Origin of the sequence: Martelella radicis (assembly GCF_014196625.1) — a bacterium.
In the GTDB taxonomy this organism is placed as follows: Bacteria; Pseudomonadota; Alphaproteobacteria; order Rhizobiales; family Rhizobiaceae; genus Martelella; species Martelella radicis.
The window spans coordinates 113,392-169,880 of sequence record NZ_JACIDZ010000003.1 but is presented as its reverse complement, the minus strand read 5'-3'; the positions used below and the strand labels follow the sequence as shown (position 1 = coordinate 169,880).

Below are 56,489 nucleotides of genomic sequence, written 5' to 3'. Positions count from 1 at the left end.
CATGTAGAAGGCTGCTTCCGGCAGGTGGTCGTATTCGCCCTCGACCAGGCCCTTGAACGAACGGATCGTGTCTTCCAGCGAAACCAGAATGCCCGGCGAACCGGTGAAGACTTCGGCAACGTGGAAGGGCTGCGACAGGAAGCGCTCGATCTTGCGGGCGCGGGCAACCGTGAGCTTGTCTTCTTCGGAAAGCTCGTCCATGCCGAGGATGGCGATGATGTCCTGAAGCGACTTGTAGCGCTGCAGCGTCGACTGAACCGCACGGGCAACCGCATAGTGTTCTTCGCCGACGATCATCGGGTCAAGCATGCGCGAAGTGGAATCGAGCGGGTCAACGGCCGGATAAATACCCTTTTCAGCGATCGAGCGCGACAGCGTGGTCGTTGCGTCCAGATGGGCGAACGAGGTTGCCGGCGCCGGGTCGGTAAGGTCATCGGCCGGAACGTAAATGGCCTGAACCGAGGTAATCGAGCCCTTGGTCGTCGTGGTAATGCGCTCCTGCAGGGCGCCCATGTCGGTCGCCAGCGTCGGCTGATAGCCCACAGCGGACGGGATACGGCCAAGCAGAGCCGAAATTTCCGAACCGGCCTGGGTAAAGCGGAAGATGTTGTCCACGAAGAACAGAACGTCCTGGCCTTCGTCGCGGAAGGATTCCGCAATCGTCAGGCCGGAAAGGGCAACACGGGCACGGGCGCCGGGCGGCTCGTTCATCTGGCCGTAGACCAGTGCGCACTTAGACCCTTCGGCAGAACCGTTGTTCTCCGACGGATCGACGTTCACGTTGGATTCGATCATTTCATGGTAGAGGTCGTTACCTTCACGCGTACGCTCGCCAACACCAGCGAACACGGAATAGCCACCGTGCGCCTTGGCGATGTTGTTGATCAGTTCCTGGATGAGAACGGTCTTGCCAACACCGGCGCCGCCGAACAGACCGATCTTGCCGCCCTTTGCGTAGGGTGCCAGGAGGTCAACGACCTTGATGCCTGTGACGAGGATTTCCGCTTCGGTCGACTGGTCGACATAGGGCGGCGCTTCCTGGTGGATGGCGCGCTTTTCCTTTGTCTTGATCGGCCCGACTTCGTCAACCGGCTCGCCGATGACGTTCATGATGCGGCCAAGCGTCTCGATACCGACCGGCACCTCGATCGGCGAACCGGTGTTCTTGACCTCCTGACCACGGACAAGACCTTCGGTCGCGTCCATGGCAATGGTGCGGACTTCGTTTTCGCCGAGGTGCTGAGCGACCTCGAGAACGAGCCGGTTGCCGTGGTTGTCGGTCTCAAGCGCGTTCATGATGGGGGGCAGTTCGCCGTCAAAGGCGACGTCCACAACGGCGCCAATAATCTGCGTCACTTTACCGATAGAGGCCTCAGCCATGATAAAACCCTCTTTTCAAGCTCTTACAGCGCTTCCGCGCCGGAAATAATTTCAATCAGTTCCGTGGTGATCTTTTCCTGACGCTGACGGTTGTAGGACAGCGTCAGCTTGTCGATCATCTCACCGGCGTTGCGCGTCGCATTGTCCATCGCGGTCATCTTCGCGCCCATCTCACCGGCGGCATTTTCGAGCAGTGCCCGGAAAACCTGAACGCGGATGTTGAGCGGAACGATCTCCGACAGAATGGTTTCCGCATTCGGCTCGTAATCGTAAAGCGCCGACTCGGACCGTTCCTCCGCACCTTCCGGCGCCTTTGCCGGAATAAGCTGAAGACCTGTCGGAACCTGCGAGATCACCGATTTGAATTCGGAATAGAACAGGGTGCAGACGTCAAATGCGCCTTCCTCGAACATCTCCATCACGCGATTGGCGATCTCTTCGGCATTGTCGAAGCCGATCTTGCGAACGTCGCGCAGTTCGGTGCGCTCGACGATCAGATCGGCGAATTCACGACGCAGCGCGTCATAGCCCTTGCGGCCAACGCAGAAGATCTTGACGGTCTTGCCCTGAGAAATCAGCTCGCGTGCCGCAAGGCGCGCGTGGCGCGCGATCTGGGCGTTGAAGCCGCCGCAAAGGCCGCGTTCGGCAGTGCAGACCACCAGCAGGTGGACGTCGTCCTTGCCCGTGCCGCTCATCAGCTTCGGCACTTCCTCGCCCTCACCGACAGCCGCCGTCAGGTCAGCCATGACGGTGGCCATGCGTTCGGAGTAAGGCCGCGCGTTTTCGGCGGCCTCCTGCGCGCGACGCAGCTTCGCCGCGGCGACCATTTGCATCGCCTTGGTGATCTTCTGCGTCGCCTTCACCGAGGCAATGCGAAGCTTCAGATCCTTCAATGAAGCCATGGGTTATAAATCCCCGCTAAGATTACCTGGTTACTTGGAGAAGTTCTTCGCAAAGGCGTCGATCGCTGCCTTCAGCTTGCCCTTCAGATCGTCACTCAGCGCCTTTTCGGTACGGATACCGTCGAGAACGTCGCTTGCTTCGCCGCGCATATAGGAGAGAAGCCCCTGTTCGAACTTGCTCACATCGCCAACCGGCAGCTTGTCGAGATAGCCGTTCACGCCGGCAAAGATAACGACGACCTGCTCTTCGGTCTTCAGCGGCGAGAATTGCGGCTGCTTCAGAAGCTCGGTCAGGCGCGCGCCGCGGTTCAGCAGGCGCTGGGTTGCGGCGTCAAGGTCGGAGCCGAACTGGGCGAAGGCGGCCATTTCACGATACTGGGCAAGCTCGCCCTTGATCGAACCGGCAACCTGCTTCATCGCCTTGATCTGCGCCGACGAACCAACGCGCGACACCGACAGACCGACGTTAACGGCCGGGCGGACGCCCTGGTAGAAGAGGTCGGTTTCAAGGAAGATCTGGCCATCGGTGATCGAAATCACGTTGGTCGGAATGAACGCCGAAACGTCGTTACCCTGGGTCTCGATGACCGGCAGAGCGGTCAGCGAACCGGAACCGCGATCCTCGGAAAGCTTGGCGGCGCGCTCGAGAAGGCGCGAATGCAGGTAGAAAACGTCGCCCGGATATGCTTCGCGGCCCGGCGGGCGGCGCAGCAGCAGCGACATCTGGCGATAGGCGACGGCCTGCTTGGAAAGGTCATCATAAGCGATGAGCGCGTGCATGCCGTTGTCGCGGAAATATTCGCCGATGGCGCAGCCGGCGAACGGCGCGATGTACTGCATCGGAGCCGGGTCGGAGGCGGTGGCGGCGATGACGACGGAATATTCAAGCGCGCCGCGCTCTTCCAGCGTCTTCACGAACTGGGCAACGGTCGAACGCTTCTGGCCGACGGCAACGTAGACGCAGTAGAGCTTGTCGTTGTCCGGACCGTTGTCGTGGATCGGCTTCTGGTTCAGGAAGGTGTCCAGAATGATCGCGGTCTTGCCGGTCTGGCGGTCGCCGATGACGAGCTCGCGCTGGCCACGGCCGATCGGGATCAAGGCGTCGATGGCCTTCAGGCCGGTCGACATCGGCTCGTGAACCGACTTGCGCGGGATGATGCCGGGCGCCTTGACGTCGACAACGGCGCGGTGATCCGAAGCAATCGGGCCCTTGCCGTCGATCGGATTGCCGAGCGCGTCGACAACGCGGCCGAGAAGGCCGGGACCGACCGGCACGTCAACGATGGCGCCGGTGCGCTTGACGACGTCGCCTTCCTTGATCTCGCGGTCGGAGCCGAAGATAACGACGCCGACATTGTCGCTTTCCAGGTTGAGCGCCATGCCGCGCACGCCGCCGTTGAATTCGACCATTTCGCCGGCCTGGACATTGTCGAGACCATAGACGCGGGCGATGCCGTCGCCGACCGAAAGCACCTGACCGACTTCAGAGACTTCAGCCTCGTCGCCGAAATTTTTGATCTGTTCTTTCAGAATTGCGGAAATTTCCGCGGCCCGGATATCCATCAGCCAACCTCTTTCAGTGAAAGCTTAAGTTTGGAGAGTTTCGTGCGCAGCGACGTATCGATCTGACGCGAACCGACCTTGACGATCATTCCGCCGAGAAGCGACGCGTCTTCGGTGATCTGAAGGGTCACATCCTTGCCCGTCACATCCTTCAGCGCAGTCTTCAATTCCTGTTGTTGTTCATCAGACAGGGCATGGGCCACTGTCACTTCAGCCGTCGCCTGACCGCGATAGGCCGCAACCTCGCCACGATAGGCGGAGATCATGCCGGGCAGGACAAACAGACGGCGGTTTTTCGCAACCAGCTTGACGAAATTGGCGACATAGCCGCCGATTTCCGCCTTGGCGAGAATGGCGGTCACCGCCTTCAGCTGCTCGTCGGAGCTGAAGACCGGGCTCATCACCAGACGCCGGAAATCGTCGCTTTCATTCAACAGCGTCTCGACACGGTCGATATCGGCGCCCACGGCGTCGATGCTGTCGTCTTCCTTGGCAAGTTCGAACAGAGAAACAGCATAGCGCTGCGCCACGTTCGACACAGATTGGGATAGGTCTGCCACAGGCACAAATTCCCCTTAAAAATCGGCGCGGGCCGTGTCGAAACCGGCACTGCCCGAAGCCCTTAAAACCTCACAATATCCCCGGGAAACAGCAGGAAAAACATGCTGGCCCTCCCAATAGTCGGGGTTCGTCTAGCACAGGTAAAAGCGACTCGCAACACGCTCAAAGCCCGTTTGGAGCATTGGCATGCGTTTCTCGTCACAAAGTCGTAAAACCCTGAAACGCGGCGCTTTTGACTGCTTGCGCCTCACGCCCACCCAAGGCCGTAAAGCAGCATGAACACGCCTGCCACTGCCTGGCAGACAAGAAAGATGCCTCCCTTGATCGATCGGCTTCCGGTCGTGCCCATCCACAACAGCCTGGTCAGGAAGCCGAAGATCAGCGCCAGGCCGAACGTGCGATAGATCATCGGCTGGTCAAACAGCAGCGCCATCAGCGACATCGCGGCATAGGTCCCGCCGATCATCGAACGGATATGGATGCTCGCGCCGCTCTCCTCCTTCAGCCCCGAAAACCCGGCAAGCCCCATCAGCTTCAGCGGAGCCAGCGCCACGACGAGCCCCCAGATCAGAATGACGATGGCCATGAACAGGGCTATCTGCCCGACAAAACTCTCCGGCCAGTAAAAACTCATCTGAACGCTCCCTTGCCATTTTCGGCGCGAGTTCCCCGCGCTTATTGAAAATCAATCTATCTAGAGAAAGCTCTGCGGGTCAATGTCAAGCTGCACACGGACGCTGCCACGTTGTCGCGGACCGTTTTCGAGCATTTCCCTCAAAAAGGTCTGGAGATCATCCGCACGACTGCCGTGGACCAGCAGGCGGAAGCGGTAGCGCCCGCGCACCAGCGCCAGCGGCGCCTCGGCCGGGCCAAGCACCGAGATCGAGCGCCCGGCGGGGGAAGCCGCCCGCAAGCCGCGCGCATGCGCCTCGGCATCAGAACGATTGTCGGCAGAGATGATGACCGCGGCGAGCCGGCCGAACGGCGGGAGCCCGCTCTTTTCCCGCTCCGTGATCTCCCGATCGTAAAACGCCTCGGCATCGCCGGAGACGATAGCCTGCATCACCGGATGCGCCGGCTGGTAGGTCTGGATCAGCCCCTTGCTCGCAAGCCCCGTACGACCTGCCCGCCCCGTCACCTGGGCGAGAAGCTGAAAGGTGCGCTCGGCCGCGCGCGGATCGCCATTGGCAAGGCCGATATCGGCATCAACGACGCCGACAAGCGTCATCAGCGGAAAATTGTGGCCCTTCGCCACAAGCTGCGTGCCTATGATGATGTCGGCCTCGCCATTGGCAACGGCTTCGAGTTCCAGCCGCAGACGCTTGACGCCACCGGCCATGTCGGAAGAGAGAATGATCGTGCGCTTTTCCGGAAAATGCTGCTCGACTTCCTCGGCAATGCGCTCCACCCCCGGCCCGCAAGCGACCAGATGATCGAGCGTGCCGCATTCCGGGCAGGCTTCGGGCACCGGCTCGCCATGACCGCAGTGATGGCACATCAGCCGGCCGCGAAACCGGTGCTCGACCAGCCAGCTCGAGCAGTTGGGGCATTGGAACCGATGGCCGCAGACCCGGCAGAGCGTGAGCGGCGCATAGCCGCGGCGATTGAGAAACAGCAACGCCTGCTCGCCGCGCCCGACCGTCCTGTCGATCTCCGACAGCAGCGTGGGCGACAGGAAGCCGCCCCGCTTCGGCGGATCGCGCCGGAGGTCGACGGTCTTCAGGCTCGGCAACGCCGCCTCGGCGAAACGGCCCGGCAGATGGATGCGCCGGTAACGCCCGGCAAGCGCATTGACCTGGCTTTCGACGGAGGGCGTGGCCGAGGCCAGCACCGCCGGAAAACCGCCGATGCGCGCCCGCACCACCGCCATGTCGCGGGCGTTGTAGAAGACGCGGTCTTCCTGCTTGTAGGCTGTATCATGCTCCTCGTCGACGACAATCAGGCCGAGTTCCTCGAACGGCAGGAACAGCGCCGAGCGCGCGCCGGCGACGACGCGGATCGACCCTTCCGCCGTCTGCCGCCAGACCTTTTCGCGCATGCGCGGCGCGAGATCCGAATGCCATTCGCCGGGCCGCGTACCGAAGCGGCTTTCGAACCGATCGAGGAAGCTCGCCGTCAAGGCGATTTCCGGCAGCAGGATCAGCACCTGTTTGCCTCGGGCCAGCGTCTCGGCCACGGCCTCGAAATAGACCTCCGTCTTGCCGGAACCGGTGACGCCGTCGATCAGCGTCACGTTGAAACTGTCCGCCGCGACGGCGACGCGCAAATCTTCGGCGGCCGCGTCCTGGTCGGGCGAAAGCGCGGGCCGCGCATAATCGGGATCAGGCGTGCCGAAAGCGGGCGGCGGCGGTAAAAAAACCGTGTCGAACACCCCCTGCTTCATCATCGTCTCAACGACGCTGGCGCTCACACCCGCCGCGCGCGCAAGCCCGAGCCGCGTCCAGCCGGCGCCGTCTTGCGCCAGTTCCAGAACGCGTTTGCGCGCCGGCGTCATCCGCTCGGGAACGGTGCCCGTCAGAGTCAGCCCCTCGATCATCGGTTCCGGCTCAAGAGCCGCAGGCGCGCGAACGGCCATGCGCGCCACAAGCCCCGGCGGGGTCAGCGTATAGGCGGATACCCAGGCGATGAAACGACGCATCTCTTCCGCCACGGGCGGGCAATCGAACACATGCTCGATCGGCCTCAGCTTCTTCGGGTCCACCGCATCGCCCGCCTCGTCCCAGACGATGCCGATCACCTTGCGCGGGCCGACCGGAACCTGCACGACGGAACCGGGCATCACCGCCATGCCTTCCGGCACGGCATAGGAATATGGCCCGGCGACGGGCAGCGGCACCATCACGGGCACGCTGCGCACGACGGCGGGGTCGATGCGTTTTCCAAAGAGGTCGAGCGAATCTGAGGTCATGGCTGGCAAGCTTGCCCGCCGCACCCTTCAAAGTGAAGCGGAGAATTCAAGAGGCGTCCGAGACGACCGGAGCGGGCTTGGATTTTTCCAGGACGAAGGTCGCATCCGGGTCGGCGGCCAGCGCATGCACGGTGTGATGCTCCAGGGCCGCCGTCACATCGGCGGGCTCGCCCTGCAGCTCATGCGGCATGATCATGTTGCCGACGGTGAAGTCGAACCGGTCGCCCTTCTTGTTCAGAAGCTCGTGGAAAACCGTCATGTCGCGCAGTTCCGTCGACCATTTGGCGAACCAATAGAACAGGCCGGAATTGCGCGCCTTCAGATGCACGGGCAGGATCGGCAGGTCGTATTTGCGGGCAAAGCCGATCGCCGAGGTCTTCCACGGGCGTTCGTTGAGCTTGCCATCGGCCCAGTAGGCAATGCGGCCGGAGGGAAACAGCACCATCGCCTTTTCCTGCTTGATGGCGTTGTTGGTGACCTGCAGCGTCTCGCGCGCCTTCAGCTTGCTCTTGAACTCCTCGCGCCATTCGACCGGGATGATCATCTCGACCAGACGCGGATTGACGCGCACGGCGTCCCGGTTGGCGAAGAACGTCATGTCCGGGCGGCGCTCTTTCAGGAGATCGAAAACGGCCACCCCATCGGCGATGCCGGTCGGATGGTTGGAAACCATCACGAAACCGCCCTTTTCCGGGATGCGCTCTCTGCCGACGCAATTGATGTCGAGGGTCAGCCGATTGGAGATGTAGTCGAAGACCTGATATCCGTCCATGGACTCGATATCATTGGCGAAATCGATCGCCTTGCCGTAGCCCAGCAGCAGGTGGAGGAACGGCCGCATGACAGGCCAGAACGGATTGTGGACGATCTTCTGTCCGCGTTCGGCGATCAGCGTGTCGACGATATGTCCCGGTTGCCCCTGGGAGACAAGCGCCACAGCCTCAGCGAACTGCGCCAGGGCGGATGATGAATCACGACGCGCCATAAAACTTCCTGCTTTTGCTGAGGAGCCTATATCGCAATTCCGTGTGAAAAGACAATGACACCTCCCGGAACCCTTAGCGTTTTTGTAACCCAATTTACTGTAAAATCGCGCCGCGGCAAGAAGTTCCTGAGACGGTGACCCATGGGCGAAATACTGGTGCCTGCTGATGATGCATTGCTTGGCTTGCGTCAAGAGTGGCTGCAAACGCTTGCCGGCGAGCGACGGCTCTCGGCAAAGACGACCGAGGCGTACGAGCGCGACACGCGGCAGTTCCTTGCCTTCCTGTGCCGCCATATCGCACGCCCCGTGCGGCTTGCCGACATTGATTCGCTGAGGCCGGCGGATGTGCGCGCCTATCTCGCTTTCCGCCGTCGCGAGGGCGCCGGCGCGCGCACGCTCGGCCGCGATCTGGCGGGTATCCGTTCATTTCTGCGCTGGCTGGAAAAACGCGGCCTCGCCAATGCCGCGGGCGTGCGCGCCATGCGGTCGCCGAAACAGCCGAAATCCCTGCCCAAACCCTTGAGCGCCGAGGAAGCGCTTGCGGTTTCAACGGAGCAGGGTCAATTGGCGGAAGAGCCGTGGATTGCCGCGCGCAACGCTGCCGTCTTCTGCCTGCTTTACGGCTGCGGGCTGCGTATCTCCGAAGCGTTGGCGCTGACGCCTGATGACTTTTCCGGCAATCCGACAAGCCTCAGGATCACCGGCAAGGGCAACAAGACCCGCATCGTGCCGCTCCTGCCGGCAGCGCTCGCGGCGGTGCGGCATTATGGCGCGCTCTGCCCGCATCATCTGGCCGGGGAGAAGCCGCTTTTCCGGGGACTGCGCGGCAAGACATTGCAGCCGGCGATCATCCAGCGGGAGATGCAGGCCCTGCGCGGCGCACTTGGCCTGTCCGACAAGGCCACACCGCATGCGCTGCGGCACTCTTTCGCCACCCATCTTCTGGCCGCCGGTGGCGATCTCAGGACCATTCAGGAACTGCTCGGCCACGCCTCGCTTTCGACGACGCAGGTCTATACCGGCGTCGATACGGGGCGGCTTTTGGAAATTTACGACAAGGCGCATCCGCGCGCCTGAGACATGGAAAAGGCCCCGCAGTCAAAGCGGGGCCGCGTCGCCGTGATCAGTCATTCAGATTGCTGTAGCTGAAATCGATCAGCTTCGGCGTGCCATCAGGCTGGACCTTGTAGGTCTTGACCGCGTGCCAGTTCCCCTCGTCCGTCACCGAGGTCGAAAAGATATCGCCGGGCGCGGCGATGCGGGCGATATCCCTGTCGGCGGCGGTAACCTTCGGGCCGTAGAAGGAGGGGTTGAGCGGCTGTGCGGCAAAGGCCGCGCCTGCGCCGACGATCAGCGTTGCAAACGAAAGTGCGATGATCTTCTGCATTGGGTCTGTCCTTGGGCGTTTTCAGTGTTCTCGTAATCCGGAAAGGACCATCCTTTTCCTGCCCCACTACAGCCGAAGATTGTGTTCGCCATTGGAAGTTCTCCGCCAAAAACCCATTAAATAACTGTAAATATTATATTTTTCTGATTCTTAATGCCAAGATGAAACAGATCACCTGGTTCGAGGCGGACGCGCCGCCATGACTGCTCCAAAGCCGATCATCACGAGGCCAACGATCTCGAGCGCTGAAGGGTGGTCAGCGAATATGACGACGCTCCACAATGCGGCAAAGACGAGATAGGCGTTATCGAACAGGCCGACGACCGGCGCCGGCGCGGCGCGGTAGGCGGCAGCCACACCCGTTGTGATGGCAACAAGAAAGACGGCGAGCAGACCGATCACGGCCCAGTAGGACGCATCGAGCGGCCGCCAGGCGGCAAACACGAAACCATCGCCAGTCGGAAACAGCTGAAGGGTCGCAATGCCCGCCGCCCCCGCAGCAGCAAGCGCGACATTGAGATTGAGCGCCATGGCAAAGGGCGCTTCGTCCCGGCATTTGCTCCAGGTGATGATCGCCGCGAGCGCGTAGAAAAAGGCGGCGAGCAGCGGCAGGAGAACGAAGGGCGAAGCGGACCCGGCGGCAGGATTGACGCTGACGACAACCCCGACAAGGGCGATCACGATGGCGCACCAACGGACAAGGCCCACGGGTTCTTTGAGAATGAAACGCGCGAGCAGCGCCATCCACAAGGGCGCGGTGTAATAGCAGGCAGCCGCCAGCGAAAACGGCAGTTCCGGCAAGGATGCGTAATAGCAGAACCACATGGAAACGAGGCAGAGACTGCGAGCCGTTACCCAGCCGAGACGCTGCGGAACAAGCCGCGAGCCGCGGGCAAACAGTGTCAGCCCGAGCGCCAGGAGCAGAGCCGCGAAGAAGGAGCGCAGGAAGATCAGTTGCACAAGCGCGAAGCGAACGCCTGAAAGTTTGACCAGCGCATCGGAAAGCGACAGCAAGAAGACCGAAGCGGTGATCAGCGCGATTCCCCTTGCCGGGCCGCCAGAGAGGATAGAACCGGGTATTTTGTAAGCCATGGCCTATGCAAACAGCATAGCGCGCGCCATGAACAATGAATTCTGCTGAAGTCTCGGATCAACGACGCGAATGAAGCCGCCGGAAAATTGAAAAACGGCCCCGCTGTGCGGGACCGTCATCAGGTGTGCAATCAGGACCGTTCCGCCGGATCACATATGGATCGGCTTGAAGAAGGCGGCGAGCGCTGCTTCCTTCACCGCTTCCGACATGGTCGGATGCGCGTGGCAGGTGCGGCCGAGATCCTCGGCCGAGCCACCGAATTCCATCAAGACGGCTGCCTCGTGGATCATCTCGCCGGCGCCGAAGCCGACGATATGAACGCCGAGCACGCGATCGGTTTCCTTGTCGGCGAGCACCTTGACGAAGCCGTCGGTGGTTTCCATCGCGCGGGCGCGACCATTGGCCATGAACGGGAACTTGCCGACAGTGTAGGCGACGCCGGCCTTCTTCAGCTCTTCCTCGGTCTTGCCGACGGAGGCGACTTCCGGCTGCGTATAGACGACGCTCGGGATCACGTCATAATTCACATGACCTGCCTGACCGGCGAGGATTTCGGCAAGCGCCACGCCCTCGTCTTCCGCCTTGTGCGCCAGCATCGGACCCTTGACCACGTCGCCGAGGGCATAGATGCCGTCGACATTGGTCTTGAAATGACCGTCGATCTCGACCCGGCCGCGATCGTCGAGCTTGACGCCGGCCTCTTCCAGGCCGAGGCCCTCGGTATAGGGCTTGCGGCCCGTGGAGATCAGAACGATGTCGGCCTCGATGGTCTCGGCATCGCCGCCCTTGACCGGCTCGAAGGTGACCTTCGCGCCCTTGTCGGACTTTTCGACAGCCGTGACCTTGGCCGACAGCTTGAAATCGAGGCCCTGCTTGGCCAGCATCTTCTGGAACTGCTTGGAAACCTCGCCGTCCATGGGGCCAAGGATCTTGTCAAGGAATTCGACGACCGTGACCTTGGCGCCGAGACGCGACCAGACCGAGCCGAGCTCCAGCCCGATGACGCCGCCGCCGACAACGACCATGTGTTCGGGAACCTTCTTCAGCGCGATCGCGCCGGTGGAAGAAACAATGGTTTCCTCATCGATTTCGACATCCACGCCCGGAATGCCGGCAACGTCCGAACCGGTGGCGATCACGATGTTCTTGGCTTCGAGCTCCTCGGTGGAGCCGTCTTCCTTGGTGACCTGAACCTTGCCCGCAGAAAGGATCTTGCCGGTGCCCTGGAAGCCGTCGATCTTGTTCTTCTTGAACAGGAAGGCGACGCCTTCGACATTCGACTTCACCACGGCATCCTTGTGCCCCATCAGCTTGTCGTGATCGAGTTCGACGCCGGACAGTTTGATGCCGAGGCTCTCCATGCCATGGGCGGCATGGGCATAGTGCTCGGAGGCATGCAGCAGCGCCTTGGACGGGATGCAGCCGACATTTAGGCAGGTGCCGCCATAGGTGGCGCGTTTTTCAACCACGGCGACCTTCAAGCCGAGCTGCGAGGCCTTGACCGCACAGACATAGCCGCCGGGGCCGGAACCGATTACGATAAGATCATAGGACATCAGATTTCCTTCTCTTCTTGCGGTCATGGCCGTTTGCGAAGGATGGGCGCAAGTGACCGTGATTGTCTTGGCCCGAAGGCCGGATTTGAGTGCGCGCGCTCCCGATCAGCCTGCCTTTTCCGTCGCCAGTTTCAACCCGAAGGCAATGAAGACGGCGCCGCTGGCGCGATTGATCCACACGCTTGCCCGTTCGAAAGCGCTTCTCATGCGCGGCATGGTCAGAAACAGGGATACGCCGACGAACCAGGCGATCAGAAAGCTGGCCATCACAGAACCATAACCGAACTTGATCGCCGCAGGCGTCTCGTGGCTCACCACCGTCGAAAATACCGACAGGAAGAACAGAACCGGCTTGGGGTTCAACGCATTAGCGAGAAAGCCCAGCGAAAAAGCCTTTGCCGCGCCCTGCTCCGCGCGCGTACCGGAAACCGAGCCCGATGACAGCTCGACCTTGCCCGATCGCAGCGACTGAATGCCAAGATAGACGAGATAGGCAGCGCCAAGCCATTTGATGATGTTGAACATCATGATCGACTGGGAAATGATCAGGCCAAGACCAAGGATCGTGTAACCGACATGAAAGAGCAGCGACGTGCCGATGCCAAAACTGGTCAAAACGGCGGAGCGGCGACCATGCACCAGCGCCTGCCTTATCACCATGGCCGTGTCCGCGCCCGGCGCAATGATGACGAAGGAGAAGATCGCCATCAGGGATGCCAGTTCGACCAGATATTGATGGGTCACGATATGCTCCGCCTGTCCCAGTTCCTATTGCCTACTGAGCGCAAGTTTTACGCCAAAACCGGCAAAAGCCATCGCCACCGAGCGACGCATCCAGCGCATTGCTCTTTCACTGGAAAAGACCCTGTCGCGCATCAGCGCCGCAAACTGCCCGTAAACGATGAAGACCGCCAGGGTCATCAGCATGAACACGCCTGAAAGCATCAACATCTGCAGGACAGCATTGCCCGCGGCGGGATCAATGAACTGCGGCAGGAAAGCCAGGAAGAAAACCGAAAGCTTCGGATTGAGAATATTCAGCAGGAAGCCATCGCGTGCGATCGCGACCACGGATCGCTTCTGGCGCTCATCGGACGAAATCGACAAGGAGCCGTGCTCCCGCAGCGCCTGCCAGGCGAGATAAAGCAGATAAGCAACGCCCGCGAACTTGACCGTCTGAAACAGCAGCGCGCTGGTGTGAAACAGGGCGGCCAGCCCGAAGACCGAAGCCAGAATGGCCGGAACGATGCCGAGCGTGCAGCCGAATGCCGCCGCGACCGAGGCGCGCCGGCCTGAAGAAAGGCCGGTCGCGATTGTATAGACAACACCCGTGCCGGGAACGAGGACCACAACCAGTGCAGTTATCAAAAACGCGATGCTCATGGCCACGCCCCCTTCAACGGATAATCAGAGATCGAGAACAAGGCGCTCGGGATCTTCCAGCGTTTCCTTGACGCGGACGAGGAAGGTCACCGCTTCCTGACCGTCGACCATGCGGTGGTCGTAGGAGAGCGCCAGATACATCATCGGACGGATGACGACCTGGCCGCCGATGGCCATCGGGCGTTCCTGGATCTTGTGCATGCCGAGAATGCCCGACTGCGGCGCGTTCAGGATCGGCGAGGACATCAGCGAACCGTAGACACCGCCATTGGTGATGGTGAAGGTGCCGCCCTGCATGTCGGCCATGGAAAGCTGGCCGCTGCGCGCCGCCTTGGCAAGACGCGCGATCTCGGCCTCGATTTCGGCGATCGACATCTGGTCGGCATCGCGCACGACCGGAACCACGAGGCCCTTGTCCGTGCCGACGGCCATGCCGATGTGGCAGAAGTTCTTGTAGATGATGTCCGTGCCGTCGATCTCTGCGTTGACGGCCGGGATTTCCTTCAGAGCGTGACAGACAGCCTTGGTGAAGAAGCCCATGAAGCCGAGCTTCACGTCGTGCTTCTTCAGGAACAGGTCCTTGTACTTGGAACGCATTTCCATCACGGCCGTCATGTCCACCTCGTTATAGGTAGTCAGCATGGCTGCGGTGTTCTGCGCATCCTTCAGGCGCTTGGCGATGGTCTGGCGCAGGCGCGTCATCTTCACGCGTTCCTCGCGGTCGGCATCCTCAACCTTGGAGGGCGCGCGCTGCGGGGCCTTGGCCGGCTCTGCGGCCGGGGCGGAGGTGCCCTTGGCTGCTGCGGCGATCACATCGCCCTTCAGCACCTGGCCGCGCTTGCCCGAGCCTTCCACCTGGTCGGCGGAGATGTTCTTTTCTTCCATCATCTTGGCAGCGGACGGCGCTGCCGGCATGTCGGAACCGCCGGACTTCGGCTTGTCTTCGGCCTTGGCCTCTTCCTTCTTGGGCTCTTCCTTCGGCGCCTCGGCCTTCGGCTCTTCCTTTGCGCCGCCCGCGGCCGGCGCATCGCCCTCGGCGATCTGGCCGAGAAGGGCGTCGAGTTCGACGGTCTCGCCTTCGCCGGCAACGATCTCGGAAAGCGTGCCGGACGCGGGCGCCGGAACCTCGATGGTCACCTTGTCGGTTTCCAGTTCGACAATCGGCTCATCGGCGGCGATGGCGTCGCCGACCTTCTTGTACCAGGTGCCGACCGTTGCTTCGGTAACGGATTCACCCAAAGTGGGAACGCGGATTTCAGTGGCCATGTCAAAAGTCCCGATATTGATAAATGTGGTGTCCGGATCGCCTTGAAGCGGTCATTGCGCGCCGGGCTTTGAAGGTCCGGCACGCTGTCATTCGAGTTACTCGCCGAGCGCGTCGTCGAGGAAGGCCGCAAGCTGCGCCTGGTGGCGCGACATCAGGCCCGTTGCCGTCGAGGCGGCAGCCGCGCGTCCGGCATAGCGGACGCGGCTGTGCTTGGCGTCGATATGGGTCAAGACCCATTCCAGATAGGGCTCGATGAACGACCAGGCGCCCATGTTCTTCGGCTCTTCCTGGCACCAGACCATTTCCGCGTTCTTGAAGCGCGAAAGCATGTTGATCAGCGCCTTGGCCGGGAACGGATAAAGCTGCTCGACGCGCAGCAGGTAGACATCGTCGATACCGCGCTTCTCGCGCTCCTCGAACAGGTCGTAATAGACCTTGCCCGAGCACAGCACGACGCGACGGATCTTGGAATCCTTGACCAGCTTGATCGGCGTGTCCTGCTCGACCGCATCATCCCACAACAGACGATGGAAGGCGGTTTCGCCGGCCATTTCCGAAAGCGTCGAGGTTGCGCGCTTGTGGCGCAGCAGCGACTTCGGCGTCATCAGGATCAGAGGCTTGCGGAAATCACGCTTCAACTGGCGGCGCAAAATGTGGAAATAGTTCGCCGGCGTGGTGCAGTTGGCGACCTGCATGTTGTCTTCCGCGCACATCTGCAGCCAGCGCTCGAGGCGGGCAGACGAGTGTTCCGGCCCCTGCCCCTCATAGCCATGCGGCAGAAGGCAGACGAGACCGGACATGCGCAGCCACTTGCGTTCGCCGGACGAGATGAACTGGTCAAAGATCACCTGCGCGCCGTTGGCGAAGTCGCCGAACTGGGCTTCCCACAGCGTCAACGCATTCGGGCGCGCCAGCGAATAGCCGTATTCGAAGCCGAGCACCGCTTCTTCGGAGAGCATCGAGTTGATGACCTCGTAGCGGCCCTGGCCGGAACGGATATTCTGCAGCGGCAGGTAGCGTTCCTCGGTCTCCTGATCATAGAGAACCGAATGGCGCTGCGAGAAGGTGCCGCGCTCGACATCCTGACCGGACAGGCGGACCTTGAAGCCCTCGTAGCAGAGCGAACCGAAGGCCAGCGCCTCGGCCATGGCCCAGTCGATGCCCTCGCCGGTCTCGATCATCTTGGCGCGGTTATCGAGGAAGCGCTGAACAGTGCGGTGGACGTTGAAGCCTTCCGGCACGTCCGTCAGCTTCTTGCCGATCTCCTTCAAGGTCTTCATCGGCATCGAGGTCTTGCCGCGGCGCAGCTCGTCGGCATTGTCGGCGGCGCGAAGTCCCGACCATTCGCCGTCCAGCCAGTCGGCCTTGTTCGGCTTGTAGGAGGAGCCGGCCTCGAATTCCTGCTCGAGGAAGCTCTTCCAGTCGGCGAGCATGCCCTCGAACTCGTCCTTGGTGATCAGGCCTTCCTTGATCAGACGGTCGGCATAGAGCTTGGTGACCGTCTCGTGACCGCGGATGACCTTGTACATCTTCGGCTGGGTGAATGCGGGCTCATCGCCCTCATTATGGCCGAAGCGACGGTAGCAGAACATGTCGATGACGACGGGCTTGTGGAACTTCATCCGGAATTCGGTCGCAACCTTGGCCGCATAGACCACGGCTTCCGGATCATCGCCGTTCACGTGGAAGATCGGCGCCTCGATCATCTTCGCCACATCTGAGGGATAGGGCGACGAGCGCGAGAAGGCCGGATTGGTGGTGAAGCCGATCTGGTTGTTGACGATGAAGTGCACCGTGCCGGCAACGCGGTGGCCGCGCAGGCCGGAAAGGCCGAGAATTTCGGCAACCACGCCCTGGCCGGCAAAGGCGGCATCGCCGTGCAGCAAGAGCGGCATGACCTTGGAGCGCTCGGAAAGCGGCACGATCTCGCCCTCGCGACGCGTGGCGATGATGTCCTGCTTGGCGCGCGCCTTGCCCATGACGACAGGGTCGACGATTTCCAGATGCGACGGGTTCGCCGTCAGAGACAGGTGAACATTGTTGCCGTCGAACTCGCGGTCGGAGGACGCGCCCAGGTGATACTTCACGTCGCCCGAGCCTTCGACATCGTCAGGCTTGAACGAGCCACCCTTGAATTCGTGGAAGATGGCGCGGTGGGTCTTGGCCATCACCTGGGAAAGGACGTTGAGGCGGCCGCGGTGCGGCATACCGAGCACGATTTCCTTCAGGCCCAGCGAGCCGCCGCGCTTGATGATCTGTTCCAGCGCCGGGATCAGCGACTCCGCGCCATCCAGGCCGAAACGCTTGGTGCCTTTGTACTTGGTGTCGAGGAACTTCTCGAAGCCTTCGGCCTCGATCAGCTTCTGCAGGATCGCCTTCTTGCCGTTTTCGGTGAAGGTGATGCTCTTTTCCGGTCCCTCGATGCGCTCCTGGATCCAGGACTTTTCTTCCGGATTGGAGATGTGCATGAACTCGACGCCGAGCGTGGTGCAATAGGTGCGCGTCAGGATGTCGAGCATTTCCGGGATGGTGGCGTATTCCAGGCCCAGAACATTGTCGAGGAAGATGCGGCGGTCGTAATCGGCCTCGGTGAAGCCATAGGCCTTGGGCGACAGCTCGTTGTAATCGTCATCCGCCATGCCGGCGAGGCCGAGCGGATCGAGATGGGCATGAAGGTGGCCGCGCATGCGGAAGGCGCGGATCATCATCAGCGCGCGGACGGAATCGCGGGTGGAGCGCAGCACGTCCTCGTTGGAGACGGTGGTGCCTTCTGCCGCGGCCTTGCCGCGCAGCTTCTTCTCGACCACCTGCTCGACATCGGCCCAGTTACCGTCAAGCGCTGCCGTCAGGTCGTCATTGGGCTTGACCGGCCAGTTGTCCTTTTTCCAGGACGCGCCTTCGGCGGCCTTGCGCACGGCATCCGGGTCATCGCCGAGCGCCTTGAAGAAGTCTCGCCACTCTTCCGAAACCGAGTTCGGGTCTTCTTCATAGGCCGCGTACAGATGCTCGATATAGGTCGCGTTGGCGCCATCGAGGAACGAGGTCAGAAGAAATTGTTCGTTGGCTTCTTGCCTTGACATATGCACCGCGCGGATCGAAATCCGCCTCCCGCTTGAAACGACGAAACCGGCTCTTGGCCGGACCATCCGATGAAACACCGATTATGACGACCGTCAAATGGCCACAAAAACGGTAAAATCGTGACGGCCCATCCGAAAAAAGGCCGTCACGCATCTGTTCTTAGGTGGATCAGCCCTTCAGGACTTCAACCAGCGTCTTGCCGAGACGCGCCGGGGACGGCGACACCTTGATGCCGGCCGATTCCATCGCCTCGATCTTGTCTTCAGCGCCGCCCTTGCCGCCGGAGATCACGGCGCCGGCGTGGCCCATGGTGCGTCCGGGAGGAGCGGTACGACCGGCAATGAAGCCGACCATCGGCTTCTTGCGGCCCTTCTTGGCCTCGTCCTTCAGGAACTGAGCGGCTTCTTCCTCGGCCGAACCGCCGATTTCGCCGATCATGATGATGGATTCGGTGGCATCGTCCGCCAGGAACATTTCCAGCATGTCGATGAACTCGGTGCCCTTGACCGGGTCGCCGCCAATGCCGACAGCCGTAGTCTGGCCGAGGCCTTCATTGGTGGTCTGGAACACGGCTTCATAGGTAAGCGTGCCGGAACGCGACAGAACGCCGACGGAACCCTTCTTGAAAATCGAACCCGGCATGATGCCGATCTTGCATTCTTCCGGCGTCAGAACGCCCGGGCAGTTCGGCCCGATCAGGCGCGACTTCGACTTGTCGAGCTTTGCCTTGACCTTGACCATATCGGCCACCGGAATGCCTTCGGTGATGCAGACGATCAGCGGGATCTCGGCTTCGATCGCTTCCAGGATCGCAGCGCCCGCGCCTGCCGGCGGAACGTAGATCACGGATGCATCGGCGCCAGTCTTTTCCTTGCCTTCGGCGACCGAGGCAAAGATCGGCAGATGCGTGCCGTCAACGCCCGATGACCACTCGGAACCACCCTTCTTCGGATGAATACCGCCAACCATCCGGGTGCCGTAATAGGCAAGCGCCTGCTCGGTGTGGAAGGTGCCGGTCTTGCCGGTGAGGCCCTGAACCAGAACCTTGGTGTCTTTATTGACCAGAATTGACATGGGTACTCAGGCCTCCTTCACGGCCGAAACGATTTTCTGCGCCGCGTCATCGAGATCGTCGGCGGAGATGACGTTCAGACCGCTCTCATCGATGAACTTCTTGCCGAGTTCGACATTGGTGCCTTCGAGACGGACGACCAGCGGAACCTTGAGGCCGACTTCCTTGACAGCCGCGATCACGCCTTCGGCGATGACGTCGCAGCGCATGATGCCGCCGAAGATGTTGACGAGAATGCCTTTCACGGCCGGATCGGCGGTGATGATCTTGAAGGCCGCCGTGACCTTTTCCTTCGAAGCGCCGCCGCCGACGTCGAGGAAGTTGGCCGGTTCTGCGCCATAGAGCTTGATGATGTCCATGGTCGCCATGGCAAGGCCCGCGCCATTGACCATGCAGCCGATATTGCCGTCGAGCGCCACATAGGCGAGGTCATACTTCGAAGCCTCGATTTCCTTGGCGTCCTCTTCCGTCGTGTCGCGCAGCGCGCGAACGTCGTCGTGGCGGAACAGGGCATTGCCGTCGAAGGAGACCTTGGCGTCGAGAACGCGCAGATGGCCGTTTTCCATGACGATCAGCGGGTTGATCTCCAGCAGGCTCATGTCCTTTTCGACAAAGGCCTTGTAGAGAATCGGGAACAGACGCTCGGCGTCCTTGGCGGCCTCGCCCTCAAGCTTCAGCGCCTCGCTGAGCGTCTTGACATTGGAGGCGGTCACGCCGGTGTCGGGATCGATCGCAACGGTGACGATCTTGTCCGGGGTTTCCTCGGCCACCGTCTCGATGTCCATGCCGCCTTCGGTCGAAACGACGAAGGCCACCTGGCCGACGGTCCGGTCGACGAGCAGCGAGCAGTAGAGTTCGCGGTCGATATCGGCGCCGTCCTCGATATAGAGGCGGTTGACCTGCTTGCCGGCAGGGCCGGTCTGCTTGGTCACCAGCGTATTGCCGAGCATCTCGTTGACGAAGGTCTTGACCTCGTCAGCCGACTTGGCAAGGCGCACGCCGCCCTTGGCGTCAGCCGGCAGTTCCTTGAACTTGCCCTTGCCGCGCCCGCCGGCATGGATCTGGCTCTTGACCACGTAAAGCGGACCGGGAAGCTTGCCGACAGCGGCCTCGACCTCATCGGCGCTCAGGATCGCGACGCCATCGGCGACCGGCGCGCCATAGCCCTTCAGCAGAGCCTTGGCCTGGTATTCATGAATATTCATGCGGATATCCGTCCTTTTTGAAGAAAGCGGCTTATTTCAGAGCGGGTGCGATTTCCTTGCAGGCGTCGCAGAGACCCTTGACGGCGTCCACCGACTTGTCGAAGCCCGTCTTGTCTTCGCCCTTGAGCTCGATTTCGACGATGCGCTCGACGCCGCCTTCACCGATGACGATCGGCACGCCGACATACATGCCGTCAACGCCGTACTGGCCGGTGAGATGGGCAGCAGCGGGCATGACGCGCTTCTTGTCCTTCAGGTAGCTCTCGGCCATGGCGATGGCGGAAGCTGCAGGCGCGTAATAGGCCGAGCCGTTCTTCAAGAGCGCAACAATCTCGCCGCCGCCGCCGCGCGTGCGGGTGATGATCGCGTCCAGCTTTTCCTGGGTGGTCCAGCCCATCTTGACCAGATCGGGAAGCGGAATGCCGGCAACGGTCGAATACTGGGCGACCGGAACCATGGTGTCGCCGTGACCGCCGAGAACGAAGGCGGTGACATCTTCAACGGAGACGTTGAATTCTTCGGCGAGGAAGTAGCGGAAACGGGCCGAGTCCAGCACGCCGGCCATACCGACGACCTTTTCGGCCGGAAGACCGGAGAATTTCTGCAGCGCCCAGACCATGGCGTCCAGCGGGTTGGTGATGCAGATGACGAAGGCGTTCGGCGCATACTGCTTGATGCCCGCGCCAACGGCTTCCATCACCTTCAGATTGATGCCGAGAAGGTCGTCGCGGCTCATGCCCGGCTTGCGCGGCACGCCGGCGGTGACGATGCAGACGTCTGCGCCTTCGATGGCCGAATAGTCGGAAGCGCCGGAAAGCTTCGCGTCAAATCCATCAACCGGCGAGGATTCCGCGATATCGAGCGCCTTGCCCTGCGGCAGCCCGTCAGCGATATCGAACAGAACGACATCGCCCAGCTCCTTCAGCCCCGCCAGATGTGCGAGCGTTCCCCCGATCATGCCCGAACCGATCAATGCGATTTTATTGCGCGCCATGAATGTATCCTCTGAAAACTCATTTCTGGACGATGGTCAAAACCGTGCCCATGACGAGGTTGGGATATCGGCAAACGGGGCATTTTTCAACCGGTTTTTATGAAGCCAATATTTTCAATCGGTTATATATGTTTTAATTGACGTTTACGTCAATTAAATAGAGGGCGTCGCCCTTATTTCGCCCATTTTTCCTTGTGCGCTGCAAGATAATCCGTGCTGCGCATCTCGAAAAGGCGCGAGGCGGTGCGCTCGAATTCAAACCCTTCCCGGCCCTTGCGATCAACCAGAAGTTCTTCCGGCATGGCTTCCGCCGAGATCACCGTGCGGATCACACGGTCGTAAAGCGTATCGACAAGAATGATGAAGCGTTTGATTTCATTACGCTGATCGGCGGTGAGCTTCGGCACGTCATCGATGAAGACGGTCGAAAAACGGTCGGTGATCGCCATATAGTCCGCAGCCCCCAGCGGTTTCCTGCACAGGTCGTCAAAGGTGAAGCGGGCAAAGGTGCCGCCTGCGTTTGGCACATGCAGCACGCGCCCGCGCAACGCAATCTCGTCCGGCCCCGTGTCGGCCCCGCGCGTCGCCACATTCCAGGTTTCGTCCATCTTCCGCCGCGTCTCGTCGTCAAGCGGCGTCAGATAGACCGGCCGCCCCTCGAACTTCTCCATGCGGTAATCGGTATCCGAATCGAGTGTCGTTACCGTGACATTCTGCTTCAGGATCTTGATGAAAGGCAGGAACAGGCCGCGATTGAGACCGTCCTTGTAGAGATCATCAGGCGCGACATTGGAGGTGGCGACGAGAATGCAGCCACGCTCGAACAGGGCGGAGAAGAGCCGCGACAGGATCATCGCATCGGCAATATCGGTGACGGTGAACTCATCAAAGCAGAGAAGCCGGTTTTCGCCGATGATCTGATCGGCGACCGGACCGATCGGATCGGCCTCCTTCACCTCGCCCGCCTTCAGCTTGCGCCGGTGCGCGTTGATGCGCTCCTGCACATCGGCCATGAAGGCATGAAAATGGGCGCGCCGCTTGTCGGCAATCGGCGCGGCCTCGAAGAACATGTCCATCAGCATGGTCTTGCCCCGCCCGACGCTGCCGTAAATGTAGAGCCCCTCCACCAGCGGCCCGCCCTTCTGTCGCGAAAGGCCGAAAAGACGCGAAATCAGCCGCCCGCCCTTTTCCGCCGGTTTGACGGACGAGAGCCCTTCCAGAACACGGTCAAGCTCACCGGCGACGGCCAACTGCGCGGGATCGGCCTTGAGCTGGCCCTTTTCGGTCATTGTCTCAAGTCGTCGGGTGACGGTCGTCATTGCGGCCATGAAAAATTCCGGAACAGAGATGAACATGCCGCTGGCAGCGCGGCGAAGAAGCCTGATACGGCTCTATCTGACAAATGCCCAACAAAAAAGGGCCCGCCTTGGCGAGCCCTTGTCATATTGCCGGACCTAGCGGCTCAGGACGACCTGCTGGCCGGAGCTGCTTGTGCCTTCGATGCGATTTTCGGCTGTCTTGTAGAGCCTGGCGATCGCGTAGCCATTGGCATCATTCAGAACAAGCTGATCGCCGTTGATGCCCCAGGACTTCATCGTTGAAAGACCGCCGGTGCAGCCGCGCGTGCCGCCGCGCAAGCCCTCGCCGAGATTGGTCAGCGTCAGGAACATGTCGCACTGGACGCCGCCCTCATTGGCCTTCCAGCTACCTACAAGTCCGGCATTGGAAAGCTGCATGGCGCCTGCAGGCGCTGCGACATTGCCCATGCCGCCATTTCCTGTGGGCGCGCCGGGTGCAGCCGGGAACTGGCCTGTGTTGCCGGCGGTGGCGGTATCGACCTGGGCCTGACCGGTCTGATACGTGCCGGAATTATAGGTGCCCTGCTGCGCGCCACCCGGCGGCGGCAGATTGCTGCTCTGGACCTGGCCCGCGGGCGCAGGCGTCAAAGGCTGCGGCTGGGGCGCCACCGGCTGGGAATAATTATAGCTGGTCCGCTGACAGGCGCTCAGCGCCAGGACCGAGGCAATCGCTGTCGCGATCAGAACCTTTTGAACCATCTATTAAAAACTCCCACTCGTCCTCGGTCACTCATGATTGACAGCAATCATATCGTGCGTTTTCGCAACCCTGCAAGAGGCCAGCCCGAAAAGACCGGCCTCTCGCCGCGTTCACCACGCTCAAACCGCGCGTTCGACCAGCATCTTCTTGATGCCGGCAATGGCCTTGGCCGGGTTCAGGCCCTTCGGACAGGCCTGCGTGCAGTTCATGATGGTGTGGCAGCGATAAAGCCGGAAGGGATCTTCCAGATTGTCGAGACGTTCGCCGGTTGCCTCATCGCGGCTGTCGATCAGCCAGCGATAGGCCTGCAGCAGAACCGCCGGGCCGAGATAGCGGTCGCCGTTCCACCAGTAGGACGGGCAGGAGGTCGAGCAGCAGGCGCAGAGAATGCACTCGTAAAGCCCGTCGAGCTTCACCCGGTCTTCATGGCTCTGTTTCCATTCCTTCGCCGGCGGCGGGGAGACCGTCTGCAGCCAGGGCTCGATCGACCGATGCTGGGCGTAGAAATTGTTGAGGTCCGGCACGAGGTCCTTGACCACCGGCATATGCGGCAGCGGATAGATCTTCACCGCGCCGTTGATCTCGTCCATGCCCTTGGTGCAGGCGAGCGTGTTGGTGCCGTCGATGTTCATCGCGCAGGACCCGCAAATGCCCTCGCGACAGGAGCGGCGCAACGTCAGCGTCGGGTCGATATTGTTCTTGATGTACAAAAGCGCATCAAGAACCATCGGCCCGCAGTCGTCGAGATCGATGAAATAGGTATCGATCGACGGGTTCTCGCCGGTATCCGGGTTCCAGCGATAGATCTTGAACTCGCGAAGATTGGAGCCGCCCTCCGGCTTCGGCCAGGTCTTGCCCTTCTTGATCTTCGAGTTCTTGGGAAGCGTGAATTCAACCATCAGGCTTTGCCTTTTCCTGTTTTCTTCGCCGACGCTCTTTCGACGGCTGGCATCAGATCATTGTTTTCTTCGATACGAAGCATGCGAATGTCCCGAACCGAAGCCGCAAACCACTCAAATCCGTCCGTCAACTCTTGTATCGTCAGAACACAACTTACGGCGTCGACGGTATCATCGCCGAAATAGGTGCTTCCCTGCTGCCAGCCGAAGCCACGTTCAGCAAGAAAACTCCGTATCTCGTAATAGGCATTGTTCCACGACGCACCCGAATACACCTCCTTCAGGCTGTTGGTATCCAGGTCGAAAACGATCGCGTACATGGAACTGCCTTTCGAAGAGTGCGGCACTCGTCTGTTATGTCCGATCACGTTCATGGCAATATCCTTTCACCGCCATGATACCATATCTTCAGGCTGACACGATCAGTAGACACGTGCCTTGGGCGCGATCTTCTTGATGTCGATGCCGTCTGCGATCAGGTCCTGATGAACCGGGCGATAGTCGAGTTTCACCTCGCCGGCCTCGCTGACCCAGGATAGCGTGTGCTTGCGCCAGTTCTCGTCATCACGGCCGGCGAACGGGCCCTCGGCATAGTCCTCGCGGGCATGGGCGCCACGGCTTTCCTTGCGCGCTTCCGCGCCGTAGACCGTGGTGATGGCGCAGGCCATGAGGTTGTGGAGTTCCAGCGTTTCGACAAGGTCCGAGTTCCAGATCATCGAACGGTCGGTGACCTTGACGTCCGGCAGTTCGCCCCAGATTGCCGAAATGCGCTGGCAACCCTGTTCCAGCGTTTCCTGCGTGCGGAACACGGCGGCATCTTCCTGCATGGCGCGCTGCATCTTGTCGCGCAGCACCGCCGTCGGCTTGGAGCCGTCGGCATGGCGGATGCGGTCGAAGCGTTCCATGATCTTGTCGCAGGCAGCCGTGTTCAGCGCCGGGATCGGGCTTTCGCGGTCGATCACCTGACCGGCGCGGATCGCGGCGGCACGGCCGAAGACCACGAGGTCGATCAGCGAGTTGGAGCCGAGACGGTTGGCGCCGTGCACCGAGGCGCAGCCGGCCTCGCCGACGGCCATGAGGCCGGGCGCCACGCGTTCCGGGTTCTCGCTGTCGGCGTTCAGCACCTCGCCCCAGTAGTTGGTCGGGATGCCGCCCATGTTGTAGTGAACCGTCGGCAGAACCGGGATCGGCTCGCGGGTCACGTCGACGCCGGCAAAGATCTTGGCGCTTTCGGAAATGCCCGGCAGACGCTCCGCCAGGATGGCCGGATCAAGATGGTCAAGATGCAGGAAGATATGGTCCCTGTTCTTGCCAACGCCGCGGCCTTCGCGGATTTCCATGGTCATGCAGCGCGAGACCACGTCGCGCGAGGCGAGATCCTTGGCGGACGGCGCGTAGCGCTCCATGAAGCGCTCACCTTCCGAGTTGGTGAGATAGCCGCCCTCGCCGCGCGCGCCCTCGGTAATCAGGCAGCCTGCGCCGTAAATGCCGGTCGGGTGGAACTGCACGAACTCCATGTCCTGCAGCGGCAGGCCGGCGCGTGCGATCATGCCCGCGCCGTCACCGGTGCAGGTATGTGCCGAGGTGGCGGAGAAGTAGGTGCGGCCGTAACCGCCAGTCGCCAGCACCACCATCTTGGCGGAGAAGCGATGGATCGTGCCGTCATCAAGGTTCCAGGCAACGACGCCGGTGCAGACGCCATCATCGCTCATGATCAGGTCGAGCGCGAAGAACTCGATGAAGAATTCGGCATTGTTGCGGAGCGACTGGCCGTAAAGCGTGTGCAGGATGGCATGACCGGTCCGGTCAGCCGCCGCGCAGGTGCGCTGCACCGGCGGCCCGTCGCCGAAATTCTGCATGTGGCCGCCGAAGGGGCGCTGGTAGATCTTGCCCTCTTCGTTACGGGAAAACGGCACGCCGTAATGCTCAAGCTCATAGACGGCCTTCGGCGCTTCCATGACCATATACTGCATGGCGTCGACGTCGCCGAGCCAGTCGGAACCCTTGACCGTGTCATAGAGGTGCCATTGCCAACTATCCGGCGTCATGTTCTGCAGCGAGGCGGCAATGCCGCCCTGGGCGGCAACCGTGTGCGAGCGTGTGGGGAAGACCTTGGTGATGCAGGCGGTCTTGAAGCCCTGTTCGGCCATGCCGAGCGTGGCGCGCAGACCCGCGCCGCCGGCGCCGACGACGACCACGTCATAGGCGTGGTCGACATACTCGTAGGCCTTGCCGTTCTTTTCGGGAGAGGAAGTTGCCATCTGCTCGTTACCCCACAAATGCGATCTTCAGGAGGGCGAAGAGACAGAAGCCGCCCACCAGGACTGTGAAAAAATTGTTCGCCATCAAGGCAGAGAGCTTCATGAGCTCATTGTGAACATAGTCGTCAATGACCTCCTGCATGCCGATGCGCATGTGGATCAGCCCGGCGATCACCATCATGCCCATCAGCACGGAGATGAACGGGTTGGCGAGCGAGCCGACGACGGTCTCGTAGGACGCGCCCAGATGGGCGATGACGAACAGGATGAAGAAGATGAAGAGCGGCACGAGGGCGACAGCCGTCATGCGCTGCATCCAGAAATGTTCGGTGCCCTCCTTGGAGGAGCCGAGGCCGCGAACCTTTTTGAGCGGTGTACGCATATCCATGTGCTTATCCTCCTACCAGGCAATCAGACCGATGATCCACAGCACCACGGTGATGCCGACGGAGAAGACCGGAAGCGCGATCGCCATCTTGGTGGTGAATTCCTTGCCAAGGCCGTGACCGAAGTCCCAGACGAAATGGCGCAGGCCGCCGAGCAGGTGATGCACCAGAGACCACGTGTAGCCGAACATGACCAGAAGGCCGAACCAGGAGCCCAGGAACCAGCTCACACAGTCAAAGGCTTCCTTGCTCATGGCGGCGGAAACCAGCCATGCGGCCAGAAGCACGGTCCCGAAATACAAGGCAATGCCGGTGCCACGGTGGACAACGGACATGATCATGGTCGGAATTAACTTGTAGACTTGAAGATGCGGCGACAGGGGCCGGTTGCTGGTCGGTGTGGCCATCAAAACCTCGCGGGTGTTCAAAAGGCGCATAGCATGATGCGGGCAGCCCGCCGCCGAGGCGCCGGATTATGCCGTTGTTCCACGGTGGTTTAACCATGACAAGGGTCGGCGACAAGCCGATTTGCATCCGCCTGACCGATTTAATCGGTTTGACGAAACAGGGAATCGACAAAGTTGAGGCCCTTATCCGACCGTGTGGGCGGAAAGTCGCACGGCTTTCCGGTCAAGTCCACTTGATTCCTTGAAATTCAATGGCTTAACATGACAATAAAAGTCATGTTTTCCTTTCCGGCAACCCTATCGGAATTGCCAGACCGTCGTCCTCTTCACTCCGCCGTCTTCCAGGACCCGTGTGACCGGAACCTGATATTTTGCCAGCTTCGGCCATCGCGAGACGGGGACAACAGGCGTTACCGGATCGGGCGACGAACAAGCTAATGTGCGCCGATCCCTTCATACGATAATTCAAAATCGATCGGCCGGAAGAGATTAACACCGACAATATATCAATAAAAATAAAGGGATAATAAATATAATTTATTACATTATTTTAAATTTCAATTTTTACTTTATTTTATAATATATAATAGTTACAATTAAATATCAGAGAGTATCAGGGGGAATTCAGCCGATGCCAGAAGGCAAATCTGAGAAACCTATGTTGAGGTCAACGCGAATAGCGCGATCGGCGATCACTTCATTCTGGATTTTATTTTTGTTCGTTTCCCTGGGCTTCATTGCTGTTATTTCGATGACAGCCTTCCAACTTCAGCATCAGATTCGATCGACAACGGTAGAGAATAGAGCGCTCACCATCTGGGAAGTCTCGCGGATCTACGAGAACTGGACCGCGCTAAAGCGGACGCTCGAATCCGATCAGCAACGCCTCCAGAGCGCATTGGAGAAACAGACCATACTTCGAACTGAACTGGGAGAAGCCAGTAATAAGTTAAGTTCGTCCTCCCTGTTGTTCGACAAAAAAGCACATGACATCGTTCAAATTGCAGCTGAATTTGCCGAATTTGAGCAATCCGAAATAAACTGTGAAAAATACAGCTCCGTCACAGAAGAAAATTCGTGCCATAGAATTATCACAAAATACAGTCTAGATTCAATTCTTGGAAATTCCAGCGATAATAATTCAGTTAAAAACGTAGAGGAATACAAAGATCTTAGCGATAAAATTACTTCTTTAGAGGTAGCTTTCAATGAAAAATATAATGCCGTTGAAAGAATCAGTGATGATATCTACAACATCAACAAAAATATTTCAGAATCGTCCGATAAAATGAAATATATTTTATCTTCTGACAACAACGCGATTTCATTTACGATGGGCGATTTCCTCGATGCCAAGCGCTTTCTTCAGGGTATCGAATCCACTTGGTTCGTCCCCGATTTTTCTCTCATGCCACCGGATATGCTCACGCTGTTCCTCGTGATGGCGATGGGCGGGCTTGGCGGCGCAATCCATCTCTCGCAGCTCTACCTCAAGCAGTTGAACGACGGGCCGTCAGCGATCGAAGCCTATGGCGCCCGCTATTTCCTGCTTCGCCCCTTCCTTGGGGCGATTACAGCCATCGCTGTCTTCATCCTGACCAAGGCCGGCGTTCTGGTTATCGCGGCAGGAGACGGTCAGGGCGCAGCGGTAAGCCCCTTCTTCGTTGCATTCCTCGGCATCATTTCCGGCCTTCTGGCCGACCGCGCTCTGCTCATGATTCAAACTGCCGGTCACCGGGTGTTCTCCAATGCGGACGACCAGAAAGTGGATCGATGGGCCTACGGATTGAAGACGGCACTCGAAGCCTTGCCTGGCGAGTTCGAAAAGAACAAAGAAGCGCTGGCCCAGAGCCTGGAGGTTTCCGTCCAGAAGATTGACGACTGGCTCGCGGAGACCGAGGCTGTGCCTGAAGATACCCAGCGTGATATCTCCCTCTTTACGCATCAGTCCAAGGGTCTCCTGTTCCGCGACCTCAAGGCCTGATCCTCAGCGCCTCGGAGCGAAGGCCCAGACCGTCGTCCTCTTCACTTCGCCGTCTTCCAGAACCCGTGTGACCGGGACCTGATATTCCACCAGCTTCGTGAGACGGGGGACCGGGCAATAGGCCCGTCCGGGATCGCCCACCAGAACGGTGACGCCTGCTTTGGCAAGCGCCTCGAACCACGGGACCAGTTCCGCCGCCCAATCAGCGTCATAGAAGACATCGCCGGCCAGAAGCACATCGCAATCAAGCGCTTCGCCCATCAGGTTGTCGCCATCATAGGCAACCTCCACCCCATTCAGTGCCGCATTCAACGCGACGGCAGAGGCGGACCAGTGATCGATATCGGCCGCCAGAACAGAGGTCGCGCCGGCCTTTGCCGCAGCAATCGCAACAAGGCCGGACCCCGTGGCGAAGTCCACGACCCGTTTGCCGGCAACGCATCCGGGATGATCCAGCACATAGCGCGCAAGCCCCTGCCCGCCGGCCCAGGCGAAGGCCCAGAACGGCGGCGGCAGGCCGATTTCCTCAAGCTCCGCCTCTGTCTTCATCCAGAGGTCATGCACCTCGCTTGCCAGCCTCAGCCGGATCTCCGGCACATGCGGCGGCGTCAGGATGTCAGTGTTTTGGAAGATGAAGTTTTCGCGGTCGGTCATGGTGGGTTGCGGCTGGCATGTCACGTCGGTTGGCGAGGGTTCAGACCGCACCTGTCGGCGGGTTGCTTTTCTTCTCGCCCCCGCACCGGGTCAAGTCCGAGGATGACGCAGGTGGCGCGAGAGGGTCAACGGAGACGCCGGCGATCACCGCGGCGGCTCCTCCAGCCCGCCCATACGGCAGACTTCCAGCCATTCATCTTCCTTCACCGGCTGCACCGAAAGCCGCATCGATGTCACCAGCGCCATGTCGGCAAGCTTCGGATTGGCTTTCACATCCTTCAACGTCACCGGCTTCGGCATGTCGGCCACCGCGCGGATGTCGACGCATTCCCAGCGCGGGTCGTCGGTGGTGCTATCGTGATGGGCAAGTGCGCAGACTTCGCAGATGCCGACGACTTCCAGCCCCTCATTGGAGTGGTAGAAGAAGCCCTTGTCGCCGATTTCCATGGCCCGCATGTTGTTGCGGGCCTGGTAGTTGCGCACCCCGTCCCATTCTTCCCCGGCCTCGCCCTTCGCCTTCAGCATCTCCCAGGAAAACTTGAACGGTTCGGATTTGAAAAGCCAGTAGGCCATGAAGCTCAGACCCCCGGATTGTTGTAGAGCCACTTGTAGGGCTTGACATCGACCTTCTCGAACAGGCCGGCCTTGCCATAAGGGTCTTCGGCGGCAATCGCCTCCGCCGAGGCCTGGTCCTTCGCCTCGATCAGCAGCATCGAGCCGCAGGGCTTTTCCTGCTCGTCGAGAAACGGACCGGCGATCTTCAGCGTGCCCTGTTCATTCAGCCCGTCGAGCCATTCCAGATGGCGGGGCCGGTTTTCCATGCGGATATGGATGTGATCGGGCTTGTCCTTGCACAAAACGGCGAAAAGCATCTTCCTATCTCCTCTCGTTTCTCATTCGGTCGTGATCGGCCGGGTCATCAGTTCTTCAAGCGCCTGCGGGATGCCGAGCTTGCCGTCCAGCACGCGGGCGACCGCATTCGAGATCGGCATCTGCACGCCATAGCTGCCGGCAAGTTCGCTGGCGACAGAGGCAGAATAGACCCCTTCCACAAGCGCCGCATTGATGTTGTCGAAATTGCCCTCGGCAAGCGCCACGCCATAGCGGAAATTGCGGGACTGACGCGAAGAGCCGGTCAGCACCAGGTCGCCGAGGCCGGAAAGGCCGCGCACGGTCTCCGCCTCGCCGCCCATGGCGACGGCCAGCCGCGACATTTCGGCAAGACCGCGCGCAATCAGCGCCGCACGGGCCGATTCGCCCAATTCCGCGCCCTCGACAATGCCGCAGGCAATCGCCAGAACGTTTTTCAGCGCCCCGCCGATCTGCACGCCGACGGGATCGCCGGAGGCATAGATGCGGAAGGTCCGGCCGGAAAGGATCGTCGCCGTCTCGCGCGCAAGGGTGCGATCGCGGAAGGCCAGCGCCATGGCGATCGGCTTGCCGCCAGCCAGCTCGATGGCAAAGCCCGGACCGGACAGCGCACCGGCATGGTGATGCGGCAAGGCCTCGTTGAGGACATCCGTGATCAGCCGTCCGCTCGAGCGCTCGATGCCCTTGGCGGCGGAGACGATGACGGCATCCTTGTTCAGATAGGGCGCATAATAAAGCGCGGCAGCCCGCTGCGCCTGCGCGGGAACGGCAAGCACCACGGTATCGGCAACGCCGAGGATCGACGGGTCGATCGTGTAGTTCAGCGCCTCCGGCAGGGTAATGCCCGGCAGCACAGCCTCGTGGCGGCGGCTTTCGCGCATCGCCTCGATCAGCCCGGCATTGCGGCCGAGCAGCGTCACTTCGTCCTCGCCCTCATGGGCAAAGACGGCCGCAAGCGCCGTACCGAAGGCGCCCGAACCGATAACGACAGTCTTTTTCTTCTCACTCATGCTTTCGCACCTTTCCTTCCGCTGCCGATCAGGGCGGTGGCCTTGGCATCAAGCGGCCAGCGCGAGCGCACGGGCACTTCGAACCCATCGGCGGGAAAGCCGGCGGCTTCCCGTTCGAGCCCGGCCCAGGCGATCATCACCGCATTATCCGTGCATAGCCTGAAAGGCGGCGCCACGAAGGCGAAGCCCTGGTTCTCGCACAGGGATGTCAGCACCGCCCTTATGGCGCTGTTGGCGGCAACGCCGCCGGCGACAACCAGCGCCGGGCGATCTTCTGCCGCAAGTCCTTCCGCCCTGAAGCGGGCAAGCGACCGGCCGACGCGATCGCGCAGCGTTTCGGCAACGGCCAACTGGAAGGCCGCGCAGAGATCGGCAACATCCTGCTCGCTGAGCGGCGCAAGGTTCTGCGCCGCCTGCCGGACAGCGGTCTTCAGGCCGGAAAAGGAGAAATCGAGCCGCGCCTCGCCCTTCATCGGGCGCGGCAGGGCAATGCGTTTCGGATCCCCCGCCTTCGCCGCCGCTTCAACCTGCGGGCCGCCGGGGTAACCGAGGCCCAGAAGCTTTGCCGTCTTGTCGAAGGCCTCGCCCAGCGCATCGTCGATGGTCGTTCCCCAGCGCTCGTATTCGCCAACGCCCTTCACCAGAACGATCTGCGTGTGACCGCCGGAAACCAGCAACATCAGGAAAGGAAATTGCACGCCGTTTGTCAGCCGCGCCGTCAGCGCATGGCCTTCGAGGTGATTGACGCCGTAAAAGGGCTTGTTCGCCGCATAGGCCATCGCCTTGCCGCTCATGGCGCCGACGATAAGACCGCCGATCAGCCCCGGCCCTATGGTCGCGGCAATGCCGTCCAGTTCGGAAAGCGAGATCCCGGACTGCTCAAGAGCCTCGGCAATCAGCCGGTCCGTCGCCTCCACATGGGCGCGTGCGGCAATTTCCGGCACCACGCCGCCAAAGGCGGCATGCTCTTCCATCTGGCTCAGCACCACATCGGCGAGGATTTCCCCGCGCCCGTCCGCGTCGCGCGCGACGATGGCGGCGGCGGTTTCATCACAGCTCGATTCAATACCGAGAAAGACAGACTTCTTGTTCATGGGCTCAGACGAACATTTGCGGCGGCGCGCAATCCGGTTTACGAAACACCCGGTAACAACGGTGGACGCAGGATGCAAACGAAACCTTTGAGGATCGGCACGCGCGGCAGCCCGCTGGCGCTCGCCCAGGCCCATGAAGCGCGCGACCGGCTAATGGCCGCCCATGGCCTTTCCGAAGACATGTTCGAGATCGTGGTGCTCTCGACCAAGGGCGACCGGATCACCGACCGGCCGCTCTCGGCGATCGGCGGCAAGGGGCTTTTCACCGAAGAGCTTGAGGCTCAGCTTCTCTCGGGCGAACTCGATTTCGCCGTCCATTCATCGAAGGACATGCCCACCGCCCTGCCGGAGGGTCTCGAACTTTCCACCTTCCTGCCGCGCGCCGACCCGCGCGACGCCTTCATCGGCCGGGACGTGAAAAAACTGGCGGATTTGCCGCAGGGCGCGGTCGTTGGCTCCTCCTCGCTGCGTCGCCAGGCGCTGATTCGCCGCCTGAGGCCGGATATCGAGGTGGTGCTGTTTCGCGGCTCCGTGCAGACGCGACTGCAGAAGCTCGCCGACGGCGTGGTCGACGGCACGTTTCTGGCCAATGCCGGCCTCAAGCGCCTCGGCATGGACGATGTGGCGACCGAGGTGCTGAGCGTGCGCGACTTCCTACCCGCCCCCGCCCAGGGCGCGATCTGCATCGAACAGCGCTCGGGCGACCGACGTATCGGCGACCTGCTCGCGCCGGTCAATGACGAGGATACGGAAATCGCGGTGTCCTGCGAGCGCGCCTTTCTCGCCGCCCTCGACGGCTCCTGCCGCACGCCGATCGCGGCCTATGCCCGCTGTTTCAACGAACGCATCTCCTTTTCCGGCATGATCCTGACTCCGGACGGCGCGACAGCCCACGACATCGTCACCGACGGCATGCGCGGGGAAGCGCAGAAGATCGGACATTGGGCCGGCGAGCAGCTGAAGAGACGCGCGGGGCCGGGCTTTTTCGAAGACTGGACCTGAGCCATGCGCGTTCTGGTGACCCGACCGGTAGAGAAGGCGGAAGGCACCTGCGCACGCCTCGTCGCCATGGGGCACCAGGCTTTTTCCCTGCCGCTCTTCCGACCGGTGCATTTTGACGATGTTGTGAAAGCAGCCCTTGCGGCGAGACACTGGCGGGCGCTTGCCGTCACCAGCGCCGAGGCGCTTGAAAACGTTGAAGCGAGCCGCGATGCGCCCGGCTTCAGGGACCTGCCGGTTTTCGCCGTCGGCAGAAAAACCGCCGAAGCCGCCCGCGCCGCGGGCTTTGCCCAGGTCATCGATGGCGGCGGCGACGGGGAACGTCTGGCCGAGACCATCGCGGCCTTCCCGTCCGCAGGCGATGGCCCGCTGCTTTACCTTGCCGGAGACCCGCGCGCGCCTGTCTTCGAGGAAACGCTGCGCCGGCTCGGTCTGACTTTCGAGACCGTGACGGCCTATGCGATGCAGCCCGTCACCGACCTGCCGGTGGAAACCGTTCTGGACGAGGCAAAGCCTGAAGCGGTGCTGTTTTACTCGGCTGCGGCGGCTGCGCGGTTTTTCACGCTGGCGCCTCCGCAATTGCTGACAGACCATGGACTGACCCCACTCTTCCTTTGCCTTAGCGCCAAGGTGGCGGCGGTTGTTCCGCCCTCCCTTTCCGCTTCCGCCAGAATTGCCGCCGCGCCCGACGAGGACAACCTGCTTTCACTCCTCAATTGACGGCGTTTTGCCGCGTTCGACCTTTTGCCGGGAACAACAAACCCACAAAGACCTTTTCTAAACAGCGCGCGCCATCTAACTTAGCGGCAGGAAGCGCAAAAGAGGTACCCATGGTTTCGGACACGCCGTCACAGCCCCCGAAGAACGACAAACGCGACGAGAACGCCGTGACGCCGGCAGAGGAAGCCGGCCGCGAATCCGCAAACCCGCCGGTTGCGCCGGAAGAAAACGACGCCGCTGTGAAAACGGCGATGGCCGACGTCGCAGCCGCGATAAAGCGTCATGAAGAACACGGCGACGAGGAGCCGCCCGCCGAAACGGAACACGAGACGGACGAGACGGCAACCGGCGCAGAGAATGGCGAAATCGCTTCGGATGGCGGCAGCACCCCGCCGCCGCCGAAAAACGACGAACCGCCGGAAGACAGCCGGCGCGGCCCCGGCGCAGGGCCTCTTCTTGCCGCCGGGTTTGCCGGGGGCGTGATCGCCCTTGCCGGAGCCGCCGCGCTTTTCTATTCCGGCATTCTGGCCCAGACCGGCCCTTCGGCAAAGCTGCAGGACGAAATTGCGACGCTCAAACAGGAGGTTGCGGCGCTGAAATCCGGCGACCAGTCGGGCGCTGTCAGCACGCTCCAGTCAGACCTGTCAGCGCTGAAGAACCAGGTCGAAAGCCTTTCCGGAAGCGGCGGCGACAGCCTCTCCGCGCTGCATAGCCAGGTGGCCGAGCTGCAGAAGACGGTTCAGTCGGACGCAAGCCAACTGCAGTCGCTGGCCCAGGAAAACGACAGCCTGAAGAGCGCGATCAGTTCCGACCAGCAGGCCATGCAGCAGAAGCTTGCCGCACTCGAGCAGAAGGTGAACACGCCCGGCAAGGACCTTGCCGTCGCCCGCGCCATCGCTGCGGCCGGACTGAAATCGGCCATCGACAGGGGCGATGATTTCGCGAACGAGCTTTCGACCTATGCCGAGGTCGCGCCGCAGGGCACCGATCTGTCGGCGCTGCAATCGCTGGCGCAAGAGGGCGTACCGACGCGCGAAGCCCTGAGCGAACAGTTCTCCGCGCTCGCCAATGACATCATCGAGGCAGCCGACCAGCCGCCGCCCGACACCGGCATCTTCAACCGCCTTGTCGACAGCGCCAAGGGCCTCGTCAATGTGCGGCCCGTCGGCGATGTCGAAGGCGACAGCGTGCCGGCGATCGTCGCGCGCATCGAGAACAACCTGAAGGACGGCAAGCTCAAACAGGCCGAGAAGGAGTGGCAGTCGCTTCCCGAAGCGGCGAAGACGGTCTCGACGCAGTTCCAGAACGCGCTTTCCGCCCGCATCAAGGCCGACGAACTGGTCTCGGAAACGCTCTCCGGCGCGCTTTCCAGCACCGCCGGCGCACCGGCCACTGGCACCGCGACAGCGCCGGCCAATTAAGGGAGGAACGATATGATCAGGCTGCTTATTTTCGCGCTCGTCGTCCTCGCCTTTGCCCTCGGCTTTTCCTGGTTCGCCGATCGCCCCGGCGAACTGACACTGACCTGGCAGGGACAATTGTTCCAGACGCCGCTGACCACGGCGCTTGCGCTGCTGATCGCGCTGATCTTCGTGGTCATGGTCGTCTGGTGGCTGGTAAGCGCGCTCTGGACTTCGCCCAACAGCGTTCGCCGCTATTTCCGCGCCCGCAAGCGGGACCGCGGCTATCAGGCGATCTCCACCGGGCTGATTGCGGCCGGTTCCGGCAACCTGGTTATGGCGCGCAAGATGAGCACCCGCGCCCATGCGCTGCTCAGCGTCGATCAGGAGCCGCTCATCCATGTTCTGGATGCGCAGGTGGCGCTGATCGAGGGAAATCATGACAAGGCCCGCCGGCTGTTCGAGACCATGGCCGAGGACCCGGAAACGCAGGAACTCGGCCTGCGCGGGCTTTACCTTGAGGCCAAGCGGGTCGGCGCGGAAGAAGCCGCGCAGCAATATGCAGAGCGTGCGGCCGACAAGGCGCCCTATCTGGCCTGGGCCGCGAAGGCGACGCTCGAGGCCCGCACCCGCCAGGGCCGCTGGGATGATGCCATTCGCCTGCTTGACCAGCAGCGTTCCGCCAAGGTGACCGACAAGCAGGATTCCGCCCGCCTGAAGGCAGTGCTGCTGACGGCGCGGGCCGAAAGCAAGCTCGACACCGACGCCAAGGGCGCTGCCGCCGATGCGCTTCAGGCGCTGAAGCTGCGCGATGACTTCCACCCCGCCGCGATCATCGCCGCCAAGGCCTATCTGGCGCAGGGCAATGTGCGGAAATCGGCCGGCGTTCTGGAGATGGTGTGGAAGAAGGAACCGCATCCGCAGACCGGCGCGCTCTACGTTCGCGCGCGCGGCGGCGATACCGCCGTTGACCGGCTGAAGCGGGCTGAAAAGCTTGAGGGACTGAAGCCGAACAACCCGGTCTCGCTAATGGTGGTCGCCCGCGCCGCACTCGATGCGCGCGAGTTTGAAAAGGCCCGCACCAAGGCCGAGGCCGCCGCCCGCATGCAATCGCGCGAAAGCGCCTTCCTGTTGCTGGCCGATATCGAGGAAGCGGAAACCGGCGATCAGGGCCGCGTGCGCCACTGGATGGCGCAGGCGCTACGCGCCGAACGCGACCCGACATGGGTGGCCGACGGCCTGGTTTCGGAATACTGGCGCCCCTTCTCGCCGGCAACCGGCAAGATCGACGCGTTCGAATGGAAAGTGCCCTATGGCGCGATAGAAGGTCCTGTCGAGGAAGGCTCGGCAACCCGGCTCGATGAAGCTCTGAAGAGCCTTCCTCCCGTCGGGGGCGTTAAGGCGGAAGAAGAAAAAAACGCAGATGATGCCCCGATCTTCGATGATGCCGCCGAGGCTGAGGCCGAGGCGATGGCAAGCGACCTGCCCAAAGGCCCGACCGGCGACAAGCCGGAAGCCCCGACGGTGATCGACGCCGCGGCCGCAGCGCCCGCGGCCGTCGCCGAGGCCGCCCACATTGCCGACGCCGAAGCAAGGGACGAGAAACCCGAAGAACCCGAGAAAGAGACGTCGCAGCAAGAGCCGGACGCCCCGGAAACCGAACCCGAGACGACCGAAACGCAGGTCGATGAACCGCCGGAGAAGCCGGAGACAGAGGCCGGCGACCAGACACCGCCGGAGACGGCCGGAGAGCCGCCCCGCCCGGCCGAAGGCGGTGCGGATGAGGAAGACGACACTGACACGAAATCCGGTTACTCGCCCTTCGGAGGACGCACGCCGGATGATCCGGGCATTGACGACAGCGATGACGACGACGCACCGCCGCCGCCGAAAAAACGCAGATTTTTCTGACAGGCCTTCCTGGCAATTGTCATAACCGTAATTTGACCCAGCGGACGCAATTGGCCTATTGGCGGATGAGCGTCCCGACGCCATGTTAACATCATTCCCTCCAGCAAGGCATTCTTCCGCATGTTCGAAAAAATCAGCAGGTTTCTGCAGGACATCACCAATGACGCCGAGGACGCCAGTGCGCGGCCGAACGATGCGCGCGTCGCCGTGGTCGCGCTGTGCTACCAGGTGATGGAAGCCGATGGCGTAATCAGCGAGAGCGAGCAGAAACGCCTCAGGGAACTCATGGAAAGCCAGTACGGGCTCCATGGCGCAGGGCTTGACGACCTCATTTCGGCCGGTGAAGAAGCTGGCAGCGAGGCCGTGGATTTCTACCGCTTTACCTCCGATGTGAAGCGGCATCTTGACGAGGACCAGCGCATCCGCCTGATCGGCCTGCTCTGGGACATCGCCTATGCCGACGGCAGCCGCAGCGAAATGGAAGACAATGTGGTCTGGCGGATCGCCGAACTGATCGGCGTTTCCGGCCGTGACCGCGTGCTGGAGCGGCAGGCGGCCCTGAAGCGGGCCGAGATCGCGGACGAGAAAGACACCGAAAACGATGAGTGACAGAAAGAAACCGGTCCTGATCATCCTGCATCAGGAACGTTCGACGCCCGGCCGGGTCGGCCAGCTTCTCATGCAGAAGCACTTTCCCCTCGACATTCGCCGCCCTGCCCTGGGCGATGGACTGCCGGAAACGCTTGAAAACCATTCCGGCGCCGTCGTCTTCGGCGGCCCCATGAGCGCCAATGACAACGAGGACTATGTCCGCCGCGAGATCAACTGGCTCGACGTGCCGCTGAAGGAGAACCGGCCCTTTCTCGGCATCTGCCTCGGCGCGCAGATGCTGGCCCGTCAGCTCGGCGCGAAGGTCTACGGCAATCATGACGGCTCGGTGGAGATCGGCTGGTATCCGATCGAGGCCACGAATAATGGCCGCATGCTGATGAAGTGGCCGTCCATGGTCTACCAGTTCCACCGCGAGGGTTTCGAACTGCCGCACGGGGCCGAGCTTCTGGCGCGCGGCGACCTCTACCCCAATCAGGCCTATCGCTACGGCAAGAGGGCCTACGGCGTGCAGTTCCACGCCGAGCTGACGCGGATGATGATGCAGAGCTGGGTGGTGCGCGGCGCAAGCCGGTTCACCCTGCCGAAAGCCCAGCCGGGCAGCGCGCATCTGGAAGGCCGGATGCTGCATGACCGCGCGCTGAAAGCCTGGCTCGACAACTTCCTCGACATCGTCTTCGACGAGGCCGGCTGACCGGATCGCCTACCGCCCGACGAGGTGATCGGGCGTTTCCAGACTGTCGACATTGCGCAGCTTGGTGAATTTCGCTGCCCAGATGCCGGCGACAGCCAGCGAGCCGATACCGCCGAAGATGACGGCGGGAACGGCGCCGATCACATGGGCCATGGTGCCCGCCCGGAACTCGCCGAGTTCGTTGGAGGCGCCGACAAAGACCATGTTGACGGCGTTCACCCGGCCGCGCAATTCATCCGGCGTCCACAGCGCGATCAGGGTCTCGCGCACATAGACCGAGATCATGTCCGCCCCGCCCATCACCGCAAGCGCCGCGATCGAGATCCACGGGCTGGCGGAAAGGCCGAAGACGATCGTTGAGATGCCGAACACGGCAACGCCCGCGAACATGTAATAGCCGGCATGATGGCGGATCGGCACGCTGGCCAGAACAAGGGCCACCAGCACGCCGCCGACGCCGGGCGCCGCGCGCAGCAGGCCGAGCCCCCAGGGCCCAAGATCAAGGATATCGCGCGCAAAGACGGGCATCAGCGCCACCGCGCCTCCGAGGAGCACGACGAAAAGGTCGAGCGAGATCGCTCCAAGCACCACTTTTTCCGAGGTGATGAAGCGGAAGCCGGCAAGAATGCTTTCAAAGGAGACAGCGCTGTGCGGTCGTCTGCTGGCAGGCTTCGGCACCATCAGCATCAGCACAGTGGCCCCGGCAAAGAGTGCAAGGGCAGTGGCATAAGCAAGGACCGCGCCGCCGCCGTAGAGCAAACCGCCGGCGACAGGCCCGACAATCGAAGCGATCTGCCAGGAAGATGAATTCCAGGCGATGGCATTGGCGAGGTCCTTTTCCGGCACAAGGTTCGGCGCCAGAGACTGCAGCGCGGGTCCGGAAAAGGCCCTTTCCGTACCGAAGACGGCCAGAAGCGCAAAAACCGGCCAGGGGGAAAAGACGCCAAGGACCGTGATCATCAGCAAGATGGCGGCGCAGGCGGTGGCGACGCCGAAGCAAATGGCTGCGATCATGCGGCGGTTGTAGCGGTCGGCGACCGTGCCGGTCACCAGCGTCAGGAGCAGAGCGGGCAGAAACTGGAATAGCCCGATCAGGCCCAGATAAAAGGCATTGCCTGTCTCGTCATACATCTGCCATCCGACGGCAACGGATACGATCTGGACGGCAAAGGTGCCAAGAAAACGCGAGAAGAAATAGAGGGCGTAGCTTCGGTGTCGAAAAGCGTCGAAGCGCGCGCCGGTCTCAGAGTTTATCATCTGGATCTGGCTTTCCGGATTACGAATGACAGGAACGTATCCGGTTTTCGAACGATCCGAACCGATGAAAACCCGAGGCCCCTTGCCCGTTTAGATTTGAATGTCTAAATGTTTGCAAGGAAAAAACGGGAGTTATCAATGATCGCGCTATTCGAGACGATTTTCTACGCGCTTGAAATCTATAAGTGGGTGATCATCGCCAGCGCCATATTCTCCTGGCTCTACGCGTTCAATATCATCAACGCGCGCAGCGAATTCATCAATTCGATCGGCCGCGCGCTCTATGCGATCACCGAGCCCGTCTACCGCCCGATCCGCAATTTCCTGCCCAATCTCGGCGGCATCGATATTTCGCCGGTGATCGTACTGCTGATCGTATTCTTCCTGCAGCGTCTGATCCTGACCGGCGTGATCCCGCGGCTTTACTGACCGGACGGGATTCAGAAAAGGCCGCTCTGCTGCAAGACCGCAGCAATGGCATGACGCGCGCCTCGAAAGCTGGGGCAAGAGCGCGCAACCGAACAGTAAAAACGCCGGACCCTCGGGACCCGGCGCCTTTCATATTGGCGAAAGCCGCGATGCCGGCGTTTCAGAAGCCTCAGCCCTTGTCCTTGGCGCGCTCGATGGCCTCCACGATCAGCTTCTTGGCTTCGTTGACATCGTGCCAGCCGAAGATCTTGACCCATTTGCCGGGCTCCAGATCCTTGTAGTGCTCGAAGAAGTGCTCGACCTGCTTCAGCTGGATTTCCGGGATATCGGTGAAGTTCTGCACCTTGTCGAAGCGGGCGCTGACGTCCTGCGAAGGAACGGCTATGATCTTTTCATCCTTGCCGGAATTGTCTTCCATCATCATCACGCCGATCGGGCGGACATTGATAACGCAGCCGGGCATCAGCGGACGGAAATTGCAGATGAGCACGTCGATCGGGTCGCCGTCATCGGAAAGCGTATGGGGCACGAAGCCGTAATTGCCGGGATACATCATCGGCGTATAGAGAAAGCGGTCCACGACCAGCACGCCGGCGTCCTTGTCCATCTCGTACTTGATCGGCTGGCCGCCCATCGGCACTTCGACAATGACGTTGATGTCGTCCGGCGGGTTCTTGCCGATGGAAATCGCTTCAATACGCATAGGTGCCTCCAAACAGGGAAAATATCGCGACTTGGATAATCAAATTGGCCCGACAAAGCAATAACGCGAAATGACTTCCGTTAATTTCCCGGTCCGCGCCGGATAGCGGCGGGCGGCTGTCAGTCCCAGACGTAGGAAATTCTGCCGATCAGCCGGTCGCCATAGTGCTCCTCGGCGAAGGCGAGAGGCTTGCCGCCAAGCCCGCTGAAGAAGAAGGCGGCCTGGTCGAGCGTGTCGATCGCCCAGCAGATCGTGCCCTTGCAGCCGAGCGAATTCAGCAGCCGGCGCGCGGCCTCGAACAGTTCGCGGCCAAAACCAAGGCCCTGATATTCGGGCAAAAGGTAGATTTCGTAGATCTCGCCTTCCTGCGGCAATGTCTTTACCCGGTTGAGGCCGACGCTGGCATAGCCGACCGGCTCGCCCTCGACTTCGAGCACCAGAAGCGTTTCCTCGCTGGCGATCGCCCGACGCCACCAGGCCAGATTGCGCTCGGTGATCATCGTCTGCAGAACGACATGGGGAATGATGCCCGCATAGGTATGCTGCCAGGCGTGCCAGTGCACGTTCGCGATCTTTTCCGCATCGTCCGCTTTCGCGGGGCGCACATCGCCAGACAATATCCTCATGGCACCCTACCGATATTCTTGCTCTTTCGGCACAGGTTGAGAATACGACAATCGACCGCATTTGCCCACACCAAATCGAAAGGGAGCCGTGAAGCGACCGCGAAGGGGATGTCACGAAGGCGCGCCGGAGCGCTTCCTGAAAGCGTCGGCGGCGGCAGAAACCAGGCAATCGGCCATTGCCTCGTCCTCGAACACGGCGGTGATTTCCAGGACCGCGCTCATGGCGCGCAAGGCGGCAAGATTGCCGTCCCGCGCGCCCGAAAGCCGCGCCATGTCCTTGGCCGTGGTGACGGGAAGGAGCTCGCCGGCGGCTGCCTGCGCCATGAGGTTGCACGCCAGCGCCGGGGTAATCGGAGCATGGTCGGCAAGGCGCACCCGCTCCACGACAACGGCGCCGAGCCCCTCAAGCGTATCGAAGAACTTGTCCGGATCGCCGATCCCGGCATAGGCGAGAACCCGGCGGCCGGACAGTCTTTCGACATCCTCGTCCGCCGGTTTCTGGCTGAGCCGCTCGACGGGAACCCGTGCGTGCCGGGCAAGACTTTCGACCTCGCCCGCGCGCGCGCCTTCGCCATTGACGAGAATAACGTCCGTTTTCGGGAACTGGGCGGCAAGCGGCGCTCTCAGCGGCCCGGCGGGCAGGCAGAGGCCGTTGCCGAAACCGCGCTTGGCATCGACCACGGCTAAAGCGAAATCCGGCCTCAGCCTGCCGCTTTGCAAACCGTCATCCATGATAATGAAGTCGACGCCCTCGCTTTCCAGAAGCCGCGCCGCGTCCACCCTTGCGGGAGAGACCGCCACGGGCGCGGTGCGCGCCAGCATCAGCGCCTCGTCGCCCACGTCGGCATGGGTATGGCGCTTCGGGTCCACCAGTCGCGGGGTGGTGACTTTCGCGCCATATCCGCGCAACACAAAGCCCGGCTTTCTGCCCGCGCCGATTGCGGCGCGCGCCAGGGCTTCGGCAACCGGAGTCTTGCCGGTTCCGCCCACGGTAAAATTACCCACGCACAGAACCGGTACCTGAACGCACGCCCCGCGCGCGCGTCGCATCCGTCTTCCGGCGATGGCGCCATAGAGACGCGAAAACGGCCAGAGAACCAGACTGAGAATATGGCCCTTTTGCCACCAGAAGGCGTGGATTGAGGAAAACATGGTTTGAGCCGCCCCCGTTTCGACGACAGGACGGCAGGACCGCCCGTTCAGCGAAGAGCCTTGCGCAGGTCCTGGCTCGCGATCTTGTCCTGAATGTTGACGCTGCGTTTCTTCTCCGGAACCGGCCGCGGCCGGGCAAAGAACCGCGCTTCAAGCCGCAGCGGCGCCAAAAAGCGCTCCATGCCCTTCATCGTCTTGATCAGAGCGCCGCGCATCTCCCTGACGCCGGCATAGCCGGCCGAGATCATGTGGCCTCGCGCGTCCCGGTCACTCAGGAGAAAATCGACCGATTGCATCAGCGCCTCGGCGCCTTCGACGGTGCGCACCGCGCCGCGCTGGCGAAGTTGTCTGTAGGTGTCGCGGAAGTTGTCGACGTGGGGCCCGGTGATCACCGCCGCACCGAGCATGGCCGGTTCGAGCGGGTTCTGCCCGCCCTTGGCGATCAGCGAACGGCCGACGAAGGCGATTTCGGTCAGGCGCAGATAAAGGCCCATGTCCCCCATCGTGTCGCCGAGCAGAATATCGGTCTCCTCCACCGGGATCTCGCCGAGCGAGCGTCGGCTGACATTGAGCCCCTTTGCGGCAAACAGCCCGGCGAGCACGTCCCCGCGATCCGGATGACGCGGCACGATGATTGTCAGAAGGCCTCGATGCTTGCCACGCAGCGCCACATGGACATCGGCCGCAATCTTTTCCTCGCCGTCAAAGGTCGAAATCGCTGCCCAGACGGGTCGCTCGCCGATCTCGCCCTTCAGCGTCTCGACAAGCTGGTCGTCGGCCGGCGGCGCTTCCCGATCGACTTTCAGATTGCCTGTGACCGAGACGTGAAGCGCACCGAGATCGGAAAACCGCTCCGCGTCCAGATCGGTCTGTGCCATGACCAGTGAGAAGCGCGAGAACAGGCTGCGCGCCAGGTCACGGCGGTTCATCCAGCGTTCGAAGGAACGGTCCGAGATGCGGCCGTTGACGATGATCTGCGCGATCTTGCGCCGGGCAAGCTCGCTGATCGTGACCGGCCAAACCTCTGTTTCCACGTTCACGGCCAGATCGGGCCGCCAGTGGTCAAGAAAGCGGGACACCGCCGGCATGGCATCGATCGGCACGTATTGGTGAATCACGTCATCACCGAAGCGCTCGGCGGCAAGCCTTGCAGAGGTGACCGTTCCGCTGGTCAGAAGAATGGAGAGGCCGCAATTCTTGATGCTCTCGATCAACTGCGTGACGGCGAGCGTCTCGCCGACGCTTGCTGCATGGATCCAGACCAGCGGGCCATCCGGCCGGGCAAGTTTCGTACGACCGAAACGCTCTTTGAGACGCGCGCGCTCTTCCTTGCCGATTCTTACCCGGTAGTGAAGTATCGCCCACAATAACGGATAGCCGAGAATACCTCCGAGCCAATACCCGTTTTTGGCGAGCCAAACTGAAAAGCCGGTCTTCATACTTTCGTCCGCATCCCCGTTCAAAACCTAAGGACAGGCAGCCGCACCGCTACCAAAACGCGAATCACCTGCATATAGAAATACCATCAAGCGGGAATCCGGACCACGCCAACAATTTCAAAAAATGCGGTTTTACCGATGCATTCAACAGCAAACGCAAAGTAACGCCTGCCTGTACTCATACAGACTTCGCTTATTCGCAGAATTTTCTAGAGCATACCGTTGCGGCGAAAAAATGGAGTCACCGCCTCAAAAATCAGCTTTCGGGGTCGAGCAGGCGATGCAGATGGACGATGAAGTAGCGCATATGGGCATTGTCGACGGTCTGCTGTGCCTTGGACTTCCAGGCCGCGTGCGCGCTGGCATAATTGGGATAGATACCCACGATATCGAGCGCATCGAGATCCGTGAACTTCATGCTTTGCAGGCTTTCAAGCTCGCCGCCGAAGACGAGATGCAGAAGCTGCTTGTTTTCAACCGTATCAGCCATGATAAGCCTCACTGTTTCGTTTGCCTCAAATCCTTCGCGCAGTGTGTCGAAGGTTTGCTTGCTCTTGTCAAGATTGCCCGGGCGGGCCGAATTGCCGCAACAGCGTGCCGACCAGTCGCCGGTTGCCGGCAAAAAGCGTGCCGTGACGCACGCCGGAACGATTATAGGTAAGCGCCCTGCCCTTGTCATCGAGAAGCGCCGCGCCGGCCCGCGCGAGGATGATATCGGCAGCGGCAAGGTCCCAGTCATGGGAATTCGGCCTGACCAGCGTACCGTCGAGCCGGCCTTCGGCAACGAGCGCAAGACGATAGGCAAGCGATGGGATATAGGCGGCACGTTTCAGCCGTTTTCGAAAACGCGGGTGGAAGCGGTCGGCAAGGCTCGCCGGGAGGCAAAGCTCAAGCTGCTCATCGCCGGCCCCGACATCGCCGTCAGCCGCGTGGATCGCCACGCCGTTCAGCATGGCGGGCCCGCCTTCCATCGCGGTGTAAATATCGCCGAGGGCGGGCGCCACAAGAACGCCGGCAACAGGCCGCTTGCCGCTGACAACGGCGACGCTGACAACCCAATTGGTCTGCCCGCCGAGAAAACCGCGCGTGCCATCGATGGGATCAACGACGAAGGCCCGCTCCTTGTCCAGCCGCTTCAGGTCATCCTGACTCTCCTCCGAAAGCCAGCCATAATCCGGGCGCGCCTTCGTCAGGATCGACTCTAGACATTCATTCGCGGCATAATCCGCCGCGCTTACGGGCGACTGGCCGCCATTCTTCCACCAGACCTCCGGGTCTTGTCCGAAATGGGAAAGCGCAACAGCGCCGGCCTCGCGAGCGGCGCTTTCGATGAGCGCGAGATCGGAAGACCAGTCGTCGCCGGTGGTTTCATAGTCGGTCAATCGCATCTGCCTTTCCGGGACCGCCCCGGTCAATCGGCCCTTCAGGCCGCATTCGAACGAGATGGAGATATAGAGCGTTTCGAAAATTTTGCGAGATCACACCTAGCGACCGGCCAGCGTCAGCCCCTCGACCAAAACGCTCGGAGCCGCGATCGAATAAAGCCGGTCGATATCGTTTGCCGGCGTCATTGCCATGAACATGTCCTTGAGATTGCCCGCGATCGTGACCTGTGAGACCGGATAGGCGATCTCGCCGTTCTCGATCCAGAAACCGCTGGCTCCGCGCGAATATTCGCCGGTCACCATGTTGACGCCCTGGCCGATCAGTTCGGTCACGTAGAGACCGGTCCCGATCTCCCGCATCAGCTCCTCCGGACTTTTTTCGCCCGGCTCCAGGGAAAGATTGGTCGGAGACGCGGAAAGCGAATTGCCCGCGCGCGAGCCGCGCCCGTTTGTCTCAAAACCCAGTTCGCACCCAAGCGCGGTGGACAGGAACCACTGCTGCAGCACGCCGTCCTCGACCATTGCCAGCCTGCGGCTTTCCACGCCCTCGCCATCAAATGGCTGGGAGCCCGCGCCACGCAGGATCGACGGGTCGTCGATCACATTCACGCCGGCCTTCAAGACCTCTTTGCCGAGCCTGTCGCGCAGGAAACTGGTCTTGCGGGCAACGGCAGAGCCCGAGATCGCGCCGGCCAGATGGCCGAGAAGGCTGCGCGCCTGCTTGGCCTCGAACAACACGGCCGCGCCCTTGCGGGTCTCGAGCTGGCGCGGGGAAAGCCGCGCGACCGCGCGTTCGCCGGCTTCCAGGCCGATCTCCGCGGCTGGGCGCAGATCGCCGTCATGGGAACGCGCGTCGCTGTCATGGTCGCGCTGCATGCCTGTGCCCTCTCCCGCGACGACGGAGACCGAGGTGGATGAGTAGGATCGGCGATAGCCGCCGGAAAACCCGTCCGAGGTCACCAGCGCGAAGGCGACTTCGCCGTGCGCCGCCCCGGCGCCGGAACTCCTCGTCACGCCTTTTACCGAAAGCGCCGCTTCCTCGGCGGCGAGCGCGCGGGCGACGAGCGTCTCGGTCGAAACCTCGGTCGGATCATAAAGATCGAGATCCGGCACATCGCGCGCCAGCCGGTCGGGCTCGGCAAGGCTTGCGAAAGGATCTTCCGGCGAGACCCTCGCCATGGCCAAAGCCCTGTCCACCAGCGTTTCGACATCGTCATCCGTATTGGTCGAGACGCTGGCGACCTTCGCGCCGGAGAACACGCGCAGCGAAAAACCCCGGTTTTCGGAGGCCTGCGCGTTTTCGCGCTTTCCCTCGCGCACCGAGACGCTGTTGGACGCCCCTTCGGAGACGACCACATCGGCAGCGTCGGCGCCTTTTCGTTTCGCAACCGCGAGGATCCGCGCCGCGCTCTCGATCAGTTGACCGGAATCTTTGTGCGATAGTTTCGATGACATGGGCATTGGCCTTTCCTTGGGCTTCCATTTATTGTTCACTTTCCATCGCATCAAGTATCGTTCACTCCGGTCGTTCGATTTCTTCACATTCAGGGACCAGTAAATGGCGACGTCGCAGAGCCTCTTCACCGAAACCGTATGGATGCTGGGAGCGGCCGCGATTGCCGCGCCGATCTTCAAGCGGCTGGGGCTCGGCACGGTTCTAGGCTATCTCGCCGGCGGCGTGATCATCGGCCCCGTTCTGCAGCGCATCACGAATGGCGAAGAGGTTCTTCACGTCGCCGAGCTTGGCATCGTTTTCCTGCTGTTCATGATCGGACTCGAACTGAAACCGGCGCGGCTGTGGACCATGCGCAAGGATATTTTCGGCCTTGGCCTCGCCCAGGTCGCGGTCACCGGCGCGATCCTCGTCCCGCTTGCCTATCTCGGCGGCGTCGGCAACTGGAGCGCCGCGGTGATCGCCGGCTCCGGCCTCGCCCTGTCGTCGACGGCCTTCGCCATGCAGATCCTCGACGATAGCGGCGACGTCAACACGCGCTACGGCCAGCGGTCCTTCTCCATGCTGCTGTTTCAGGATATCGCCATCGTCCCGCTTCTGGCGCTTGTCAGCATCCTCGGCGGCGGCGTCGAGGAGGCGACGACCTCCGACATGCTGACGAGTGCCGCGCTTGCGCTTCTGGTGGTCGCGCTGATGATCGCCGCCGGCCGCTATGTGCTGACGCCGGTTTTCCAGATCATCGCCGCCACAGGCGCGCGCGAGGTGATGATCGTCGCCGCGCTCTTCCTTGTCATCGGGTCGGCCATGGCCATGCAGATGGTCGGGCTCTCGATGGCGATGGGCGCGTTCCTTGCCGGGGTCATGCTTGCCGAATCATCCTACCGCCATGAGCTCGAGGCCGATATCGAGCCCTTCAGGGGCGTATTCCTCTCGATCTTCTTCATCGCCGTCGGCCTCTCGCTCGAACTTGACGTCGTCTACGAGAATCTCCTGCTCATCGTCATCGCCGTGCCCGTGCTGATTGCCGTCAAGGCTGCCGTCATCTACGGGCTATGTCGCATTTCCGGCTCGGCTCATGACGAGGCGGTCCGCATTGCCGCTCTTCTGCCGCAAGGCGGCGAATTCGGCTTCGTGATGTTCTCGACGGCGGCGGCGGCAGGGGTTCTTTCGAATGCCATCGCCTCGGTGCTGATCGCGGTTGTGACGCTGTCGATGGTCGCCACACCACTTTGCGTGCGGCTTGCCGAACGGCTGACCAGCCGTCAGGAGGGTCATGAAGAAATGGAGGAGGATTTCGACGGGGCCGATGCCGACGTGCTGATGGTCGGCTTCTCCCGCTTCGGCCAGATCGCCGCGCAGATCCTTCTGGCGAGCGGACGCGACGTCACCATCATCGATTATTCGGCGGAGCGCATCCGGCAGGCGTCTGCCTTCGGCTTCCACATCTATTTCGGCGACGGCACCCGCAAGGAAGTTCTCGTCGCCGCCGGCATCGAAAAGGCGAAGATCGTCGCCGTGTGCACCCAGAAGCGCGAGATCACGGACCGCGTGATCGACGTGGTGCAGGAGAATTTCCCGCGCGCCCACATCTATGCACGCTCCTATGACCGGGGCCACACGCTGGCGCTGCGTCAGCGCGGCGTCGAATATGAGTTGCGCGAGACGCTCGAATCGGGCCTCGCCTTCGGCAAGGAGACGCTGATCGCGCTCGGCACCGGCGAGGACGAGGCGACCGCGATCACCGACGACATTCGCCGCCGCGACGCCAAGCGGCTCGAGATTCAGGCGGTGGAGGGCATCATGGCCGGTTCGGACATGCTCCATACCCACCCCGTCAGCCCGGAGCCGCTGATGCGACCGAAACGCAACCGCTTCGACCCCACTGTCAAGGTCACCGGCAAGGATATGGCCTGAACGACCTCAGGCCGCCTTGCGCAGTTCGCTCACCAGCGGCACGCCGCAGCGCTCCGCCATGCGGGTGCGGTAGGCTTCCACCGGCTCGGGCACGGCAAGATCCGGCACGATCGAAAGCGAGCGCAGCGTCGGAAACAGCATGATGTCGTCGATGGTCGAGGCTTCGGCGTCGGGCAGGAAGGACGACAGCGCGCCAAGACCTTTCAGGATCTCGGCCTTGTGGGTTTCGGTTTCGGCCAGAAGCCCGTCGAAGGCGCCGAAGGTGGCCTCCTTCTTTTCGGTGAAATAGGCGCGGGCCGAAGCGGTCCTGAACTCGGGAAAGACCGGATCCGGCGTGCGCGGGATCACCAGCGCGTTGACGGTGCTGCCCCAGGTCTTCAGCCAGTCGGTGATCTCCTTGCGCGGCGTGCCGGCAAACAGGCGCTCGCCCGAGAGGCTGTCAACCTTGTGAACGATATCGAGGCTTTCAGCCATATGCCCGTCATCATCCTCGAGGATCGGCGCCATCTTCTTGCCGATCATCCGGATCGGCGTTTCCTCGTCATCATTCGCCATGAAGGCAAGCTCGAAGGGGATGTTCTTCAGCCCGAAGGGCATCCGGGCTCTCACGCAGAATGGGCAATGGTCATAAACATAAAGCTTCATCAGTATTTCCTTTCTGTTTGAGAGTGCGCCCCCGAAAACACGCTGCCGATCAGAGCGCCCGGGCGGCCCACAGCAGTCCACGAGTCAATATGGCGCGCACATCGGGGATTTCGAGCTCAGCGGCCGTGTGACCAAGCGAGGAGTAGAAAACGCGGCCCTTGCCATGCGTCGTGGTGAAGACCACCGGCATGACCACATTCTTGCGCCAGGGATGGAACGCGCCGGAGAAGGTGGTGGTCGCCAGCACCTCCACCGCCGGGTCGTAGTTCAGGTAATATTGCTCGGAAGTGTGCTCGAAACTCCCGATGCCGTCCATGATCGGATGATCGGGGCGGGTCACATCGACCCGATAGGTGATGATGTCGCCGGGATGGGAGACCCAGTAGCAGCTTGCGGCATAGCGGAACGGCACGCTGGCGCGAAAGCTTGTCGCAAGCCCCATATGGTAGCCGGCAAGCCCCGTGCCTGCCTGAACGGCGCCAATCAGCTTCGCCATTTTCTCCTTTGAAAGCTCGCCATCGGTGATCACCGGCACCACAAGGGCGTTCGTCCCGACATCATCGGCGCCGAGCGCGTCATAGTCGTCGGTGACATCGACCGCGAAGTCATGGGCCTCCAGAATATCGCGGACCGTCTCCGCGCCCTCCTTCGGCGTGTGCAGCGCCATGCCGCCATAAACCACAAGCGCCTTTCGCCTTGTCATGGCTGTCTCCTTCCCTTCAATCGGCGCGCTAAAGACCGAGGCCGACGGCGGCCGTGCGATGGACGCCCTTCGGCACATAGGCCAGCGCGTCCTCGCTCTTCAGCAGTTTCGCCGCCAGATGGATGACCGAGAGCCACATTTCAGTTCCCTGCAGGCCCGCTTCCTGCCCGTCGGCAAAGGCAAAGCCTGCATCAGCTTGCCATCGTTCCGGCGCGCGGGCGATGATCGCACGGGCCACCGCCTCGGCCTCGGAACGGCGGTGATCCGTCTGGGCAAGACAGGTCAGAAGCGGATGGATCGTATCGAGCAGGTTGCAGGCCGTATAGGCCGGTCCGGCAAAGCCGTCATGATTGCGGTAGTTGGCGAGTACGGAATTGATCGCCGCTTCAGGATATGGCACCGGCAGGCCGAACTGCGCATACGTGCCCCGCGTCAGCCGGTAGAAGCCGTTGACCGGCTGAAGCAGGCCTTCCGCCGCTGTGGGCGCACCCCAGAGACCGGTTGCCCGGTCGACATGAAGCGCAAGCCAGCCGAACAGCGTCTCGCGCGCCCGGCCGGTCGAAAAATAGCGGGCGTTGAAATAAAGCGCCGTGCCGATCGCATCGACGGCAGCGCCCGCGCCCCAGGCATTGGTCCGCCAGGGCAGGCTCTCCAGCCAGAGGCAGAGTTCGGGCGAGTCAAGCTCGACGGCCGAAACCCTGTGATCCGGCCGGCTGCCGAGCAGCTCCAGCGCATAGCCGACCGAAAGCACGTTATAGAGCGCCAGCCCGTCATCGCGCAGTGGCGAGCCCGGTTTCGGCGGCTGGCCGGGATCGGGAAAAAGGCCTGTCTCAGGGTCCTGAACGGCCTTCAGCGCGGCGATCGCGGCATCGACGTCGAGCCCCTCCGGCCTTTCGTCGAGACCGGCCGCAATTTCGATCGCGTCACACAGGTGGCGCATGCTCGGCCGTTCCTTGCCGTCGGCCTCGCGGGAAACATAGACGCCGTCGCGCATGCTCCGGGCCAGAATCGCGCGCCACTCCGCCCCGATCCTGTCGCCGACGGTCTGGAGCGCGGCATCGATATCTGCACCCGGCTTCGCGCGTTTCTCGCCGCGCCGACGGATCGGCTTTGCCGGCACGCCGCCGGCGATCATATAGGGCGGGATATCGCGGGTGACGGTGGCGCCGGCGGCAATCACCGCGCCGCGTCCGATGCGCACGCCGTCGAGAACCACCACATTGGCCCCGATCCAGACATCGTCCTCTATGATGATGCCCCGGCTTTCATGCGGTTGCCGGGAGATTGGGACATCAGGGTCCTCATAGCCATGATTGAATCCCATGATCTGCGCATGCGAGGCGATGCGCACATGATTGCCGCAGGACACCTTCCCGGCAAGGCAGGCATAGGCATTGACCGTGCAGTCCGCACCGATCTTGATATCGCCGCGCACGACGGCATAACCGGCAATGTAGGATGTCGGACCAAGATAGAGCCTGTCCGTGAAGACGGCCGCCTTCTCGGCGACATAGGCCGTTTCATCGATCTCGGCGCCCGCGTCTCTTGCAAGAGCGGCGCAGCGCGCCCGGTGGGCGGGCGAAACGATATCCTCGGGTCTGCGCTCCCAGGTCAGGAACTGCAGGCGCGCCTCGTGCCGGCGTGCGTCATTGTCGTCTTGAGGATCCTCACCCATTCCCGTCGCTCCGAAGGTCATCATCAATGCGGCAGGCCAGACCCGGAGGTATCCATAGCCAGCGCAGCATTCCTGATTCCATAGCGTGCGTCAGGCGTGAGCGATACCCCGGACTGACATTGAAAACGCAAGCAGTATCGAAACGCCGAGGAGACGAACGATGGAACGACCCCGTCCAGGTGAGGCGGAGCACCGGGACGGGGTGGCCGACGCCTCCCAGAAACGTGGTCAAACACGCTGAAACGTCGGGCCGATCCGGTAAGGCCGGACCTGCGTCAGGCCGCCTGCAGGTCGATCACGAAGCGGTAGCGGACCTGCTTGCCGACGACGCGGTTCATCGCCTCGTCAATCTGGTCAGGGCGGATCAGTTCGATATCGGCGCTGATATTGTGGCTGGCGCAATAGTCGACGACTTCCTGGGTTTCGGGGATCCCGCCGATCAGCGAAGAGGCAATCGACCGGCGCTGCCCCCACAGGCTGCCGCCCATGGTCTGTTGCAGTTCAAGCGGCGTTCCAACGCTGACAAGCGTGCCATCCAGCCCCAGAAGCGAAAGGTAGGGCGCGACCGGGTAGCTTTGCGGTATGGTCGAGATCAGCAGGTCATACTGCCTGGCATGCGCCCGCATCGCCGCTTCATCCGAGGTCAACACCGCTTCGCGCGCGCCGAGCGCTCCCGCATCGGAAACCTTTTCGGCGGTGGAGGTGAACATGGTCACGTCCGCGCGTTTGGCGGAAGCGAGCTTCACCGCCATGTGCCCCAGTCCGCCGATACCGTTGACGCCGATCCTCATGCCCGGCTCGATCTTCCAGTGCTGCAGAGGCGAGAAGGTGGTGATGCCGGCGCACAGCAGCGGCGCGCGGGCGGCATGGTCGCCCGATTGCGGCATGCGGATGACGAAATCCTCGGTGACGACGATACCGCGTGACCAGCCGCCCTGGGTATAACCGCCGGGCACGTCCGCCGGGGAGCCATAGGTCCAGGTCGCGCCGTTCAGGCAATATTGTTCGAGGCCCTGAAGGCAGTTCTCGCAGGTGCCGCAACTGTTGACCATGCAGCCGACGCCCGCCATGTCGCCGACCCGGAAACGGGTGACATCGGAACCAACACCGATAACCCGGCCGACGATCTCGTGACCGGGGGCGAGCGGCGCGCGGATCGGGCCCCATTCACCGCGAATGGTATGGATATCGGAGTGGCAGAGACCGCAATACATCGTCTCGATTACCACATCCTTCGGACCTGCCGCGCGGCGCGGAATGTCGAAACGCTGGACAGGGCCGGCCGCCTCGAACACGCCGAAGCCGTCAACGGTGCGGGCACCGGTCCGGTTGGCCACCGATGTCTCCTGCGCGCTCGCAGCGCCTGCCATGCCGGTTACGGCGACCGCGCCGGCGGCAAGACCCATGCCGACCTTCATCAGCTTGCGCCTCGAGGTTCCATGGATGCTCAGATGTTCAACATCGCTCCTGCAATTCTCGCACATGGTCCAATCCCCTTTGCTTGAAGGAAGTTCATCTTCGCTAGGGGAATATTAGGCCAGGGCGGAAAGGCGATCATGGTCTGACGACGACTGCCACTCATGAGCGGGTGGCATAAATCACGCCCTCGCCGCACGGCGGGTGAACCGGAACATCAGCAGAATGCCGGCAGCACTGAAAAAGGAGGTCGCCAGAACCGAGCCATACCAGCCGAAAAAAAGACCCTCGCTGCCTGCCGCGGAAATCAGCACCGAGCTGATCGCAATACCGATCGATGATCCGAGATAGCGCGCGGTGTTGTTGGCGGCCGAGCCCATGGCCGCGCGTTCGGCCGGAACGCTCTCTACCGACGCGTGTCCAAGCGCGCCGTTGAGAATGCCGTTGGATATGCCGGCGACAAAGAGGCCGGGAAGAACCAGCCCCCAGAAAGCGTCGGCCGCCAGCAAAAGCATCAGAAGCTGGCCGGCGAGGCAACCGGCCATGGCCATCAGGACCCTGCTGCGAGAGGACCATGCAGCGGGCAGAAAGCGTGCGGTGAAGGGGGAGATCGCGGTGATCCCGGACCAGGCGAGCAAGACGACGGCCGCCGTCAGCGGGCTCATGCCATAGGCACGCTCCAGCATCGTCGGCACCATCGTCATCAACGCCAGCACCCCCGCTCCGGACGCGAAGGCGGCAATCGTCGCTCCGACGAAATCGGTACGGCGGAAGAGTTCAAGCTGGATGATCGGATTGTCGACCCGTCTCTCCAGGACAACGAAGGCAGACAGGAAAGCAACGCTGGCAACGAGAAGCGCAGAGACCATGACGGTCAAGCCGAAGCGGATTTCGGTCATAGCAGAAAGCAGCGCGCCGAGACCCGCCATCAGAAGAAGCGAACCGAGAATATCGATGCGCGCATTATCGCCGGCCGTTTTGGGCAGCGGCTTCATCGCGAGAGCGCCGAGGACGGCCGACACCACCGCGATCAGGACATGGTCGGCCCGCCAGCCGCCGATGAACAGCATGAGCGAGGCGATGATCGGGCCGGCCGCGACGCCGGTTCCAAGGGCCGCCGCCCAGACGGCGGCAGCAGCCTTGCGTCGCTCGCCGACAAAAACCTGCCCGATCAGCCCGAGGCCGCAAGCCATGATGCCGGCGCTACCGAGCCCCTGCACGACGCGGCCGATGATCAGCACGGTTGCGTTCGGCGCAAGAGCCGTCACAACGGAGGATAAGGCCGTCAGCCATAGCCCGCCGAGAAAGGTCTCCCGACGACCGCGACTGTCGCCAAGCGCGCCCGCCGTGAGAAGGCCAACAGCGGCACCAAGCGGCATGCCGCTCATCGCCCAGGCCTGCGCGCCGGGTGAAAGACCGAGGCTTTCGGTCATCGCGTTCAGCGTTGTCAACGGGGCCGTGAAAACCACCAGCGCCAAACAGGTCGCAGCCGCGACGATGATCAGCGTTGCGCCGGCGCCGTCCGTTGTTTTCTCTGTTTCCAAGATCATACCCGTTCGTTTTGCGGAAGCACCCACTGATGAACCGCTCTCATTTCTATCATCGGCTCCACGGCCTTAATCGAAAAAGGACCTTCATCTAGGCTTCAGGCTGCGAGATGAAGGGACCAATCCATGAAGTTCAAAAACACGCTGGCCGTTCCGGCCTTTCTTCTGGCTGTCTGCCCGGCCGGCGCGCAGCCTGCGAACCAGGACATTGCGCTGGACCCTGATTACCGCGAGGGCGTGCAGTATACGACGGTGGAGCGCGGCAACATCTCAGAGGAGCTATACGCCGCTGCCGAGACAATCGCCGCCGCGAGGGCAGGTTCGGCTTTTCCCGAAGGCGCGGTGATCACAATGGACGATAGCCGCGATGGCGAGCTTCATCGCATATTGGTGATGGAAAAGCGCGCCGAATGGGCCGATCTGTCGGATGCGGGAAGCTGGCAGTTCCGGGTCTTTTCGCCGGACGGCTCGCCCGACATGAATGAAGATGGCGCGCGCTGTCAGGCCTGTCATGCATCTCGCGCCAATGACGACTATGTCTTTACCCGCGCGCGCATGCTTTCCGACTGAGCGAAACGCCCGGGCGAAACCCGCCCGGGCGCAGCCGATCAGCCGTTATAGTCTTCGTCGGAAACCTTCTCCATCCAGGTAACCGGCGAGCCGTCAATGCTTTCCTGAATGGCGATATGGCTCATGGCGGTCTCCGGCGAAGCGCCGTGCCAGTGCTTTTCGCCAGCGGGGAACCAGACGACATCGCCCTGCGAGATCTCCTCGATCGGGCCGCCTTCGCGTTGTACGCGCCCCTTGCCGAAAGTGACGATCAGCGTCTGGCCGGCGGGATGGGTATGCCAT

At 61.8% G+C, this 56,489-nt stretch carries 54 protein-coding genes (2 of these 54 only partly in view); 11 read left to right on the top strand and 43 right to left on the bottom strand.

Annotated features, from left to right (window positions below):
* The 7 genes from atpD to GGR30_RS06465 form a co-directional block, all read right to left on the bottom strand.
* Window positions 1-1,380, bottom strand: the 5' portion of a protein-coding gene (gene atpD / locus GGR30_RS06495) for a F0F1 ATP synthase subunit beta (protein ID WP_183483755.1). Its footprint begins 57 nt before the window's first position; 1,380 of the gene's 1,437 nt are visible here — the first part of the coding sequence; it begins with the start codon at window positions 1,378-1,380; its stop codon lies off the left edge, out of view.
* Window positions 1,381-1,403: 23 nt separating this feature from the next.
* The gene (locus tag GGR30_RS06490; RefSeq protein ID WP_183483753.1) at window positions 1,404-2,282 is read right to left on the bottom strand and encodes a F0F1 ATP synthase subunit gamma; all 879 of its coding nucleotides are present in this window, start codon (window positions 2,280-2,282) and stop codon (window positions 1,404-1,406) included.
* A 30-nt stretch (window positions 2,283-2,312) separates the two neighbouring features.
* Window positions 2,313-3,845: a F0F1 ATP synthase subunit alpha gene (gene atpA / locus GGR30_RS06485; RefSeq protein ID WP_183483751.1), complete on the bottom strand. Its 1,533-nt coding sequence runs from the start codon at window positions 3,843-3,845 to the stop codon at window positions 2,313-2,315.
* Window positions 3,845-4,411: a F0F1 ATP synthase subunit delta gene (locus GGR30_RS06480; RefSeq protein WP_183483748.1), complete on the bottom strand. Its 567-nt coding sequence runs from the start codon at window positions 4,409-4,411 to the stop codon at window positions 3,845-3,847. Before GGR30_RS06480 ends, atpA begins: the two co-directional genes overlap by 1 nt.
* A 242-nt stretch (window positions 4,412-4,653) precedes the next feature.
* On the bottom strand, window positions 4,654-5,040 hold the full coding sequence (locus GGR30_RS06475; protein WP_183483746.1) for a hypothetical protein: 387 nt from the start codon (window positions 5,038-5,040) through the stop codon (window positions 4,654-4,656).
* Window positions 5,041-5,100: 60 nt separating this feature from the next.
* Window positions 5,101-7,314: a primosomal protein N' gene (locus tag GGR30_RS06470; protein WP_183483744.1), complete on the bottom strand. Its 2,214-nt coding sequence runs from the start codon at window positions 7,312-7,314 to the stop codon at window positions 5,101-5,103.
* A gap of 46 nt (window positions 7,315-7,360) precedes the next feature.
* Entirely contained in the window at window positions 7,361-8,299 is a 939-nt protein-coding gene (locus GGR30_RS06465) for a GNAT family N-acetyltransferase (protein WP_183483742.1), read from the bottom strand.
* 141 nt (window positions 8,300-8,440) lie between these two features.
* On the opposite strand from GGR30_RS06465, the gene GGR30_RS06460 reads away from it, so the two are divergent.
* Window positions 8,441-9,376, top strand: a complete 936-nt coding sequence (locus GGR30_RS06460; protein WP_183483740.1) for a tyrosine recombinase XerC — start codon at window positions 8,441-8,443, stop codon at window positions 9,374-9,376.
* 46 nt (window positions 9,377-9,422) lie between these two features.
* Here the strand turns inward: GGR30_RS06460 and GGR30_RS06455 are convergent, their stop codons facing one another.
* From GGR30_RS06455 to sdhC, 17 genes are all read right to left on the bottom strand, one after another.
* The gene (locus GGR30_RS06455; protein ID WP_183483738.1) at window positions 9,423-9,686 is read right to left on the bottom strand and encodes a hypothetical protein; all 264 of its coding nucleotides are present in this window, start codon (window positions 9,684-9,686) and stop codon (window positions 9,423-9,425) included.
* 171 nt (window positions 9,687-9,857) lie between these two features.
* A complete protein-coding gene (locus GGR30_RS06450) occupies window positions 9,858-10,778 on the bottom strand; it encodes a DMT family transporter (protein WP_183483736.1) in 921 nt (306 codons plus the stop codon).
* A 150-nt stretch (window positions 10,779-10,928) separates the two neighbouring features.
* Window positions 10,929-12,335, bottom strand: a complete 1,407-nt coding sequence (gene lpdA / locus GGR30_RS06445; RefSeq protein ID WP_183483734.1) for a dihydrolipoyl dehydrogenase — start codon at window positions 12,333-12,335, stop codon at window positions 10,929-10,931.
* Window positions 12,336-12,440: 105 nt separating this feature from the next.
* Window positions 12,441-13,043 (bottom strand): LysE family transporter, encoded by a 603-nt coding sequence (locus GGR30_RS06440; protein WP_183484076.1) that lies wholly within the window; start codon window positions 13,041-13,043, stop codon window positions 12,441-12,443.
* A gap of 60 nt (window positions 13,044-13,103) precedes the next feature.
* On the bottom strand, window positions 13,104-13,718 hold the full coding sequence (locus GGR30_RS06435; RefSeq protein WP_183483732.1) for a LysE family translocator: 615 nt from the start codon (window positions 13,716-13,718) through the stop codon (window positions 13,104-13,106).
* Window positions 13,719-13,742: 24 nt separating this feature from the next.
* Window positions 13,743-14,984: a 2-oxoglutarate dehydrogenase complex dihydrolipoyllysine-residue succinyltransferase gene (odhB, locus tag GGR30_RS06430; protein WP_183483730.1), complete on the bottom strand. Its 1,242-nt coding sequence runs from the start codon at window positions 14,982-14,984 to the stop codon at window positions 13,743-13,745.
* Window positions 14,985-15,080: 96 nt separating this feature from the next.
* Window positions 15,081-18,065 (bottom strand): 2-oxoglutarate dehydrogenase E1 component, encoded by a 2,985-nt coding sequence (locus GGR30_RS06425; protein WP_183483728.1) that lies wholly within the window; start codon window positions 18,063-18,065, stop codon window positions 15,081-15,083.
* Window positions 18,066-18,234: 169 nt separating this feature from the next.
* The gene (gene sucD, locus GGR30_RS06420) at window positions 18,235-19,140 is read right to left on the bottom strand and encodes a succinate--CoA ligase subunit alpha (protein ID WP_183483727.1); all 906 of its coding nucleotides are present in this window, start codon (window positions 19,138-19,140) and stop codon (window positions 18,235-18,237) included.
* Window positions 19,141-19,146: 6 nt separating this feature from the next.
* A complete protein-coding gene (gene sucC, locus GGR30_RS06415; RefSeq protein ID WP_183483726.1) occupies window positions 19,147-20,343 on the bottom strand; it encodes an ADP-forming succinate--CoA ligase subunit beta in 1,197 nt (398 codons plus the stop codon).
* Window positions 20,344-20,374: 31 nt separating this feature from the next.
* Window positions 20,375-21,337 (bottom strand): malate dehydrogenase, encoded by a 963-nt coding sequence (mdh, locus tag GGR30_RS06410; protein WP_183483725.1) that lies wholly within the window; start codon window positions 21,335-21,337, stop codon window positions 20,375-20,377.
* Window positions 21,338-21,510: 173 nt separating this feature from the next.
* Window positions 21,511-22,665: a cell division protein ZapE gene (zapE, locus tag GGR30_RS06405; RefSeq protein ID WP_183483724.1), complete on the bottom strand. Its 1,155-nt coding sequence runs from the start codon at window positions 22,663-22,665 to the stop codon at window positions 21,511-21,513.
* A gap of 126 nt (window positions 22,666-22,791) precedes the next feature.
* A complete protein-coding gene (locus tag GGR30_RS06400) occupies window positions 22,792-23,394 on the bottom strand; it encodes an AprI/Inh family metalloprotease inhibitor (RefSeq protein WP_183483723.1) in 603 nt (200 codons plus the stop codon).
* 120 nt (window positions 23,395-23,514) lie between these two features.
* Window positions 23,515-24,294: a succinate dehydrogenase iron-sulfur subunit gene (locus tag GGR30_RS06395; protein WP_183483721.1), complete on the bottom strand. Its 780-nt coding sequence runs from the start codon at window positions 24,292-24,294 to the stop codon at window positions 23,515-23,517.
* Window positions 24,294-24,668: a virulence factor gene (locus tag GGR30_RS06390; protein ID WP_246413624.1), complete on the bottom strand. Its 375-nt coding sequence runs from the start codon at window positions 24,666-24,668 to the stop codon at window positions 24,294-24,296. The genes GGR30_RS06395 and GGR30_RS06390 overlap by 1 nt, the downstream gene beginning before the upstream one ends.
* A 48-nt stretch (window positions 24,669-24,716) precedes the next feature.
* Window positions 24,717-26,555, bottom strand: coding sequence for a succinate dehydrogenase flavoprotein subunit (gene sdhA / locus GGR30_RS06385; RefSeq protein WP_183483719.1), 1,839 nt, complete (start codon window positions 26,553-26,555; stop codon window positions 24,717-24,719).
* A 7-nt stretch (window positions 26,556-26,562) separates the two neighbouring features.
* Window positions 26,563-26,943 carry a succinate dehydrogenase, hydrophobic membrane anchor protein gene (sdhD, locus tag GGR30_RS06380; protein WP_183483717.1) on the bottom strand — a complete coding sequence of 127 codons (381 nt, stop codon included), beginning with the start codon at window positions 26,941-26,943 and terminating at the stop codon, window positions 26,563-26,565.
* Window positions 26,944-26,955: 12 nt separating this feature from the next.
* Window positions 26,956-27,348, bottom strand: coding sequence for a succinate dehydrogenase, cytochrome b556 subunit (gene sdhC / locus GGR30_RS06375; protein WP_183483714.1), 393 nt, complete (start codon window positions 27,346-27,348; stop codon window positions 26,956-26,958).
* A 631-nt stretch (window positions 27,349-27,979) separates the two neighbouring features.
* On the opposite strand from sdhC, the gene GGR30_RS06370 reads away from it, so the two are divergent.
* The gene (locus tag GGR30_RS06370) at window positions 27,980-29,332 is read left to right on the top strand and encodes a hypothetical protein (protein WP_183483712.1); all 1,353 of its coding nucleotides are present in this window, start codon (window positions 27,980-27,982) and stop codon (window positions 29,330-29,332) included.
* A 3-nt stretch (window positions 29,333-29,335) separates the two neighbouring features.
* Here GGR30_RS06370 and GGR30_RS06365 read toward each other — a convergent pair whose 3' ends face one another.
* The 5 genes from GGR30_RS06365 to tsaD form a co-directional block, all read right to left on the bottom strand.
* Window positions 29,336-29,986, bottom strand: a complete 651-nt coding sequence (locus tag GGR30_RS06365; RefSeq protein WP_183483710.1) for a class I SAM-dependent methyltransferase — start codon at window positions 29,984-29,986, stop codon at window positions 29,336-29,338.
* 144 nt (window positions 29,987-30,130) lie between these two features.
* On the bottom strand, window positions 30,131-30,559 hold the full coding sequence (locus GGR30_RS06360; RefSeq protein WP_183483708.1) for an EVE domain-containing protein: 429 nt from the start codon (window positions 30,557-30,559) through the stop codon (window positions 30,131-30,133).
* Window positions 30,560-30,564: 5 nt separating this feature from the next.
* The gene (locus GGR30_RS06355) at window positions 30,565-30,858 is read right to left on the bottom strand and encodes a YciI-like protein (RefSeq protein ID WP_183483706.1); all 294 of its coding nucleotides are present in this window, start codon (window positions 30,856-30,858) and stop codon (window positions 30,565-30,567) included.
* Between the two features lie 21 nt (window positions 30,859-30,879).
* Window positions 30,880-31,866 (bottom strand): NAD(P)H-dependent glycerol-3-phosphate dehydrogenase, encoded by a 987-nt coding sequence (locus GGR30_RS06350; protein WP_183483704.1) that lies wholly within the window; start codon window positions 31,864-31,866, stop codon window positions 30,880-30,882.
* On the bottom strand, window positions 31,863-32,960 hold the full coding sequence (gene tsaD / locus GGR30_RS06345; protein WP_183483702.1) for a tRNA (adenosine(37)-N6)-threonylcarbamoyltransferase complex transferase subunit TsaD: 1,098 nt from the start codon (window positions 32,958-32,960) through the stop codon (window positions 31,863-31,865). The genes GGR30_RS06350 and tsaD overlap by 4 nt, the downstream gene beginning before the upstream one ends.
* Window positions 32,961-33,032: 72 nt before the next feature.
* On the opposite strand from tsaD, the gene hemC reads away from it, so the two are divergent.
* The 6 genes from hemC (at window position 33,033) to GGR30_RS06315 (ending at window position 39,293) form a co-directional block, all read left to right on the top strand.
* Window positions 33,033-33,962, top strand: coding sequence for a hydroxymethylbilane synthase (gene hemC / locus GGR30_RS06340; protein WP_183483699.1), 930 nt, complete (start codon window positions 33,033-33,035; stop codon window positions 33,960-33,962).
* A gap of 3 nt (window positions 33,963-33,965) precedes the next feature.
* Window positions 33,966-34,679, top strand: coding sequence for a uroporphyrinogen-III synthase (locus GGR30_RS06335; RefSeq protein ID WP_183483697.1), 714 nt, complete (start codon window positions 33,966-33,968; stop codon window positions 34,677-34,679).
* A 110-nt stretch (window positions 34,680-34,789) separates the two neighbouring features.
* A complete protein-coding gene (locus GGR30_RS06330) occupies window positions 34,790-36,100 on the top strand; it encodes a COG4223 family protein (RefSeq protein ID WP_183483695.1) in 1,311 nt (436 codons plus the stop codon).
* A gap of 12 nt (window positions 36,101-36,112) precedes the next feature.
* The gene (locus GGR30_RS06325; RefSeq protein WP_183483693.1) at window positions 36,113-37,990 is read left to right on the top strand and encodes a heme biosynthesis protein HemY; all 1,878 of its coding nucleotides are present in this window, start codon (window positions 36,113-36,115) and stop codon (window positions 37,988-37,990) included.
* 120 nt (window positions 37,991-38,110) lie between these two features.
* Window positions 38,111-38,599 (top strand): tellurite resistance TerB family protein, encoded by a 489-nt coding sequence (locus GGR30_RS06320; RefSeq protein ID WP_183483691.1) that lies wholly within the window; start codon window positions 38,111-38,113, stop codon window positions 38,597-38,599.
* On the top strand, window positions 38,592-39,293 hold the full coding sequence (locus GGR30_RS06315; RefSeq protein WP_183483689.1) for a glutamine amidotransferase: 702 nt from the start codon (window positions 38,592-38,594) through the stop codon (window positions 39,291-39,293). The genes GGR30_RS06320 and GGR30_RS06315 overlap by 8 nt, the downstream gene beginning before the upstream one ends.
* A gap of 9 nt (window positions 39,294-39,302) precedes the next feature.
* On the opposite strand, the gene GGR30_RS06310 is transcribed toward GGR30_RS06315, so the two are convergent.
* A complete protein-coding gene (locus tag GGR30_RS06310; RefSeq protein WP_183483688.1) occupies window positions 39,303-40,550 on the bottom strand; it encodes an MFS transporter in 1,248 nt (415 codons plus the stop codon).
* Window positions 40,551-40,688: 138 nt separating this feature from the next.
* On the opposite strand from GGR30_RS06310, the gene GGR30_RS06305 reads away from it, so the two are divergent.
* Complete coding sequence (locus GGR30_RS06305; protein WP_183483687.1) at window positions 40,689-40,979, top strand: YggT family protein; 291 nt, start codon at window positions 40,689-40,691, stop codon at window positions 40,977-40,979.
* A 169-nt stretch (window positions 40,980-41,148) separates the two neighbouring features.
* On the opposite strand, the gene ppa is transcribed toward GGR30_RS06305, so the two are convergent.
* The 7 genes from ppa to GGR30_RS06270 all read right to left on the bottom strand — a co-directional run bounded on the left by ppa (window position 41,149) and on the right by GGR30_RS06270 (window position 47,739).
* Complete coding sequence (gene ppa / locus GGR30_RS06300; protein WP_183483686.1) at window positions 41,149-41,682, bottom strand: inorganic diphosphatase; 534 nt, start codon at window positions 41,680-41,682, stop codon at window positions 41,149-41,151.
* 119 nt (window positions 41,683-41,801) lie between these two features.
* Window positions 41,802-42,308 carry a GNAT family N-acetyltransferase gene (locus GGR30_RS06295; protein WP_210287960.1) on the bottom strand — a complete coding sequence of 169 codons (507 nt, stop codon included), beginning with the start codon at window positions 42,306-42,308 and terminating at the stop codon, window positions 41,802-41,804.
* A 111-nt stretch (window positions 42,309-42,419) separates the two neighbouring features.
* The gene (gene lpxK, locus GGR30_RS06290; protein WP_183483685.1) at window positions 42,420-43,460 is read right to left on the bottom strand and encodes a tetraacyldisaccharide 4'-kinase; all 1,041 of its coding nucleotides are present in this window, start codon (window positions 43,458-43,460) and stop codon (window positions 42,420-42,422) included.
* A gap of 47 nt (window positions 43,461-43,507) precedes the next feature.
* Complete coding sequence (locus tag GGR30_RS06285) at window positions 43,508-44,899, bottom strand: 3-deoxy-D-manno-octulosonic acid transferase (protein WP_183483684.1); 1,392 nt, start codon at window positions 44,897-44,899, stop codon at window positions 43,508-43,510.
* Window positions 44,900-45,155: 256 nt separating this feature from the next.
* Window positions 45,156-45,389, bottom strand: a complete 234-nt coding sequence (locus GGR30_RS06280; protein WP_183483682.1) for a DUF4170 domain-containing protein — start codon at window positions 45,387-45,389, stop codon at window positions 45,156-45,158.
* A 67-nt stretch (window positions 45,390-45,456) separates the two neighbouring features.
* Window positions 45,457-46,287: a 3'(2'),5'-bisphosphate nucleotidase CysQ gene (locus GGR30_RS06275; protein WP_183483680.1), complete on the bottom strand. Its 831-nt coding sequence runs from the start codon at window positions 46,285-46,287 to the stop codon at window positions 45,457-45,459.
* Between the two features lie 96 nt (window positions 46,288-46,383).
* On the bottom strand, window positions 46,384-47,739 hold the full coding sequence (locus GGR30_RS06270) for a TldD/PmbA family protein (RefSeq protein ID WP_183483678.1): 1,356 nt from the start codon (window positions 47,737-47,739) through the stop codon (window positions 46,384-46,386).
* Window positions 47,740-47,842: 103 nt separating this feature from the next.
* Between GGR30_RS06270 and GGR30_RS06265 the strand changes: the two genes are divergently transcribed.
* On the top strand, window positions 47,843-49,651 hold the full coding sequence (locus GGR30_RS06265) for a monovalent cation:proton antiporter-2 (CPA2) family protein (protein WP_183483675.1): 1,809 nt from the start codon (window positions 47,843-47,845) through the stop codon (window positions 49,649-49,651).
* 6 nt (window positions 49,652-49,657) lie between these two features.
* Here the strand turns inward: GGR30_RS06265 and grxB are convergent, their stop codons facing one another.
* From grxB to GGR30_RS06240, 5 genes are all read right to left on the bottom strand, one after another.
* Complete coding sequence (gene grxB, locus GGR30_RS06260; RefSeq protein WP_183483673.1) at window positions 49,658-50,296, bottom strand: glutaredoxin 2; 639 nt, start codon at window positions 50,294-50,296, stop codon at window positions 49,658-49,660.
* Window positions 50,297-50,345: 49 nt separating this feature from the next.
* A complete protein-coding gene (locus GGR30_RS06255) occupies window positions 50,346-50,999 on the bottom strand; it encodes a ThuA domain-containing protein (RefSeq protein ID WP_183483670.1) in 654 nt (217 codons plus the stop codon).
* A gap of 28 nt (window positions 51,000-51,027) precedes the next feature.
* Window positions 51,028-52,674, bottom strand: a complete 1,647-nt coding sequence (locus GGR30_RS06250; RefSeq protein WP_183483668.1) for an acyltransferase — start codon at window positions 52,672-52,674, stop codon at window positions 51,028-51,030.
* 275 nt (window positions 52,675-52,949) lie between these two features.
* The gene (locus GGR30_RS06245) at window positions 52,950-54,044 is read right to left on the bottom strand and encodes an NAD(P)-dependent alcohol dehydrogenase (protein ID WP_210287969.1); all 1,095 of its coding nucleotides are present in this window, start codon (window positions 54,042-54,044) and stop codon (window positions 52,950-52,952) included.
* A gap of 228 nt (window positions 54,045-54,272) precedes the next feature.
* Entirely contained in the window at window positions 54,273-55,634 is a 1,362-nt protein-coding gene (locus GGR30_RS06240) for an MFS transporter (protein ID WP_183483663.1), read from the bottom strand.
* A gap of 129 nt (window positions 55,635-55,763) precedes the next feature.
* On the opposite strand from GGR30_RS06240, the gene GGR30_RS06235 reads away from it, so the two are divergent.
* Window positions 55,764-56,207: a cytochrome P460 family protein gene (locus GGR30_RS06235; RefSeq protein WP_183483661.1), complete on the top strand. Its 444-nt coding sequence runs from the start codon at window positions 55,764-55,766 to the stop codon at window positions 56,205-56,207.
* 38 nt (window positions 56,208-56,245) lie between these two features.
* On the opposite strand, the gene GGR30_RS06230 is transcribed toward GGR30_RS06235, so the two are convergent.
* Window positions 56,246-56,489, bottom strand: partial view of a (R)-mandelonitrile lyase gene (locus GGR30_RS06230; RefSeq protein WP_183483659.1) — the 3' portion only. Its footprint extends 152 nt past the window's final position; 244 of the gene's 396 nt are visible here — the last part of the coding sequence; its start codon lies beyond the right edge, outside the window; its stop codon occupies window positions 56,246-56,248.

Coding starts and splice junctions, on each gene's coding strand:
- GGR30_RS06490 (WP_183483753.1), bottom strand. CDS start 2,282: ATGGCTTCATTGAAGGATCTGAAGCTTCGCATTGCCTCGGTGAAGGCG.
- atpA (WP_183483751.1), bottom strand. CDS start 3,845: ATGGATATCCGGGCCGCGGAAATTTCCGCAATTCTGAAAGAACAGATC.
- GGR30_RS06475 (WP_183483746.1), bottom strand. CDS start 5,040: ATGAGTTTTTACTGGCCGGAGAGTTTTGTCGGGCAGATAGCCCTGTTC.
- GGR30_RS06470 (WP_183483744.1), bottom strand. CDS start 7,314: ATGACCTCAGATTCGCTCGACCTCTTTGGAAAACGCATCGACCCCGCC.
- GGR30_RS06465 (WP_183483742.1), bottom strand. CDS start 8,299: ATGGCGCGTCGTGATTCATCATCCGCCCTGGCGCAGTTCGCTGAGGCT.
- GGR30_RS06460 (WP_183483740.1), top strand. CDS start 8,441: ATGGGCGAAATACTGGTGCCTGCTGATGATGCATTGCTTGGCTTGCGT.
- GGR30_RS06455 (WP_183483738.1), bottom strand. CDS start 9,686: ATGCAGAAGATCATCGCACTTTCGTTTGCAACGCTGATCGTCGGCGCA.
- GGR30_RS06450 (WP_183483736.1), bottom strand. CDS start 10,778: ATGGCTTACAAAATACCCGGTTCTATCCTCTCTGGCGGCCCGGCAAGG.
- lpdA (WP_183483734.1), bottom strand. CDS start 12,335: ATGTCCTATGATCTTATCGTAATCGGTTCCGGCCCCGGCGGCTATGTC.
- GGR30_RS06440 (WP_183484076.1), bottom strand. CDS start 13,043: ATGGCGATCTTCTCCTTCGTCATCATTGCGCCGGGCGCGGACACGGCC.
- GGR30_RS06435 (WP_183483732.1), bottom strand. CDS start 13,718: ATGAGCATCGCGTTTTTGATAACTGCACTGGTTGTGGTCCTCGTTCCC.
- odhB (WP_183483730.1), bottom strand. CDS start 14,984: ATGGCCACTGAAATCCGCGTTCCCACTTTGGGTGAATCCGTTACCGAA.
- GGR30_RS06425 (WP_183483728.1), bottom strand. CDS start 18,065: ATGTCAAGGCAAGAAGCCAACGAACAATTTCTTCTGACCTCGTTCCTC.
- sucD (WP_183483727.1), bottom strand. CDS start 19,140: ATGTCAATTCTGGTCAATAAAGACACCAAGGTTCTGGTTCAGGGCCTC.
- sucC (WP_183483726.1), bottom strand. CDS start 20,343: ATGAATATTCATGAATACCAGGCCAAGGCTCTGCTGAAGGGCTATGGC.
- mdh (WP_183483725.1), bottom strand. CDS start 21,337: ATGGCGCGCAATAAAATCGCATTGATCGGTTCGGGCATGATCGGGGGA.
- zapE (WP_183483724.1), bottom strand. CDS start 22,665: ATGGCCGCAATGACGACCGTCACCCGACGACTTGAGACAATGACCGAA.
- GGR30_RS06400 (WP_183483723.1), bottom strand. CDS start 23,394: ATGGTTCAAAAGGTTCTGATCGCGACAGCGATTGCCTCGGTCCTGGCG.
- GGR30_RS06395 (WP_183483721.1), bottom strand. CDS start 24,294: ATGGTTGAATTCACGCTTCCCAAGAACTCGAAGATCAAGAAGGGCAAG.
- GGR30_RS06390 (WP_246413624.1), bottom strand. CDS start 24,668: ATGAACGTGATCGGACATAACAGACGAGTGCCGCACTCTTCGAAAGGC.
- sdhA (WP_183483719.1), bottom strand. CDS start 26,555: ATGGCAACTTCCTCTCCCGAAAAGAACGGCAAGGCCTACGAGTATGTC.
- sdhD (WP_183483717.1), bottom strand. CDS start 26,943: ATGGATATGCGTACACCGCTCAAAAAGGTTCGCGGCCTCGGCTCCTCC.
- sdhC (WP_183483714.1), bottom strand. CDS start 27,348: ATGGCCACACCGACCAGCAACCGGCCCCTGTCGCCGCATCTTCAAGTC.
- GGR30_RS06370 (WP_183483712.1), top strand. CDS start 27,980: ATGCCAGAAGGCAAATCTGAGAAACCTATGTTGAGGTCAACGCGAATA.
- GGR30_RS06365 (WP_183483710.1), bottom strand. CDS start 29,986: ATGACCGACCGCGAAAACTTCATCTTCCAAAACACTGACATCCTGACG.
- GGR30_RS06360 (WP_183483708.1), bottom strand. CDS start 30,559: ATGGCCTACTGGCTTTTCAAATCCGAACCGTTCAAGTTTTCCTGGGAG.
- GGR30_RS06355 (WP_183483706.1), bottom strand. CDS start 30,858: ATGCTTTTCGCCGTTTTGTGCAAGGACAAGCCCGATCACATCCATATC.
- GGR30_RS06350 (WP_183483704.1), bottom strand. CDS start 31,866: ATGAGTGAGAAGAAAAAGACTGTCGTTATCGGTTCGGGCGCCTTCGGT.
- tsaD (WP_183483702.1), bottom strand. CDS start 32,960: ATGAACAAGAAGTCTGTCTTTCTCGGTATTGAATCGAGCTGTGATGAA.
- hemC (WP_183483699.1), top strand. CDS start 33,033: ATGCAAACGAAACCTTTGAGGATCGGCACGCGCGGCAGCCCGCTGGCG.
- GGR30_RS06335 (WP_183483697.1), top strand. CDS start 33,966: ATGCGCGTTCTGGTGACCCGACCGGTAGAGAAGGCGGAAGGCACCTGC.
- GGR30_RS06330 (WP_183483695.1), top strand. CDS start 34,790: ATGGTTTCGGACACGCCGTCACAGCCCCCGAAGAACGACAAACGCGAC.
- GGR30_RS06325 (WP_183483693.1), top strand. CDS start 36,113: ATGATCAGGCTGCTTATTTTCGCGCTCGTCGTCCTCGCCTTTGCCCTC.
- GGR30_RS06320 (WP_183483691.1), top strand. CDS start 38,111: ATGTTCGAAAAAATCAGCAGGTTTCTGCAGGACATCACCAATGACGCC.
- GGR30_RS06315 (WP_183483689.1), top strand. CDS start 38,592: ATGAGTGACAGAAAGAAACCGGTCCTGATCATCCTGCATCAGGAACGT.
- GGR30_RS06310 (WP_183483688.1), bottom strand. CDS start 40,550: ATGATAAACTCTGAGACCGGCGCGCGCTTCGACGCTTTTCGACACCGA.
- GGR30_RS06305 (WP_183483687.1), top strand. CDS start 40,689: ATGATCGCGCTATTCGAGACGATTTTCTACGCGCTTGAAATCTATAAG.
- ppa (WP_183483686.1), bottom strand. CDS start 41,682: ATGCGTATTGAAGCGATTTCCATCGGCAAGAACCCGCCGGACGACATC.
- GGR30_RS06295 (WP_210287960.1), bottom strand. CDS start 42,308: ATGAGGATATTGTCTGGCGATGTGCGCCCCGCGAAAGCGGACGATGCG.
- lpxK (WP_183483685.1), bottom strand. CDS start 43,460: ATGTTTTCCTCAATCCACGCCTTCTGGTGGCAAAAGGGCCATATTCTC.
- GGR30_RS06285 (WP_183483684.1), bottom strand. CDS start 44,899: ATGAAGACCGGCTTTTCAGTTTGGCTCGCCAAAAACGGGTATTGGCTC.
- GGR30_RS06280 (WP_183483682.1), bottom strand. CDS start 45,389: ATGGCTGATACGGTTGAAAACAAGCAGCTTCTGCATCTCGTCTTCGGC.
- GGR30_RS06275 (WP_183483680.1), bottom strand. CDS start 46,287: ATGCGATTGACCGACTATGAAACCACCGGCGACGACTGGTCTTCCGAT.
- GGR30_RS06270 (WP_183483678.1), bottom strand. CDS start 47,739: ATGTCATCGAAACTATCGCACAAAGATTCCGGTCAACTGATCGAGAGC.
- GGR30_RS06265 (WP_183483675.1), top strand. CDS start 47,843: ATGGCGACGTCGCAGAGCCTCTTCACCGAAACCGTATGGATGCTGGGA.
- grxB (WP_183483673.1), bottom strand. CDS start 50,296: ATGAAGCTTTATGTTTATGACCATTGCCCATTCTGCGTGAGAGCCCGG.
- GGR30_RS06255 (WP_183483670.1), bottom strand. CDS start 50,999: ATGACAAGGCGAAAGGCGCTTGTGGTTTATGGCGGCATGGCGCTGCAC.
- GGR30_RS06250 (WP_183483668.1), bottom strand. CDS start 52,674: ATGGGTGAGGATCCTCAAGACGACAATGACGCACGCCGGCACGAGGCG.
- GGR30_RS06245 (WP_210287969.1), bottom strand. CDS start 54,044: ATGGCAGGCGCTGCGAGCGCGCAGGAGACATCGGTGGCCAACCGGACC.
- GGR30_RS06235 (WP_183483661.1), top strand. CDS start 55,764: ATGAAGTTCAAAAACACGCTGGCCGTTCCGGCCTTTCTTCTGGCTGTC.